At 74.0% G+C, this 48214-nt stretch carries 42 protein-coding genes and 1 pseudogene; 24 read left to right on the top strand and 19 right to left on the bottom strand.

Annotation, left to right across the window (positions count from 1 at the left end; genetic code table 11):
- The 4 genes and pseudogenes from ACFT55_RS03750 to ACFT55_RS03735 all read right to left on the bottom strand — a co-directional run.
- Positions 1–234: pseudogene (locus tag ACFT55_RS03750) on the bottom strand (hypothetical protein); the annotation flags it as partial.
- Positions 231–1337: a glycosyltransferase family 4 protein gene (locus tag ACFT55_RS03745; RefSeq protein ID WP_380241619.1), complete on the bottom strand. Its 1107-nt coding sequence runs from the start codon at positions 1335–1337 to the stop codon at positions 231–233. The pseudogene ACFT55_RS03750 and the gene ACFT55_RS03745, both read right to left, overlap by 4 nt.
- An 11-nt stretch (positions 1338–1348) precedes the next feature.
- Positions 1349–2734, bottom strand: a complete 1386-nt coding sequence (locus ACFT55_RS03740; protein WP_380241617.1) for an O-antigen ligase family protein — start codon at positions 2732–2734, stop codon at positions 1349–1351.
- Positions 2731–4800 (bottom strand): glycosyltransferase, encoded by a 2070-nt coding sequence (locus ACFT55_RS03735; protein WP_380241615.1) that lies wholly within the window; start codon positions 4798–4800, stop codon positions 2731–2733. Before ACFT55_RS03735 ends, ACFT55_RS03740 begins: the two co-directional genes overlap by 4 nt.
- A gap of 205 nt (positions 4801–5005) precedes the next feature.
- Between ACFT55_RS03735 and ACFT55_RS03730 the strand changes: the two genes are divergently transcribed.
- Both ACFT55_RS03730 and ACFT55_RS03725 read left to right on the top strand, forming a co-directional pair.
- Positions 5006–6028, top strand: coding sequence for an NAD-dependent epimerase/dehydratase family protein (locus ACFT55_RS03730; RefSeq protein WP_380241613.1), 1023 nt, complete (start codon positions 5006–5008; stop codon positions 6026–6028).
- A gap of 25 nt (positions 6029–6053) precedes the next feature.
- The gene (locus tag ACFT55_RS03725) at positions 6054–7226 is read left to right on the top strand and encodes a transferase (RefSeq protein ID WP_380241611.1); all 1173 of its coding nucleotides are present in this window, start codon (positions 6054–6056) and stop codon (positions 7224–7226) included.
- A 63-nt stretch (positions 7227–7289) separates the two neighbouring features.
- Here the strand turns inward: ACFT55_RS03725 and ACFT55_RS03720 are convergent, their stop codons facing one another.
- Positions 7290–7622: a hypothetical protein gene (locus ACFT55_RS03720; protein WP_380241609.1), complete on the bottom strand. Its 333-nt coding sequence runs from the start codon at positions 7620–7622 to the stop codon at positions 7290–7292.
- 44 nt (positions 7623–7666) lie between these two features.
- Complete coding sequence (locus tag ACFT55_RS03715) at positions 7667–8239, bottom strand: hypothetical protein (protein WP_380241607.1); 573 nt, start codon at positions 8237–8239, stop codon at positions 7667–7669.
- A 329-nt stretch (positions 8240–8568) separates the two neighbouring features.
- On the opposite strand from ACFT55_RS03715, the gene ACFT55_RS03710 reads away from it, so the two are divergent.
- Positions 8569–9207 carry a hypothetical protein gene (locus ACFT55_RS03710; RefSeq protein WP_380241605.1) on the top strand — a complete coding sequence of 213 codons (639 nt, stop codon included), beginning with the start codon at positions 8569–8571 and terminating at the stop codon, positions 9205–9207.
- 370 nt (positions 9208–9577) lie between these two features.
- Here ACFT55_RS03710 and rfbC read toward each other — a convergent pair whose 3' ends face one another.
- On the bottom strand, positions 9578–10126 hold the full coding sequence (rfbC, locus tag ACFT55_RS03705; protein ID WP_380241603.1) for a dTDP-4-dehydrorhamnose 3,5-epimerase: 549 nt from the start codon (positions 10124–10126) through the stop codon (positions 9578–9580).
- Between the two features lie 182 nt (positions 10127–10308).
- Between rfbC and ACFT55_RS03700 the strand changes: the two genes are divergently transcribed.
- The 4 genes from ACFT55_RS03700 to ACFT55_RS03685 are packed head-to-tail and all read left to right on the top strand — an operon-like array spanning position 10309 to position 14484.
- The gene (locus ACFT55_RS03700; RefSeq protein WP_380241601.1) at positions 10309–11736 is read left to right on the top strand and encodes a glutamate-1-semialdehyde 2,1-aminomutase; all 1428 of its coding nucleotides are present in this window, start codon (positions 10309–10311) and stop codon (positions 11734–11736) included.
- Positions 11733–12605, top strand: coding sequence for a sugar phosphate nucleotidyltransferase (locus ACFT55_RS03695; RefSeq protein WP_380241599.1), 873 nt, complete (start codon positions 11733–11735; stop codon positions 12603–12605). Before ACFT55_RS03700 ends, ACFT55_RS03695 begins: the two co-directional genes overlap by 4 nt.
- Before the next feature lie 2 nt (positions 12606–12607).
- Entirely contained in the window at positions 12608–13252 is a 645-nt protein-coding gene (locus ACFT55_RS03690) for a PIG-L deacetylase family protein (protein ID WP_380241597.1), read from the top strand.
- Positions 13249–14484: a polysaccharide pyruvyl transferase family protein gene (locus tag ACFT55_RS03685; RefSeq protein WP_380241594.1), complete on the top strand. Its 1236-nt coding sequence runs from the start codon at positions 13249–13251 to the stop codon at positions 14482–14484. Before ACFT55_RS03690 ends, ACFT55_RS03685 begins: the two co-directional genes overlap by 4 nt.
- Here ACFT55_RS03685 and ACFT55_RS03680 read toward each other — a convergent pair.
- Positions 14435–15388, bottom strand: coding sequence for a glycosyltransferase family 2 protein (locus tag ACFT55_RS03680; RefSeq protein WP_380241592.1), 954 nt, complete (start codon positions 15386–15388; stop codon positions 14435–14437). The two genes, ACFT55_RS03685 and ACFT55_RS03680, sit on opposite strands and share 50 nt — an antisense overlap.
- Positions 15389–15588: 200 nt before the next feature.
- On the opposite strand from ACFT55_RS03680, the gene ACFT55_RS03675 reads away from it, so the two are divergent.
- Together ACFT55_RS03675 and ACFT55_RS03670 are read left to right on the top strand one after the other, a co-directional pair.
- Positions 15589–16593 carry a glycosyltransferase family 2 protein gene (locus ACFT55_RS03675; RefSeq protein ID WP_380241590.1) on the top strand — a complete coding sequence of 335 codons (1005 nt, stop codon included), beginning with the start codon at positions 15589–15591 and terminating at the stop codon, positions 16591–16593.
- Complete coding sequence (locus tag ACFT55_RS03670; protein ID WP_380241588.1) at positions 16593–17411, top strand: hypothetical protein; 819 nt, start codon at positions 16593–16595, stop codon at positions 17409–17411. Before ACFT55_RS03675 ends, ACFT55_RS03670 begins: the two co-directional genes overlap by 1 nt.
- A gap of 14 nt (positions 17412–17425) precedes the next feature.
- Here the strand turns inward: ACFT55_RS03670 and ACFT55_RS03665 are convergent, their stop codons facing one another.
- The 6 genes from ACFT55_RS03665 to ACFT55_RS03640 all read right to left on the bottom strand — a co-directional run bounded on the left by ACFT55_RS03665 (position 17426) and on the right by ACFT55_RS03640 (position 23482).
- The gene (locus ACFT55_RS03665) at positions 17426–18211 is read right to left on the bottom strand and encodes a GNAT family N-acetyltransferase (protein ID WP_380241586.1); all 786 of its coding nucleotides are present in this window, start codon (positions 18209–18211) and stop codon (positions 17426–17428) included.
- 60 nt (positions 18212–18271) lie between these two features.
- Positions 18272–19471, bottom strand: coding sequence for a glycosyltransferase family 4 protein (locus ACFT55_RS03660; protein ID WP_380241584.1), 1200 nt, complete (start codon positions 19469–19471; stop codon positions 18272–18274).
- Complete coding sequence (locus ACFT55_RS03655; protein WP_380241582.1) at positions 19461–20321, bottom strand: ABC transporter permease; 861 nt, start codon at positions 20319–20321, stop codon at positions 19461–19463. The genes ACFT55_RS03660 and ACFT55_RS03655 overlap by 11 nt, the downstream gene beginning before the upstream one ends.
- 7 nt (positions 20322–20328) lie before the next feature.
- The gene (locus tag ACFT55_RS03650) at positions 20329–21537 is read right to left on the bottom strand and encodes an ABC transporter ATP-binding protein (protein ID WP_380241580.1); all 1209 of its coding nucleotides are present in this window, start codon (positions 21535–21537) and stop codon (positions 20329–20331) included.
- Positions 21538–21612: 75 nt separating this feature from the next.
- Positions 21613–22599, bottom strand: coding sequence for a glycosyltransferase family 2 protein (locus ACFT55_RS03645; RefSeq protein WP_380241578.1), 987 nt, complete (start codon positions 22597–22599; stop codon positions 21613–21615).
- Entirely contained in the window at positions 22592–23482 is an 891-nt protein-coding gene (locus tag ACFT55_RS03640) for a hypothetical protein (RefSeq protein WP_380241576.1), read from the bottom strand. Before ACFT55_RS03640 ends, ACFT55_RS03645 begins: the two co-directional genes overlap by 8 nt.
- Positions 23483–23680: 198 nt before the next feature.
- On the opposite strand from ACFT55_RS03640, the gene ACFT55_RS03635 reads away from it, so the two are divergent.
- The 6 genes from ACFT55_RS03635 to ACFT55_RS03610 all read left to right on the top strand — a co-directional run bounded on the left by ACFT55_RS03635 (position 23681) and on the right by ACFT55_RS03610 (position 30377).
- Complete coding sequence (locus ACFT55_RS03635) at positions 23681–24277, top strand: acyltransferase (protein ID WP_380241574.1); 597 nt, start codon at positions 23681–23683, stop codon at positions 24275–24277.
- Between the two features lie 182 nt (positions 24278–24459).
- Positions 24460–25458 carry a matrixin family metalloprotease gene (locus ACFT55_RS03630; protein WP_380241572.1) on the top strand — a complete coding sequence of 333 codons (999 nt, stop codon included), beginning with the start codon at positions 24460–24462 and terminating at the stop codon, positions 25456–25458.
- 138 nt (positions 25459–25596) lie between these two features.
- Complete coding sequence (locus ACFT55_RS03625) at positions 25597–26658, top strand: glycoside hydrolase family 99-like domain-containing protein (protein WP_380241570.1); 1062 nt, start codon at positions 25597–25599, stop codon at positions 26656–26658.
- Positions 26651–27757 (top strand): glycosyltransferase family 4 protein, encoded by a 1107-nt coding sequence (locus ACFT55_RS03620; RefSeq protein WP_380241568.1) that lies wholly within the window; start codon positions 26651–26653, stop codon positions 27755–27757. Before ACFT55_RS03625 ends, ACFT55_RS03620 begins: the two co-directional genes overlap by 8 nt.
- Positions 27754–28911 carry a GNAT family N-acetyltransferase gene (locus ACFT55_RS03615; RefSeq protein WP_380241566.1) on the top strand — a complete coding sequence of 386 codons (1158 nt, stop codon included), beginning with the start codon at positions 27754–27756 and terminating at the stop codon, positions 28909–28911. The genes ACFT55_RS03620 and ACFT55_RS03615 overlap by 4 nt, the downstream gene beginning before the upstream one ends.
- Positions 28908–30377, top strand: coding sequence for a DUF4038 domain-containing protein (locus tag ACFT55_RS03610; protein ID WP_380241564.1), 1470 nt, complete (start codon positions 28908–28910; stop codon positions 30375–30377). Before ACFT55_RS03615 ends, ACFT55_RS03610 begins: the two co-directional genes overlap by 4 nt.
- A 40-nt stretch (positions 30378–30417) precedes the next feature.
- Here the strand turns inward: ACFT55_RS03610 and lhgO are convergent, their stop codons facing one another.
- On the bottom strand, positions 30418–31692 hold the full coding sequence (gene lhgO / locus ACFT55_RS03605; protein WP_380241562.1) for an L-2-hydroxyglutarate oxidase: 1275 nt from the start codon (positions 31690–31692) through the stop codon (positions 30418–30420).
- Positions 31693–31753: 61 nt separating this feature from the next.
- Complete coding sequence (locus tag ACFT55_RS03600; RefSeq protein WP_380241560.1) at positions 31754–32425, bottom strand: phosphatase PAP2 family protein; 672 nt, start codon at positions 32423–32425, stop codon at positions 31754–31756.
- Between the two features lie 183 nt (positions 32426–32608).
- On the opposite strand from ACFT55_RS03600, the gene ACFT55_RS03595 reads away from it, so the two are divergent.
- The 8 genes from ACFT55_RS03595 to ACFT55_RS03560 all read left to right on the top strand — a co-directional run bounded on the left by ACFT55_RS03595 (position 32609) and on the right by ACFT55_RS03560 (position 43527).
- Positions 32609–33235 (top strand): DUF4190 domain-containing protein, encoded by a 627-nt coding sequence (locus tag ACFT55_RS03595; RefSeq protein ID WP_380241558.1) that lies wholly within the window; start codon positions 32609–32611, stop codon positions 33233–33235.
- A 199-nt stretch (positions 33236–33434) separates the two neighbouring features.
- Positions 33435–34400 (top strand): DUF4190 domain-containing protein, encoded by a 966-nt coding sequence (locus ACFT55_RS03590; RefSeq protein ID WP_380241556.1) that lies wholly within the window; start codon positions 33435–33437, stop codon positions 34398–34400.
- Positions 34401–34657: 257 nt separating this feature from the next.
- The gene (mfd, locus tag ACFT55_RS03585) at positions 34658–38272 is read left to right on the top strand and encodes a transcription-repair coupling factor (protein WP_380241554.1); all 3615 of its coding nucleotides are present in this window, start codon (positions 34658–34660) and stop codon (positions 38270–38272) included.
- 85 nt (positions 38273–38357) lie between these two features.
- The gene (locus ACFT55_RS03580) at positions 38358–38594 is read left to right on the top strand and encodes a hypothetical protein (protein ID WP_380241552.1); all 237 of its coding nucleotides are present in this window, start codon (positions 38358–38360) and stop codon (positions 38592–38594) included.
- 776 nt (positions 38595–39370) lie between these two features.
- Positions 39371–40144: an ABC transporter ATP-binding protein gene (locus ACFT55_RS03575; RefSeq protein ID WP_380241550.1), complete on the top strand. Its 774-nt coding sequence runs from the start codon at positions 39371–39373 to the stop codon at positions 40142–40144.
- Positions 40141–41409 carry a hypothetical protein gene (locus ACFT55_RS03570; RefSeq protein WP_380241548.1) on the top strand — a complete coding sequence of 423 codons (1269 nt, stop codon included), beginning with the start codon at positions 40141–40143 and terminating at the stop codon, positions 41407–41409. Before ACFT55_RS03575 ends, ACFT55_RS03570 begins: the two co-directional genes overlap by 4 nt.
- Positions 41406–41993, top strand: a complete 588-nt coding sequence (locus tag ACFT55_RS03565; RefSeq protein WP_380241546.1) for a hypothetical protein — start codon at positions 41406–41408, stop codon at positions 41991–41993. The genes ACFT55_RS03570 and ACFT55_RS03565 overlap by 4 nt, the downstream gene beginning before the upstream one ends.
- 115 nt (positions 41994–42108) lie before the next feature.
- A complete protein-coding gene (locus tag ACFT55_RS03560) occupies positions 42109–43527 on the top strand; it encodes a hypothetical protein (protein ID WP_380241544.1) in 1419 nt (472 codons plus the stop codon).
- A gap of 7 nt (positions 43528–43534) precedes the next feature.
- On the opposite strand, the gene ACFT55_RS03555 is transcribed toward ACFT55_RS03560, so the two are convergent.
- From ACFT55_RS03555 to ACFT55_RS03545, 3 genes are all read right to left on the bottom strand, one after another.
- A complete protein-coding gene (locus ACFT55_RS03555; protein ID WP_380241542.1) occupies positions 43535–44203 on the bottom strand; it encodes an ABC transporter ATP-binding protein in 669 nt (222 codons plus the stop codon).
- A gap of 65 nt (positions 44204–44268) precedes the next feature.
- Positions 44269–45837 (bottom strand): ABC transporter permease, encoded by a 1569-nt coding sequence (locus ACFT55_RS03550; RefSeq protein ID WP_380241540.1) that lies wholly within the window; start codon positions 45835–45837, stop codon positions 44269–44271.
- A 167-nt stretch (positions 45838–46004) separates the two neighbouring features.
- Entirely contained in the window at positions 46005–46736 is a 732-nt protein-coding gene (locus ACFT55_RS03545) for a hypothetical protein (RefSeq protein ID WP_380241538.1), read from the bottom strand.
- A 176-nt stretch (positions 46737–46912) separates the two neighbouring features.
- Between ACFT55_RS03545 and eno the strand changes: the two genes are divergently transcribed.
- The gene (eno, locus tag ACFT55_RS03540) at positions 46913–48196 is read left to right on the top strand and encodes a phosphopyruvate hydratase (protein WP_380241536.1); all 1284 of its coding nucleotides are present in this window, start codon (positions 46913–46915) and stop codon (positions 48194–48196) included.
- Positions 48197–48214: the final 18 nt, after the last annotated feature.

Here is a 48214-nt window from a genome sequence, read left to right as displayed (position 1 = left end):
GTGCACGTGCAGGACGTCGGCGCCGGTGGCCGTCGCGCGCAGCCCGCGCACGACGTCCGCCGTGGACGCCGCCTCCCGGTGGCTCACGGCGGGTCCGGCGGTCTCGCCGGTCCGGGGAGCGCCGCCGACGACCACCACGTCGTGCCCGGCGGCCGCCTGCGCCCGCGCGAGGCGGGCGACGTGTGCCTCGACCCCTGCGTACCCGTCCGAGCGGACGGCGTGCACGACCCTCATGCCGGCCCCAGGGTCGCCAGGACCTCGAGGTAGCGCGCCGCCACCGCGTCCCAGTCGAGGTCGGCCACCGAGGCGCGCGCCGCCACCCGCATCTCCGCGTGGCGCGACTCTCCCGGGGCCGGCAGGGCGTCGAGGGCGCGCCGCACCCCGGCGGCTGAGCGGTCGACCAGGTAGCCGTTGACGCCGTCCACCACCACGTCCCCCGCGTACCCGACGGGCGTGGCGACGACGGGCAGGCCGGCCGCGAGGGCCTCCAGCACGACCAGGGCGTTGGCCTCGTAGGCGCTGGCCAGCACGAGGGCGTCGCCGGCGTGCAGGTAGGGGCGCGGGTCGGCGACGGCGCCCGCCAGGTGGACGCGGTCGCCGACGCCGGCCGCCTCCGCGTGCCGACGGGCCGCAGCGACCATGTCAGGGGTGCCGCCCACGACGACGACGCGCACGTGGGGGAGCCCGGCGGTCGCGTCGATCAGGAGGTGCAGGCCCTTGCGCTCGTGCTCGTGCCCGACGAAGACGGCGACGAGGTCGTCCGCCCCGAGGCCGAGCCGGGACCGCGCCTCCGCACGCTCGGGTGCGGTGGGCGGGCGGAAGCGGTCGAGGTCGACCCCGTTGCCCACCACGTACGACGCCGGCCGCAGCCGGGGATAGGTGGCACGCAGGGCGGCCTCGTCCGTGGCGGTGAGGCTGACGACCGCACGGTGCGTGGTGGACGAGTAGCGGAAGGCGTCCCGGACGGCGGTGAGCAGGTGGACCGGGTTGCGCACCATGCGCCAGCGGTACCGGCCGCGGGCGCGCATCGCGACCCGCAGCAGGCCGTGGTTGACGTACACGTCGCCGGCGAGCGCGTCGTTGTGACACACCACGAGCGTCCCGGGCTCGCGGCGGGCCGCCCGCCGGGCGAGCACCGTGCCCACGGTCGAGAACCACGCCACGCGCGCCAGCAGCACGAGGCGGCCGCGCAACCCGGGGCCGGGCTCCGGCAGCCAGCGGCCGGCGGCGTCGTCGAGCGTGAACCGCGCCGTCGTGACCCCCGCCCGGCTCCACGCCTGCTCGAGGGCGTGCGCGACCCCCGCGACCCCGCTCCCGGGGGAGATCTCCGGTGCCACCTGAAGGATCCTCATCGTGCCCCCACGAGGGTGCGTGGCGGGGCGAGACCGCCGGTGAGCCGGGCGAGGGGCGGCGCCGAGCCGGCCTCGAGCCGGCGGGCGCGGGCGAGCGACTCGGCGCCGAGGCACACCCCGGCGACGACGAACGGGAGCGTCACCTGGACCGAGACCCAGAACAGGTCGAACTGGCCCTGGGTGAACCGGACCAGCAGGACGGCGACCGCCGTCGTCCCGTAGCGGGGGTCGAGGCGCCACAGCACGACGACGCCGCCGAGGAACAGCAGGAGGAAGCCGACGAGCCCGACGACGCCGGCGGACGACAGCACCTCCAGCTCGGCGTTGGGCGGCTGGAACGTGTACTCGGTGCGCCCGGCGACCCACCAGCGCAGGCCGACCCCGAACAACGGGTCCTGCCGCCACACGTCGATCGCCTGCTGGTACCAGGACAGCCGCTGGTAGGCGGAGTTGAACTGGTCGCCGGATGCCAGCTGCTCGCGCACCACCGTCACGACGAAGTACAGGGCGGGCACGATGCCGAGGAGCACGAGCCGGGAGCGCCGGCGGTGCGGGTCGGGCCGCAGCGACACGACGAGGATGCCGACGACCAGCCCCACGAGGGCCTGACGGGCCTGGGAGGCGACGACCCCGGCGCAGAGCAGCGTGAGGGCCGGGACCGTGAACCAGCGTGGCCACGCGACCCAGGTCGGGCGGGCGTGCACGAGGACGGCAGCCATGCCGAGGACGCAGCCGATGAAGTTCTTGTGCATCGGGATGGGCCACTCGAGGTACACGGCGCCGGTGTTGCCGCCGGCGAGCTGTCGCAGCGCCACCAGGCACGTGAGGACGGCGATGACCAGGCACGGCACGAGGAGGAGGTTGAGGCCGAGCCGCGCGCGTCCGCCGCGCCCGACGGCCCACCCGACCACGAGCGCGCCGCCCGTGGAGAGCCATGCGTGGAACCACTCGACGGTGTTCTGCACGTAGGGGTGCGCGATGACGGTGAACAGGGTGGTGACCTGGTAGACGGCGGTCAGCCACAGCAGGGTGCGCATCGGCGGGGAGAACGGGCGCGGCGCGAACACGACGGCGAAACCGAACGCCGCTGCGAGGGCGAGGTCGCTGAGCGACAGGTCGACCCCGCCCCCGCCGACGCGCTGCACGACGACGAGGGCCGGCATCGCGAGGACGGGCACGGCGACCGGGTCGTAGACCGTGAGGCCGACGGCGAGGACGAGCAGCGTGGCGGCGGCCGCGACGGGCAGGGAGACGGGGACGAGCACGCCGATCCCGAGGAGGACGGCGGCGACGAGGACGGCGCCGAGCAACCAGGCGACCGAGCGGCTGGCGACGCCGGCCCGTGACCGGCTGCCGGTGACGGCGCGCCAGACGCGGGTCACGGCGTGGCCCCCTGGCTCGTGGGCTGGCTCGTGGCGACGCGCGCCGACGTGTCGGGCGCCCGGCGCAGCACCTGCCGCTCCACGCGGGCCGGTCCGCGCAGGTAGAGGCCGAGCCGGCGCCGTGCCGCGGCCTGCGCGTCCGCGCGGTCGGTGCCGCGCAGCGCGACGGTGCGGCCGGCGGCCCCGACGACGGCGCCCGCGCGGGCGACCTGCCAGCCGAGCGCGCCGTGATGCTTGCGCAGGTAGTGCTCCTGGGACGCGTGGAAGTGGGTGTCGCGCCGGCGCGGGTCGTCGCTGGTCGCGGCACCGAGGTGGGTGGCGGTCACGTCGGGCACCACCCGGTGCTGCCAGCCGAGCCGGTTGGCGCGGTACGCCCAGTCGGTCTCCTCCGCGTAGAGGAAGAACCGCTCGTCGAGGGGGCCGACGGCGGTGAGGGCCCCGGCGGCGAGGAGCAGGACGGAGCCGATGACGAAGCTGCGCTCGGGCGTGGTGCGGCGCCAGCGGGCCAGCCCGACGGCCTCGACCCACACGGCGGCGGGAGAGGGATAGGGCCATCGCACCCGCGCGTGCCGGCCCTCGGCGTCCACCTGGGCGGGGCCGACGCTCGCAGTGCGGGGCTCGGCGTGCAGGGCACGGTGCAGGCGCTCGACGTCGGCAGGAGACACGACGGCGTCGGGGTTGAGCAGGAGGACGTCGCGTCCGGGCGCGGAACGCCGGGCGAGGGCGTGGTTCACCCCGGCGGCGAACCCGAGGTTGCGGCCGGGGTCGTGGTAGGCCGCGCCGGCCTCGCGCGCGATCCGGGCGATCTCTGCGGAGGAGGAGTTGTCGACGACGGTCAGCGGCAGGCGGCCCACCAGGGGGGCGAGCGCCCGTCGCACCAGCTCGGGCGCACCGTACGCGACGAGGACGACCTCGGGCGGCTGGTCGACCGCCGCGGCGTCGTCTGCGGGGCGCGCGACGGCGTCGTACAGGTCCTGGTACCGGCGGGCGACCGAAGCCCAGGAGCACGTGGCGGCCCTGCGCAGCCCGGCCTCCCGCAGCGCGGCCGCGGCGGGGGACCCGGGAGCGGCGTGGCGCAGCGCGTCGTGCAGCGCGCGGGCGTCGGCCGGGGGGACGAGGATGCCGGCGCCTCCGACGACGTCGGGCAGGGCCCCGGTGGCGCTCGCGACGACGGGGACGCCGCACGCCATCGCCTCCACGGCGACGCGGCCGAACTGCTCGGTCCAGCCCGGGGTGGGCACGGACGGCACGGCGAGCACGTCCAGCCCGCGGTAGAAGGCGGGCAGCGCCTCGTCGGCGAGCGGCCCGAGGAACGTCACGCGCCCGGCGTTCCCTGCGGCGCGGGCGCGCAGCGCCGCCTCCTGGGGTCCGCCGCCGGCGATCCGCAGCTCCAGCCCGTCGTCGTCGGCGACAGCGTCGAGCAGCACGTCGACGCCCTTGTGGGCGGCGAGCCGCCCGGCGTACCCGACGACGACCCGGGAGCTGTGGGGCTCCGCGGCGGTCCCGGGGGCGAACGTCGCCGGGTCGACGCCCAGCGGGATTACCTCGACGCGGCCGCGGGCACCCTTGGCGCGCACGACGTCGGCGGCGTCCGCGTTGCACACCGACACCCCGGCGGCGGTGCGCAGCACCGCCGACTCGATCCACCGGAACGGCGGCGGGTAGCGCTTGGTGAGGTTCTGCGCGGAGTAGACGACGACGGGCGCGGCAGGCCCGGTGCCGCGCCCGCGCCATCGGTCCACGAGTCGGCGCAGCGCGCGGAGCGCGAGCACCTCGGCGGTGGCGAGCGCGAACGGCTCCTCGTGCACGTCCAGCACGTCCCACCGTTCGCCGAGCGCACGCCACAGGGGGCGTGGGTCGTAGACGAACAGGGCGGGGTGCCGGCCCAGCGTGCGGACGCCGGTCACCGGCTCGCCGGGCTCGGGGCGCAGCGTCACGACGGTGCCGCCCTCGTCCCAGCGACGGGCGGAGAGCAGGTGGACGTCGACGCCGAGGCGGCGCAGCTCCCGTTCGCGGGCGCGCCACGCGCCGACCACGGCGCTGTGCGACACACGCAGGACCTTCATGCCAGCGATTCTTGCCCGGCGCGGGCCGCTCCGGACGGCCCGGGGCCCAGAATCACCCGGGTGGAGAACGGCGGTGGCTCCGGCGTTTTCCACCCGCCCTCCACCCGTTTTCCACCCGCTCCGGAGGTTCCGGGGCGGGGCGGCGCGTGCGTAGGTTCGACGCGACGACGGCCGGGACGAGCGTGCCCGGCGGGAGGGGAGCGTCATGCGCGTGCTGGTGGACGGCGACCGGGGATACCTGGGTGCGGTGATGGTGCCGGTGCTGCGTGCGGCGGGCCACGACGTGGTCGGCCTCGACGTCGGGTGGTACGACGGCTGCGACTTCGGCGCCCAGCCCGACGGGTACGAGCAGCGCACGGGCGACGTGCGTGACGCGACCCCCGAGGACCTGGACGGCTTCGACGCGGTCATCCACCTCGCGGCCATCTCGAACGACCCGATCGGGCACCTGAACCCCGACGCGACCTACGACGTCAACGCCCGCGGCGCGGTGCACATGGCGCGGGTCGCGAAGGAGGCGGGCGTGCCGCGCTTCCTGTTCTCCTCGTCCTGCTCGCTCTACGGGGCCGGCGGCGACGCGCCCGTCACGGAGGACGGCGAGTTCCACCCCGTCACCCCGTACGGCGAGAGCAAGGTGATGGCCGAGCAGGGCATCTCGCCGCTCGCCGACGAGTCCTTCTCGCCCACCTACCTGCGCAACGCGACGGCGTACGGCTCGTCACCTCGGCTGCGGGCCGACATCGTCGTCAACAACCTCACCGGGACGGCATACACGCGCGGCGAGGTGCGGCTCCAGTCCGACGGGTCGCCGTGGCGCCCGCTGGTGCACGCCCGCGACATCGCGGCCGCGTTCCTGGCGGCCCTGGAGGCACCCCGCGAGGTGGTGCACGACCAGGCGTTCAACGTCGGGCGGGACGAGGACGTGGTGCAGATCCGCACGATCGCGGAGCAGGTCAGCGAGATCACCGGCGCCCCGGTGTCCTTCGCCGACGGCGCGGGACCCGACGCCCGCAACTACCGGGTCGACTTCACGAAGATCCGCACCCTGCTGCCCGCGGCCGACCCGAGCTGGACCGTCCCGGACGGGATCCGGGAGATCTGGAAGGACGCCGCGGACCGTGCCCTGACGGCCGACGACTTCGAGGGCGCGCGCTTCGTGCGCCTCGAGCGCATCCGGCAGCTCGCGGCCGACGGCCGCCTCGACATCTCCACGCTCCGGCTGCGCTGAGCCGGCAAGGACCACGGAGGCCACCATGACCGACACCACCGCTCACGTCTCTCACCGCCGCGGGCCGGACACCGCGCCCCTCGACCACGCCTGGCGGGACCGGTGGAACGGCTCGTCCGAGGGGGTCGTCGTGCTCGACCTGGGCATGCAGCCGCCCGCCGACCTGTTCCCCGCGCCCTCCGATCCGACCCCCGACCCGGAGCACCCGCTGCGGATGGTGCTCGGCACCAGCACCGGGCTCGCCCAGCTCGAGGCCGACCCGACCACGCCCGAGGAGCCGCGCGGCGTCGAGCCTGCGGCCCTCGTCGCGCAGGCCGAGGCGGCCGTCGACCAGGCGGAGGCGGCCGGGTTCGTCCGCCGTGGCACGCGCGTCCTGGAGTACCCCAGCCCGCACGGCGGCACCTGGGTGGAGCAGCTCGCCCGTCGCGAGATGGTCGAGGTGACCGAGGGGCCCGCCGAGCTGATCGTCGACATCTTCGGGATGATGCACGACGCCGACCAGCGCGCCGCCCTCGTCGAGCGCCGCGACCGGCTCGCCGACGACGGCGTGCTCCTTATGCAGTACCACACGCTCGCCGCGATCATGCGCGGAGGGATCTGGAACGCGCTGCGGCACGGGCACTTCGCCTACTACTCGACGCCCGCCCTGGTGCGCATGGGCGCGGAGGTCGGGCTGACGGCCGTCGGCGCGTGGGAGTACCCCCTCTACGGGGGCACGATCATGCTGGCGTTCGCCAAGGACGGCTCCCGCTGGGGCGCGCAGGCGGACGACGTCACGACGATGGTCACCCGCGAGGAGGCGGAGGGCGTGCTCGACCCCGCGTCGGTCGCGATCCTGGGCACCGCGCTGCGCGAGTCCGTCGCGGAGATCGGCGCGTACCTGAGCGACACCAAGGCCAAGGGGCTCACCGTGGCCGGCTACGGTGCCGCGTCGCGCACGTCCGCCCTGCTCCGCGCGTCGGGGATCGACCGCTCGCACGTCGTGGCCGTCGCGGACGCCTCCACCGCCAAGCACGGCCGCACCATGCCGGGCAACCGCATCCCGATCGTGTCGCCGGACGACCTCGTCGGGCTCGTCCCCGACCGGGTGCTGCTGTTCGTGCCCGACCTGCTGGACGAGGTGCGCCGGGCCCTGCCTCAGATCGAGGCGAACGGCGGGCGCTGGGTCGTGCTGGACCCGATGCCGCGCGAGGTGTGACACCCGGCCGAGAGTCAAGGGCGCAGCGATCTGCTTCACAGGTCCCAGCCGTTGCGCGATCAGCTAGTCGGGGGCGGTGCAGTCGCCCACCGTCTCGCCAAATTCCCGTGCCTCGATCTTCGAGCGCACCTCGTTGGTGACACGGCTCGACGGCACCACCGAGACCTCGATGGTGGCGGCTTGGTCGATCACTTGGGCGTCTGCACAGGCAGCGAGCAACGTCCACTCGTCGGTGTTGGACTCGTCGAAACTTGCGGCCACGCCGACGACCGGAGACACGTCCTGGATGACGAAGGACGCGTCATCCGGCACATGCTCGTTCACGACATCGAGAGTCTGCCCCGGCGCGTCCTTGACGCTGAGTTCGTCGGGCCCCTCGCAGGCTGCCAACAGCACGGAGGCTCCGATGGTGAATGCAGCAACAGCGAAGGCGCGTCGCCTCACTTGAGGCCGCACGTGATGTCGTTCGGGTTCGGGTCGAATGCGTAGAGCCACTTGCTCTTCTTGCCCGAGATCGTGAATCCCGCGACACGCGTCTTGGGCTGCACCTTGTAGTGATATCGGCTGCCCTGCGCCCAAGCCTTCCAGGTCTTGCCTTTCTTCATGCTTGGTGACGTGCACGCCTGTTGCATGGTGACCGACGTCGAGGACGAGAACCCGAGGCTCGCCGCGACGGACTTGCGCGAGACGCCGAAGCTTGTCTCGATCGTCCTGGTCGCGGTCTTCCCCCTGCTGATGGTGCACCTGCCGCCACGAGTCGTGATCGTGCACCGCCCGATCTGCTTGGACCGGTCTGTGTAGTACTTCGCGATGCGCTTCTTGTTGACGACCGACTTTGTCGTGACCGGGATCGTCGGGAACCACGTGTGCACGGGAGCGCCTGCCGACACCACGGCCACCACCCGTGCCGATGGCCCCTCGTGAACCGGCGCGGCCAAGGCGGCGGAGGCGCCGGCACCAACCATGCCCAGGGCGACGACGGCTGCGGTGAGCGCTCGGGGTGCGCTTCTCATGAGATTCCTCCCGTATGTGTGACGATCTCGCGGACCTCGGGTCCGCTTCGAAAAGCGTTTCCGGCTCGACAGGCCCAGTCAACTGCCTTGCGAGATTTGCAAGGGGTGCCCGTGTGTGGGTGGCCTCGCTACCTCGCGTCCGTCCGCGAGTGATCTCGATCAGTCCGCACACAGTCCGCAACACGGCCGCACGGGACCGTTCGCAGCTACGCCTGGCCAACCTCACCTCGGCAGGATTCCAACGCTGCTGGCTCCCGCATGGCGGCCCGACCGTCGGTGGCTAGTTCTGGATCAGCGCACCCGCCAAGGTGTTCATCGCCTGACGCGGGGTGCCCGAGCCGACGACGACGCTCTTTACCACGGGACAGGTGCGCGACCTCGTGGAGCGGATGCTCAAGGCGTTCGGGCGTCGGCTCGACCTCAGCGGCCCGTTCGTGGACGCGTCGCTGCCGGGCGGCGAGCGCCTGCACGTGGTCATCCCCGACGGGGCGGCAACACGGAACGGTGTCGAGGGCCAGGCACGGTTTGCCGCTAACGTTCGCGGGGTGAAGCGTGTGCACGGCGTCGCCGCGACCACAGTGCTGTGCAGCGTCCTGGTGGTCGCGACGGGATGCGGTCCTGATGGGGTAGCCGTACCGCCGGGGGCAGATCGCTTGTCGACGTGCGATGCGCAAGTGGTAGAAGTTGTCCGGCTCGAGAGCGCTGGCGAGCCAGGGTGCAACCTCGTCGGGTCAACGTTGCTGTTTCCGGACGGTGTGACGTTCGGTGTGCCCCCGGTCGGCAACGCCGCTGGCCAGGAGGACACGCGAAAGCCGGGTGTTCAGCGAGTCGTCGTGAACTGGGGGGTGCCCGGCGTGGGGGCTGCGATCGTCAGGGATGGCCGGCTCGCCGAGATCTGGGCGAGTAGCCCGGACGCGAAGGACCTCCAACTTGAGGCGCTGCGCGCCGATGGGGTCGCGACTTCCTAGCTCTGCAGCGTCGTGCGAGCGGGCGGTGTGCTCCCTGCCGCCAGGCCGGCCGCGGTGTGCCTATACCGAGCGCAAGTTTCCCGACGTCACGCGTGAGCACATGGCTGTGAACATCCGCAAGCACCTGGTACGGGCGGACCACCTGGACCACCTGGTGCGGCTCGGCACCCTCACGCCGCACCAGGATTCGGGCGCGGCGCTCGGCCTCACGGGCGGCGAGGACGGTGCGGTGCTCGGCGCGGGCGTCGTGCGCGAACCGCTGGCGGCTGCCTTCGGGGCCGCGCAGGGCTTCCTCAGCCTCGGCCGAGACGCGGGTGCGTTCGGCCCGCAGCGTGGTCGCGGCGGTGTCCTCGTTGCTCGCTGGACCTCCTCAGCGGCCCAGGCTCGCCTTGTACTGCGCCCAGGTGAGGCCGTGCCGGTCACGGTCGGAGACGACGGTGACCGGGCCGGGCCACGGCACGGCGAGGTCCGGGTCGTCGAAGCTGACGGTGACGTCCTCGTCGGGTCCGTAGAAGTCGTCGATGCGGTAGACGAAGTCGGTCACCGAGGTCAGCGCCTGGTACCCGTGCAGGAACCCGCGCGGGATGTAGACCTGCCGGCACACCTGGTCGTCGAGCAGGAACGTCTCCATCTGCCCGAAGGTGGGGGAGTCGGGCCGGGCGTCGATCGCCACGTCGAGGACGGCGCCGTGCGCGCAGCGCACCAGCTTCGCCTCGCCGGCGTTCGACCGGCCGTGCAGGCCGCGCACCACACCCTGGTACGAGCGGGACTGGTTCTCCTGCTTGAAGCCCGCCGGGTCGATCCCTGCCCGGGCGACGACGTCGACGTCGAACGTCCGGGAGAAGTAGCCGCGCTCGTCCCGGTGGGGCGTCGGCTGGAACACGACGAGGCCGGGGATGGACGTCTCGATGATCTCCATGCGGCCCACCGTAGGGCGGGGCAACCGCGTCGTCTCCGCCTCGGGCGGATGAAATCGTGCCCTAGGGCATGCCCGACGGGGTGAACTCGTCCGACCCGCCTTCCGCACCCGCCGACGTGCTGCTCAGACTTGTCAGGACCGCCCCGGCAGCCCGCGCGGGGCCCGCCATCGAGGAGCGCGCGATGCCCCAGAGCGCCGGTACCGCCACCAGCCCGGCCGTGGACGCGCCCCGCGCCTTCACCGCGTCCACGGCGGCACAGCGGCGGCTGCACGAGCTCGTGCCGGGCGGCGCGCACACCTACGCCCGCGGCTCCGACCAGTACCCCGAGGCGATGGCACCCGTCCTGGTGCGCGGCGAGGGCGCCAGGGTCCTGGACCTGGACGGCAACTGGTTCGTCGAGTACGGCATGGGCCTGCGCGCCGTCACGCTCGGGCACGGCTACGCGCCCGTCGCGGACGCCGTGGCGCGTGCGGCGCACCAGGGCGTGAACTTCTCCCGGCCCTCGGTCTGGGAGCTGGAGGCGGCCGAACGGTTCCTCGCCCAGGTCCCCGGAGCCGAGATGGTGAAGTTCGCCAAGAACGGCTCCGACGTCACGACGGCGGCCGTCAAGCTCGCCCGCGTGGCCACGGGCCGCGACCTCGTGGCCGTCTGCTCCACCCAGCCGTTCTTCTCCACGGACGACTGGTTCATCGCGACCACGGCGATGTCGGCGGGCATCCCGCAGGCGCACCGCGACCTGACCGTCGGCTTCCGCTACAACGACCTCGACTCGGTGCGCGCCATGCTCGACGCGCACCCCGGGCAGGTCGCCGCGCTCATCCTCGAGCAGGCCACCGCGACGGCCGAGCCGGCGCCCGGCTTCCTCGAAGGGCTGCGCGAGCTGGCCGACCGCGACGGCTTCGTCCTGATCTTCGACGAGATGATCACCGGCATGCGCTGGGCGGCGGGCGGGGCCCAGTCCGTGTACGGGGTGGTGCCCGACCTGTCCACGTGGGGCAAGGCGCTCGGCAACGGCTTCTCCGTCTCGGCGCTCGCCGGCCGCGCCGACCTCATGGAGGTGGGCGGGCTGAACACCGCCGCCGCGCGCGCCTTCCTGCTGTCGACGACGCACGGCGCGGAGACGACGGGCCTGGCGGCCCTGCTCGCCGTGGCGGACACCTACGCCGAGCGCGACGTCGTCGGGCAGATGGAGACGCAGGGCGAACTGCTGCGCGCGGGGGTCGAGCAGGCCGCCGCGGAGGCGGGCCTCGCGAACCACGTCACCGTCATGGGGCGTGCGTCGTGCCTCGTCTTCGGCACCCGCGACCACGAGGGCAACCCGTCCCAGGCGTTCCGCACCCTGTTCTTGCAGGAGCTGCTGGAGCGGGGCGTGCTGGCCCAGTCGTTCGTCATCTCTGCCGCCCACACCGACGCCGACGTGGAGCTCACCGTCGAGGCGGTGCGCGGCGCGCTCGAGGTCTACGGCCGCGCGGTCGAGGCCGGCAGCACCGACGGCCTGCTGCGGGGACGGCCCGTGGCACCCGCGATGCGGGAGCGCGCCGCGCCCCGCCGCCTCCCGGACAGCGGTCCGGAGCAGGCCACCACCACGCCCGGGGAGGTCGGACGATGAAGGTCGTGCTGTTCTGCGGAGGGCTGGGCATGCGGATGCGCTCCGGCCCGGACTCGCTGCCCAAGCCGATGACGCCGATCGGCTCCCGCCCCGTCCTGTGGCACATCATGAAGTACTACGCGCACTTCGGGCACACGGAGTTCATCCTCTGCCTGGGCTACGGCGCGTCCGCGGTGAAGGACTACTTCCTCGACTACCGCGAGACGCACTCGAACGACTTCGTGCTCACCCAGGGCGGGACGAAGGGCGGCGCCGAGGTCGAGCTCCTGTCCAGCGACATCAGCGACTGGCGCATCACGTTCGTCGACACCGGCGCCGACACCGCCATCGGGGAGCGGCTGCGCCGTGTGCGCCGCTACCTGGGCGACGACGAGGTGTTCCTCGCCAACTACGGCGACGTGCTCACGGACGCGCCCATGGACCGCATCGTCGAGGACTTCGTCGCCACCGACGCCGTCGGCTCCCTGCTGGCCGTGGACCCGCAGGACTCCTTCCACGTCGTGAAGATCGACGCGGACGGGATGCTGCAGGGGATCGAGCCGGTCGCCGACATGGAGATGCGGATCAACGGCGGCTACTTCGTGCTGCGGCAGGGGATCTTCGACTACCTCGACGAGGGCGACGACCTCGTGATGGACGGGTGCGTCCGGGCGGCGCGTGACGGCCGCTTCCGCGCCGTGCGCTTCGACGGCTTCTGGGCGCCGATGGACACCCTGAAGGAGCGGAACGCGCTCGAGGAGCTCTACCGCACCGGTCGGTGCCCGTGGGCGGTGTGGCGGGACGACCGCCCCGCCCTCGCGCCCGTCCCGGCGTCGGTCCCCGCCGCACGGGTGCCAGTGGCGCCCCGGATGCGCGCCGTCGGGGCGTGACCATGATCGACCTGTCCCTGCCGCCCGGTCCGTTGCACGTGCTGTGCCTCGGCGCCCACCCCGACGACATCGAGATCGGCTGCGGCGGCCTCCTCCTGGGGCTCGCGGCGCGGGGCGCGGTGACCGCGACCTTCGCCATGCTCACCGGCACGCCCGAGCGGCAGGCGGAGGCGCGCGACGCCGCCGAGGCGTTCCTGCCCGGCGCGCGCGTGCGGTTCTGGGACCTGCCCGACGGCCGCCTCCCCGGCCGCTGGGACGACGTCAAGGCCGCGCTGGAGGAGCTCGCGGGCGACGAGGCGCCGCACCTGGTGCTGTGCCCGCGCCGCGACGACTCCCACCAGGACCACCGGCTCGTGTCCGAGCTCGTCCCGACCGCCTGGCGAGACGCCCTGGTGCTCGAGTACGAGATCCCGAAGTGGGACGGCGACCTCGGTCCGGCCACCCACTACGTCCCCCTCGACGAGGACGCCGCCCGCCGCAAGGTCGAGCTGCTGTCGAAGAGCTACCCCTCGCAGACCGGCAGGGACTGGTGGGACGAGGAGATGTTCCTCGGCCTGATGCGGATGCGCGGGGTCGAGTGCCGTCACCGGTACGCGGAGGCCTTCGTGGCGCGGAAGGCGGTGCTCTCCCTCGGTGGCCCCGCATGAGGGTCGGCCTGCTGGGCGGCTGGGGCACCGGCAACCCGGGGAACGACGCCACGGCCCGCGTGGTCGCCGACCACCTGCGCGGGCAGCACGACGTCGTGCTCGTCACCTACGCCGGCCACCCGCTGCCCGTCAGCGGCCTGGAGGACCTGCGCTGGGCCCCGCTGGGTGACGACGCGCCACCCTCCGGCCGCACCCGCGCCGGCCGCCTGCTGCACCGCGTGCGGTCCGCCGTCGACAGCCTGCACCGGGCGTGGCGCACCGGACGGGACGTCGGCGCGCTCGTCATCGCCGGTGGAGGGGTCTACGAGGCGGAGGCGACCGCCGGGGTCGGCGTGCTGGGTGCGCTGGCCCTGGTCGTGCTCGCGTTCGCCAGCAGCACCCACGGCCGACGGCTCGTCGTCCTCGCCGTGGGCGGCACGACGGTGCGCAGCCGCGCCGAGCGCGCGCTCCTGGTGCTCGCGACGCGCCGGGCGTCGTACCGGTCGTTCCGCGACCAGGCGAGCCGCGCCGCGCTCCTGGAGATGGGCGGCGCGAGTCCCGACGACCCCGTGCGGACCGACGTCGTCTTCGCCAGCGCGCCGGACACACCGTCCGCGCCCGAGCCTGGCGCCGGCGCCCCTGCGGCGCACGAGGGGCGTGGCCTGCTCGCGCTCGGCGTCCTGCGGTTCCCGTGGCTCGGGCCGGGCGGGCCGGCCGACCTCGCTCTGACGCCGTACGTCCAGGCGCTCGCGGAGACGGTCGCGCAGCACGTGACCGGGGGCGGCACGGTGGCGCTCGTCGGCGGCGACGTGTCCGACCTGCCCGTGGCCGACGCCGTGCGGTCGGAGGCCGCACGCCGGCTGGGCGACGCGGCCGTGGCGACCTCGGTGGAGGTGTGGGGCGCGCCGCCCTTCGCGGAGTTGGTGCCTCGCCTCGCCCGCTGCGACCTCGTCGTGGCGTCGCGGTTCCACACGCTCGTGGCGGCGGTCGTCGCCGGCCGGCCGGTGCTCGCGGTGGCGGACCGGGCGAAGGTCCGCTCGCTGATGCGGGACGCCGGCCTGGCGTCCTGGGTCCTGGAGGCTCGCGGTCTGGAGGCGGCCCGGCTCGACAAGCTGCTCGGCGAGCTGCGGGACCAGGAGACCGCCGTGCGCGACCTCGTCGTCGCGGCGCGGGACCGCCTGGCCGGGACCGCCCGGGAGCAGCTCAGTGAGCTGGACGCGGTGCTCGCGCGGCCGGCCGCGGCCGGCCGCTGACCCGCCGCCGCACCCACGACACGGGAGCGCCCGGTGCGAAGCGGGCCGCCCACAGCAGCTCGCCCGCCGCGGCACCCATCCGGCCCTCGGCGACCGCGCGCCGTGCGGCGCGGGCCGCGCTCCAGGCGGCGAACCGCCCGTTCGCGGCGAGGCTCGCGTCGTGGTCGGCGACGAGGTCGTCGCGGCCCTTCTCCAGCGCGTTCCAGCGGTGCAGCCGCACCACGTGGTCGATGCTGCGGCACAGCTCGCGGTGCCGGCGGGTGTTGTTGCCCTCGTGGTGCCGGTAGTCGACCAGCGTGCCCGGCACGAAGGTGAACGGGCCCTCCAGCGCGACCTTGAGCACGAGGTCGAGGTCCTGGGCGCGCCGGAACGCGGGGTGGAAGCCACCCACCCGCAGGAAGGTCGAGCGGCGCACCATGACGTTCGGCAGGATGATCCCGGTCTCGCGCCGGAGCACCTCGTGGACGTCGCGCACCTGACGCTGGTCGGCGGGCACCAGCTCGCGCCCCTGCGCGTCGATCGTGCGCATCCCGCAGTAGGCGAGGACGGCGTCCGGCCGGGCGTCCAGCGCGGCGACCTGGCGGGCCAGGCGCTCGGGGTGCCAGCGGTCGTCGTCGTCGAGGAAGACGAGCAGGTCGCCGTCGGTGCGTCGGACCCCCGCGTTGCGGGCCACGGAGACGCCCGCGTTCTCCTGCCGGTGGACGGCGACCTCGGGGAACTCGTCGGTGATCCGGCGCAGGGCTGCCGGGTCGGCGGACCCGTCGTCGACGAGCACGGTCTGCACGCGCGGGTAGGTCTGGTCCCGCACGGAGGCGAGGGCCTCGGCCAGGTGTGGCCCGCCACGGTCGGTGGCGACGACCACGGACACGAGCGGCGCGGAGGTCGCGTCGGGTCGGTCGTTCACGGCAGCTCCTTCGGCCCGCGGGCGGCCGGTCCTCGGGCGAGCGTCGGCCGCACGCCGATTCTGCCCACGGCCACGCGCGCACGGGGAGGGCGCGGCGGCGATCTCACCCGGCCCGGCGCCGATCTCACCCGCCCCCGGCCTCGGCCCCGGGGAGGGCCGGCCCTACGCTCGAACGGGAGCCCGCGGCGACGGAGGACAGCATGGACAGCACCCAGCCCGACGGCCCGGCCGCGACGACGCGGCGCGGCCCGGCGCTCACCGTGGGCGTGCCCGTCTTCGAGGGCGAGCGGTTCCTCGAGCGCACCCTCACGGCCCTGCGCGACCAGGACCTGGCCGACGTCGAGGTGATCGTCGCCGACAACGGGTCCACCGACCGGTCCGCCGCGATCGCGGACGCGTTCGCCGCCGCCGACCCACGCTTCCGCGTGCTGCGCAGCGACCGCAACCGGGGCGTGCCGTGGAACTGGAACCGCGTGCTCGCCGAGGCGAGCGCGCCCTACTTCATGTGGAACGGCGCGGACGACGTCGTGCGTCCGGCGCACCTCGCGCGCTGCCGGGCCGCGCTGGAGGAGCGGCCCGACGCCACCATCGCCTTCTCCCGGGTCGCCCTGGTCGACGTCGACGACCGGCTCGTGGGCGAGATGGACGACGACGGCCTCGACCTCGACACGGGCCGGCCGTCGCAGCGCGCGCGAACGTTCCTCGCGCGGCACGCGTACCAGGTGATCGGCTTCGGCGGGGTGCACCGCACCGACGTCCTGCGCCGCATGGGCGGGCTGCCCGCCTACTACGGGGGCGACGTGGCGCTCGGGGTCGCGATGGCGCTCCGCGCCCCCTGGGTGCTGGTGCCCGAGCAGCTGTTCGTCTCGCGCCGGCACGACCAGCAGACCAACAAGGTGCAGGGCGGCGACGTGCTCGACCAGGTGCGCACCTACGACCCGGGGTTCTCCCGTCCCGTGGCGTTCCCGCAGTGGGAGCTGCTGCGGCAGCTGTTCGCCGCGTGCCTCACCGCGCCCGTGCCCGCCGCCGAGCGCGCCCGCGCCGTCGACGCCGTCGTGCGCGAGTGGGCGGTGCCGAACTGGCGGTTCTACCCCTACGACGTCAAGCGCAACCTGGTGCGGCTGGTGCGCGGGCGGTACGCGGGGGCCTACCACTCCGGGTCCGGCTCCTCGGGCCGGCCCGACCCGGCCGAGGGGATCGCCTGATGTCGACCTGGCAGACAACGCGCCACCGGGCGGCCGACGCCGCCCGCACCGCCGGCGGGACGGCCGGCCGGGTCGTCGTGGGCGGGCTGGCACGGGTGCTCGGCCCGGCGCGGATGGCGGCCTGGTCCGTGGCGGTCGCCGACGACCGCGAGGCCGCGCTCGGGCGGGTGACCGAAGAGCTCACGCCCCTGGACGACGTCACGCCCGCCGATCTCGCGGGCGCCTACCTGCGGGGGTACGTGCTCATGGGCCGCGGCGGGGAGGCCCGCCCGCAGCTCATCCTGCGGTACGTGCGCCCCCGCGCGGTCATCGACGCCGCCAGCGCTCGGGTGCCGTCCCGGGTGCGCACCTACCTGCGCCGCGGCGACCTCGAGATCGGCGACTCCATGCCGTTGGAGCCCGTGATCCGCGCGTGCGCCGAGCGCGAGCGGACCTGGATCGTCGAGCCGGTCGTCCAGGCGTGGCTCGCCGCCGACGCGGCCGGGCTCGTCACCACATGGACCGCCTCCCGGGACGGCGTGCCCGTCGCGGGCATGTGGGGGATCGACCTCGGCCGCACGTACGGCATCGCGAGCATGTTCCACACCGAGGACGGCGCCGGCGCGGTCGCGATGGCCGCCCTGCTCGGGCAGCTCGGCACGCGCTGGGACCTCGTGGACTGCGGCAGCCTCAAGCCGCACTTCGCACGGTTCGGGGCCTACGAGGTCACGCCCCAGGAGTTCAGGGCCCGTGTCCTCGCCGGAGTGGTGGGCCCGTCACGGACGGCGCCGGAGACCGCCCAGGACGACGTCGTCCCCGCCCAGGCCGTCGCCCGCTGACGCCGGCGCCGCGCTCAGCGCGAGGCGTCGGTCGGGGCCGGGTCCGGGGCCGGGGCGGGGGACATGGACGGGCGCCGGGCGGCGAGGCGCTCGGCCTCGCCGGCCTCGAAGTCGTCGCGCAGGATGCTGTGCAGGCACCCCGCGTCGCGGCGCTCCTCGCCGGGCCCCGTACGCACCGAGTAGGCGTCCGGGATGATCGTCTCCACGGCCATCCCGAGCCGGCGGGTGGCATAGCACGCCACCCGGTTCTCCACGCTGTGGGTGATCTCGATCCGGCCGATCTCGCCGGTGCCGAAGATCCAGCGCATCGCCAGCCGCCCGGCGACCAGGCCGTGCCCGTGCGCCCGGGCGTCCGGGGCGAGGGCGATGGCGTACTCCGCCGTCCGGTAGTGCTCCCGCACCCGCCAGATCGACAGGTCGCCGACCGAGGCGCCCGTCGCGACGTCCTCCAGGAGCAGCAGGTACGGCCCCCGCTGGCGCTCGATGCGCCGCCGCGTCCAGCGGAGCAGCTCCTCGTACTCGGCCCGGGTGGTCCGTGGGCGGTCCCCGTTCTCCCACAGCTCCATGCCGGGGGCGTTCTCGAAGGCGAGGCGCCATTCGGCGTCGGACTCCTCGTAGGGGCGCGCCCGCAGGCCGAGGTACGTGAATCCCGAGAGCGGGAACGGGGGCAGCTGGAGGTCGTCGTACATGCCGAGCCGCCATCGCAGGGCCTCGCCGGCCGAGGCGCGCAGGCGGCGCGCGGCGGAAGGAGCCGCGGTGACCTGGTGCGCCACGCGCGTGACGGTCTGGGTGAGCGTCATGATGTCTCCTCGGCGGGCTAGGACTGCTGGGACTGCTGCTGGGACTGGGCTAGGACTGGGCTACGACATCACCTGGGCGAGTGCGGAGCCGAGCTCGGCGTGCACGACGCGCCAGTCGCGGGCGACGGCGCGCTCGCGGCCGGCGGACTGGAGGCGGCGCAGCAGGGCGGCGTCGTCGGCGAGGCCGGCGAGGGCGTCGGCCAGCGCGTCGGCGTCGTCGGGCGGCACGAGCACCCCGGCGTCGCGGACGAGCTCGGGGATGCCGCCCACCGCGGAGCCGACGAGGGCGGCGCCGGACGCCATGCCCTCCAGCACCGTCAGGGGGCACGGGTCGGGCCAGCGGGACGGGACGGCGGCGACGTCGGCCCCGGCGAGGGCGGCCGCCACCTGGTCACGGGGCACGAAGCGGCGGAAGGAGATCCGGGCGCCCGCGGGCGCGGCCAGCCGGCGCAGGGAGCGTTCGTAGGCGGTGAGGGGCGCGTCGGGCGCGAACCCGGCGCCGCCGACGACCTCGAGCCGCACATCGGGCCGGGCGAGCCGGCGGACGGCCTCGACCAGCACGTGCACGCCCTTGTCGGGGATGGTCCGCCCGACGTACACGACCCTCAGGACGCCGTCGTCGGGTCGTGGGGGCGCCGCGAAGGCGGCGGGGTCGACGCCGTTGCGCACGACGACGAGCCGGGGCCGGACCGACGGCGGGAGCAGGTCGGCGAGCGCGCCCGCAAGGTGGTCGCTGACCGCCACCACCGCGGCCGCCGGGCCGAGCACCCGGTCCGCCTCCCGGCGGGTGTACGTCCGCAGCAGCTGGTTGTGCGCGTACAGCACGCCCGCGTGCCGGGCGGCGTCCACCAGGGGGACGGCCTGCGGCAGGTTGTGCGCCAGCACGACCGACGACTCCCACGCGTGCTGCCCGGAGAGGGCCGTGCGCAGCGGGCGGCGGGCGCCGGGGCGCACGGCGAGGGCGCGGCCGAGGGCCAGGTCCGCATAGCGGTCCCACCGGCGTGGTGCGGCGAGGGCGTACTCGATCGCGTCGGCGCTCGGGTAGCGGTCGGCGTACGTGCCGGCGGCCACGAGGACGCTGGGGCGTGGTGCGTCCGCCGGGGTGGCCGCGGACAGGCCGTGCACCACGGTGGGGACGGCGCTGCCGGTGCTGGGGGAGTAGTGGTCGCCGGGCGTGAGCAGGTGCAGCAGGCGCCGCGTGCCGGCGGCGGGGCGACCCGTCGCGGCGACCGGCGCCGGTGCGACCTGCTCAGATGACATCCGCGAACCCTCGCTCCAGCTTCTGGAACACCAGCGAGCCGGCGAGGAACACGCCCACGGCCACGACGGCCAGCCCCACCACCTGCCACCAGGGCGGGGCGGCGAGGCCGAGCAGCGACCAGCGGAAGCCCTCCATCAGCCAGGTGAGCGGGTTGATCACGAACAGCCAGCTCAGCGACGACGGCACGTTCTGCTGCACGGACTCCAGCGAGTAGGCCACCGGGGTCGCGTACAGGGCGAGCTGGAGCACCCACGGCAGCGCGTAGGCGACGTCGCGGTACTGCACCGTGACGGCCGCGCCCGCCATGCCCAGGCCGCACGCGAGCACGACAGCCGCGAGGACCCACAGGGGCGTCGCGAGGACGGCCCACCCCGGGTTGATGCCGTAGACGAACAGCATCACCACGAGCAGCACGAACCCGACGAGGAAGTCCAGCAGCACCGCCAGCACGGACGACAGGGGCACGAGCATGCGCGGGAAGAAGACCTTGGACACCAGGGCCTGGTTGGCCACCAGCGAGGGCGCGGCCCGGGCCACGATCCCGTTGAACAGGTTCCACGCGAGCATGCCGGCGAGGCTGAACGCGAAGTACGGCACCCCGCCGCTGTCCAGGCCGGCGACCTGCCCGAAGACGACGGCGAAGATGCCCGCGGACGCCAGCGGCTGCAGCACCACCCATGCCACGCCGATGACGGTCTGCCGGTAGCGCAGCACGATGTCGCGCACGCCGAACCGGTAGAGCACCTCGCGGGCCTCCCACAGCTCGCGCCAGCGCGGCATGTTGAGCCGTCCGGGCGGTGTGATGACCGTGCGCGGCAGCGCCGCGCGGGTCGGGGTCTGGGTCGTCATCGGGCCCTCACCACGTCTCGTACTCGAAGTCGGCCAGCACCGCGCCGTGGGTCAGCGCCTCGTCCGAGGTCACCTCGGGGTACGGGGGCACGGGGAGCACCTCGAAGGACGCCGCCCCTTCCCACGCGTCGAGGATCCCCGTCTTGCACAGGTAGAGGTCCACCGTGTAGCGCCCGGGCTTGAGCCAGAGGTCCTTGATCGTCAGGGCGCCCTTCTGCTCGGCACCGGGGGAGAACCAGGCGCCGACCAGGCGCGAGTCGCACTGGACCACGATGTTGCCGTCGGCGTCGTTGATGTGGCAGGAGACGAAGTACTGGCCCAGCAACCCGGGGTTGGCGCTGACCGAGAACTCCACGGTCTTGTCGTCCACGGGCTCGGGCGTGACGGAGCCGAGAGCGACGTGCGTGAACCGCAGCTCCCCGGTGCCGGGCCGCCGCTCGGCGTCCTGCTGGGACACCTGGAAGTCGTCGAAGCTGTCGCGGTAGGCCGCCATCGCCTCGTCGACGGTGCCGTGGTGCACCAGCGTGCCGCGGTCGAGGTACATCGCCGAGGTGCACAGGGCGGACACCGTCTGCGCCTGGTGGCTCACGTACAGCACGGTGCGGCCGTCCTTGGCGACGTCGCGCATCTTGGCCAGTGACTTCGCCTGGAACTCGGCGTCCCCCACGGCCAGCACCTCGTCGATGGCGAGGATCTCCGTCTCGAGGTGGGCGGCCACGGAGAAGGCGAGCCGCACGTACATGCCCGACGAGTACCGCTTGACCGGCGTCTCGAGGAACGTCTCCACCCCGGAGAACGCCACGATCTCGTCGAAGCGGCGCTGGATCTCCTTGCGTCGCATCCCGAGCAGGGCGCCGTTGAGGTAGATGTTCTCGCGGCCCGTGAGCTCCGGGTGGAACCCCGTGCCGACCTCCAGCAGGCTGCCCACGCGCCCGCCCAGGTCGATCGACCCGGTGGTCGGGGCCGTGATCCGGGTGAGGATCTTCAGCAGCGTGCTCTTGCCGGCGCCGTTGCGCCCGACGATCCCGACGGCCTCGCCCCAGGGGATGTCGAAGTCCACCCCGTCGAGCGCGCGGAACTCCTCATAGTGGGCGCGCTGCAGCGGGTGACGCAGGCGGTACAGGACCGCCTCCGTCGCGCGGTTGGTCCGTAGACCTCCGCGCGCGATCCGGTAGCTCTTCGACAGTCCTCGAACGCTGATGGCGGTATCGGGCATGGTCGTCCTCGCACTCCCTCGGCTGCGGCAGCCTAACGCCGGAAAACGGTCGTCCAGCCGCGGAATCCTGCGGTTTCACCCGGTCGGCGGCGTTTTCACCCAGCGGTCGGCAAGGCGTTCGAGACGGGCCGGCGCCCGCCCGTAGCGGCGTGCTGCGTTGGCTCCCAGGGCCGCTGCCAGGACGACGCCGTGGCGTAGTCCCGTGCGGGGGCCGCGGTCCCGGGCGACTCGCACCGGCACGGGCAGGAGTCGGTGGCGCAGCAGGCGGGCCACCTGCACGGCGTGTCGCGGCCTGTGCGGGTGGCGCCCGCTGGTGCGGGCGAACAGCAGGGCGTTACGGGCGTAGTAGTACAGCCCCAGGTAGGAGTAGGCGCCGACGAACGACGCAGACACCGCGTGGCGGACGACGGCACCCGGGTCGACCTCGAGCGCGACGCCGGCCCGGCGTGCGCGCACGCTCCAGTCGGAGTCCTCGAAGTCGAGGAAGTACCGCTCGTCGAACACTCCGACCGCGGACCACACGTCCCGCCCCGCCGTCACGCAGCAGCCGGCGAGGAGGTCCACGACGTACGGCACGTCGGAGCGGTCGCGCAGCGCGGTGGCCTCACCGGCGTCCAGGTGGCGGGGGAGCCCGTCGTGCGGGTCGAGACGGGCACCGGCGAACCACACCTGGTCCGGCTCGCGCAGGTAGCGGATCTCGGGGCTGAGGGCGACGCGCTCCGACGCGGCGCGCTCCGCCAGCCGGTCCAGCGCCCCCGGGTCGACGACCGTGTCGTTGTTCAGCACCGTGACCACGGCGGCGCCGTCGTCCAGGGCCCGGTGCAGGCCGGCGTTCATGCCGCCCGCGAAGCCCAGGTTGGTCCCCGTCTGGAGGGTGGTGACCTGCGGCCAGCGCGCGACGGCCTCGGCCAGCACGCCGTCGCCGGACCCGTTGTCCACGACGAGGACGTGGGCCTGCGACCCGGCCAGCACCGACGCCACGCACCGCAGCGTGTCCTCGCGCCCCCGGTAGGACAGGACGACGACGGTGTGGCCCCCGCGGAGGTCCCGGCCCTCAGTCACCGAGCAGCCCCGTGCTCGGCAGCCGCCGCAGGCGCGGCCACAGGCCGTGCGCGAACGGGTGCAGGTCGCGCAGCCAGCGCCAGGTCACCGGGGCAGGCCACCAGCGCAGCCAGAAGTACGTGCTGAACCGCGCGTCGCGCGCGTGCCCCCACGACGCCGTCTTCCGGCGGATCTCCGCCGGCGTGCGGGCCCACGAGTCGTGCACGATCGCCTGCTCCGGCCGGGCCATCACCTCGCGGTGCTCCCCGTCCTCGGCGGGTCGGCGCAGCTGCAGGGACGTGTCGTCCCCGGCGACGACGACGCGCAGGAACGCCCCGTCCGTGCGCCGCGCGTCGACCAGTCGTGCCCCGGCGCGCACGGCGACCGGCCCCGGGTACTCGTGGTGCGGCGAGCCGTCCGCAGCGCACACCTCCAGCACGTGCCGGTCGGTGCGGCGGTACAGCACGCGCATCGGCCACTCGACGGCGCCGAGGCCGCGCACGTCCGCCTCGTCGAGCGCGGCGAGCAGCGCGGCGGGCTCGGGCAGGAGCTCGTCGTTGTCCACCTGGAGCACCCAGTCCACCCGGTCGCCGAGGGCGTCGAGCGCGGCCTGCCGCTGGGCGGTGTCGGCGCGCTGCGGGTGCGCGGCGTCCGTCCACCGGCCCGGCACCTCTTCCACGATGCCGCGGTGGTCCAGCTCGTGCACCAGCCGGACGACGTCCGCCACGGGGACGGGCGCGCCCGTCCACCCGCGGCCGTCGGTGGGCACGGGGACGACGAGGACGTCGAGCAGGTCGTAGTAGCGCGGCAGCGTGCGCGCGAGCCAGGTCGGGTCGCCCGGCAGCACGTAGGCGCCGATGCGTCGACCGTTCCGGGGCGTGCGCCCGGCGCCGGGGTCCGTCATCGCGTCCTCCTGGGATTCGGACCGAGGCGGCGGGCCTCGGTGCGGTGACCTCCCGAGTATGTCGCCGCGCGGCCCCCGGGTGGCCGGGTCGGGCGGGTGGAACTGCGGGTGGAATCTGCGCAGGCCCGGTGACCGCCCGTCGTTCCGGCGATACGTTCGAGCCGGCGGGCAGGGGGCCCGGCGGTCGGGAGGACGACGATGGGCGGCACGCTCCGGGACTCGGTCAAGCGCGCGGCGCCGCCTGCGGTGGTGCAGGCCGTGCGGTGGCGCCGCGAGGTGTGGGGCGACCTGCGGCTGCGGCTCCTCACCGAGGTAGGGCGGTTCCCCTCGCACACGGTGCGCAACGCCGTGTACCGGCGTGCCGGGCTGCGACTCCACCCGACGTCGAGCATCCACTGGCGCGCGGAGTTCTACGCGCCCGAGTCGATCGTCGTCGGGCCGCACTGCACGATCGGCGACTCCTGCTTCCTGGACGGCCGCTCCGGCCTGCTCATCGGGGCGAGCGTCAACCTCGGTAGCCACGTGACGATCTACACGCGCCAGCACGCCGTGGACTCGCCGGACTTCGCGGAGGTCGGCGGGCCGGTCGTGATCGGCGACCACGCCTGGGTGGCGAGCCACGCCATCGTGCTGCCCGGCGTGACGATCGGCGAGGGCGCCGTCGTCGCCGCCGGTGCCGTGGTGACGAAGGACGTGCCGCCGTTCGCGATGGTCGGGGGCAACCCTGCGCGCTTCATCAGGGAGCGGTCGCACGACCTCACCTACCGCCTCGGCTACGCCAAGCGCTTCGTCTGACCGTGACGCACCACCTCGTCGCCGCGCCTGAGTAGGTACCCGGCGTCAAGACGAGGAGCGGGTGAACTTTATGCTGCGATCACCGCAAAGTGTTCCGCGCAGTACTCAAGGCGGCGAGGTCTACTACTCACCTCGGGGAGGTAGGAGGGCGGCCGCCGCACCACTCGTGCCACTAATGGCGGGTGCGCTCGAACCTGACGACAACTGCCCTGATCGCCGCCCTGATCTGGGGGCTGGGAACACTTCCGGCTCCCGCGGCGACGCCTCCCTCCGACAGCCCGGACCCGGGCGCCGCACCGACCTGTGCCGCATCACGGCAAGGTCCGGTCGACAAGAGCGACGTCCCCGCGGGCGTCGACGTCGTGGACTGCCGGCTCGTCGGTCGTGTCATCAGCGACGAGGACTCCGGGCTCAGTGCGCCGGTCCCGAGCCCTGGCGAGACCGTGTCGGTCGAAGGCCTGTCGGTCGACGGGCGCTCGGAGCTCACCGTGGCCGTCGACGAGTCCGGCACGATCACCTATCCCGCGGACCACCACGCGGACACGGGTGCGTCGCAGAGCGTCGCCGTGCTCGCCGGGCTGAAGACTGCCAGCGTGGGACCCTCCGAGTGCCGGCAGACCGCGTACCGCACCACGGGGTGGAAGGTGTACGGCAACTTCCCGTGGTGGGTGGGGGACGGCGCCCGCCCCGCAGGCCTGAGCACCAAGCAGTTCCGTTCCGTGATCAGCCGGTCCGCAAGCACCATCACGTCCTCGCGCAACGACTGCGGGCTCGGCGACGTCGTCGGTGCCACCCACTCCTCCAGGGGATCGACGACCAAGGAGTACGGCCACCGTGACCACGTCAACGTCATCGACTTCGGTCCGCTGCCGCGCAAGATGGCCGGGCTGACCACGACCTGGAGCGTCAAGCACGCCGGGAGGAACAAGGTCGTCGAGTCCGACATCCGTCTCAACCGCAACGGCTTCGCGTGGACGACGAGTCCTGGCTCGTCCGCCTGCCGGAACCGCATCGACGTCCAGTCCGTCCTCACCCACGAGCTCGGCCACACCTTCGGTCTCGGGCACGTCAGCAACAGGAGCTATCCCCGCATGACGATGAGCGACGTCGTCGAACCGTGCTCCAGCTCCGCGCGACTGCTCGGCAAGGGCGACGTCCGCGGCCTCGCCGCCCTCTACTGACCCGGGCCGGGTGAACCTCGGCCCCCGCAGGGGTGAAAGCCGGGCACGCCCCGTTCTGGACGGCTCCGGCGCGGCTAGCGTCGCCACAGGCGACCGCACCGTTCGCCGTCGTCGACCTGGGGGAGGAGGCGCCGCGCCATGACGCTCGCCGCCCGCGCCGTGACCTTCTATCTGCCGCAGTTCCACCCCATCCCGGAGAACGACGCGTGGTGGGGCACCGGCTTCACCGAGTGGACCAACACGGCCCGCGCACGTCCCCTGTTCCCGGGACACCGCCAGCCGGACCTGCCTGCCGACCTCGGCTTCTACGACCTGCGCCTGCCCGAGGCGCGGGCCGCCCAGGCGGACCTCGCCAGCCAGTACGGCATCGAGGCGTTCTGCTACTGGCACTACTGGTTCGGCGACGGCCGCCGCATCCTGGAGCGGCCGTTCACGGAGGTGCTGGCCTCCGGCGAGCCCGGCCTGTCGTTCTGCCTCGCCTGGGCCAACCAGACGTGGAGCGGCATCTGGCACGGCGACCCGGACCGCGTGCTCGTCCAGCAGCGCTACGGCGGCGAGGAGGACGACCGCGCCCACTTCGCGGCGGTGCTGCCCGCGTTCCGCGACGAGCGGTACCTGCGGGTCGACGACCGCCCTGTCTTCTACGTCTTCCGGCCCGAGGAGCTGCCGGACGCCGCCGCGTTCGTCGACCGGTGGCAGGGCCTCGCCCGCGCGGCCGGCCTGCCCGGGCTCTACCTCGTGGCCGAGGTGAGCGACCTGCTGGGCACCGGGCCCCGGTACGACCGGGTCAAGGAGGACGGGTTCGACGCCGGCGTCTACATGCGGATGCCCGCCCGGCGCACACCCTGGACGCTCGCCCGCATGCGGGCGGCGCGCAAGCTCGGCGCGCCCGAGGTGTATCCGTTCGCGGACGAGTGGCGCCCGGGCCCGGACGAGCCGTGGGTGCAGCCGTGCGTCTACCCCAACTGGGACAACACGCCGCGCTCGGGTCGCCGAGGGCTGGTGCTCAGCGGCTCCTCGCCCGACAAGTTCGAGAAGCATGTGCGCGCCGCCGTCGCGACCCTCGCCGGCCGGCCCGCCGACGAGCGTCTGCTGTGGGTGAAGTCGTGGAACGAGTGGGCGGAGGGCAACCACCTCGAGCCGGACCTGCGGTTCGGGCACGGCTGGCTGCGCGCCCTGCAGGAGGGGCTGCATGAGTGACGACGCCACTGACGACACCACGAGGCCCCTGCGGATCGCGATGGTCTCCTACTACCTGCCGTCCACCAGCAAGATGGGCATCGGGTACCAGGTGCACGAGCTCGCCACCGAGCTCACCCGGCGCGGCCACCACGTCGACGTGCTCAGCGAGTGCCCGCCCGTGCCCGGCGCGACGTACGGGCACCGGCACGTCGAGCTGCGCGGCGCCCTGCGCACGTTCCGCTTCGCCCTCGCCCTGCGCCGCCTCGACCTCAGCGGCTACGACGCCCTGCACGCCCACGGGGACGACTACTGGCTGTGGCGACGGCGCACCGCCCGTCATGTGCGCACCCTGCACGGCTCCTGCTTCGAGGAGGCGCGCACCATCCGCGGCCTCAAGGAACGCCTGCGGATGGTGCTGCTCGGCTGCACCGAGGTGCTCGCGAGCCTCGTCGCCGACACCACGGTCGTCGTGTCCCCGGCCACCCGCCGCTGGTACCCGTGGGTGCACCGCGTCGTGCCCAACGGCGTGGACACCGCACGCTTCCACCCCGACGACGCTGCCCGCGCCGACCACCCCGTCGTGCTCTTCGTCGGCGGGTGGCGCGGCCGCAAGCGCGGGGCCGAGCTCGCCGCGGCGTTCGCCCGCGACGTCCTGCCCGCCCACCCGGACGCCGAGCTGTGGATGGTCACGCGCGACGCCCCGGCCGACCCCGGTCCCGGCGTCCGCGTCCTCGGCGCGCTGAGCGACGCCGACCTCGCCGCCGCCTACCGCCGCGCCTGGGTGTTCTGCCTGCCCTCGGACTACGAGGGCTTCGGCATCCCCTACGTGGAGGCGATGGCGAGCGGCCTGCCCGTCGTGGCGACGCCGAACGTCGGCGCCCGCTACGTCTCGGACGACGGCCGCGCCGCGCTCCTGGCCCCCCTGGGTCAGGTCGGGACGGCGGTGCGCGGCCTGCTCGACGACGGCGCCCGGCGCTCACGCCTCGCCGCCGCCGGGCTGGAGCGGGCCAGGGAGTTCTCCCTCGCGCGCGTCGTCGACACCTACCTGGAGCTCTACCGCAAGGACGCGGTACCGGCCGCCCCCGCCAGCGTCCCGGCGCCCGCGGCGGGGCCGTGACCCGGGCCCGCGCCGAGCGGCTGTCCCGGGTCGACCCCGCGACGGCGGACGCGTGGCGAGCGCTGTCGCGGCGTGCGCTGGAGCCCAACCCGTACTTCGACGTCGACTTCCTGCGCGACGCCCACCGGCACCTGGCGCCCGAGGTCGACCCGCTGGTCGTGACGGCCTGGGACGGCGACGACCTGGTGGGCGTGCTGCCCTGCGTGGAGTCGCCGCGCTGGCACGGGCTGCCCGTGCGGGTCCGGAGCACCGCCCCGCCGCTCGGGTCGACCATGGTGGACCTGCACACCCCGCTGCTCGCGCCGGACGCCGCCGTCGCTGCCAGCACCGCGCTGCTGTCGTGGGCGACGGCCGGTCGCGGACCGGTGGTCCTGGAACTGCCCGTGCTGGGCGCCGACGGCGAGGCGTGGCCTGCCCTGCGGCAGGCGGCACGGCGCCTCGGAGCGAGCCTTCGCGTCTGGGGGACGGGGGTGCGCGGTGCGGTCGTGCCGACCAGCCCCGCACGTGTCAGCCCTGCCCCCACCGGGCCCGTAGGCCCAGGCCCCGTGCCCGTGCCGGTGGACGCGCTGGTCGCCCACCTGTCCGCGTCGCGCCGCAAGAGCGTGCGACGCACCGCGGCGGCCCTGGCTGCCGCGCACGGCCCGCTCACCTGGTGCGACCGCAGCGCCGACCCGGCCGCCGTCGAGGAGGTCGTCCGGATGGAGGCCGCCGGGTGGAAGGGGCGGCCCGAGCGCGGCGGCCAGGGGATCGAGGTGCTCGACGGCGGCACGACCTGGTGGCGCGGGCTCACGGCGCGGCTGCGCGCGGCGGACCGGCTGCTCGTGGGCGAGCTCGCGGCCGGCGGCAAGCCTGTCTTCCTCACGGTCACGTACCGCGAGGGCGACCGGTGGTTCGGGGGCCGGGACGTGTACGCGGAGGACCTGCGGGAGTACGGGCCGGGCGTGCTGGGCCGCCTCGCCGAGGCCTGGTGGGCGCGGGAGCAGGGCGCCGTGTTCGACTCGTGCGTCAACCCTGCGGTCTACCCCGACATCGCCCGCCTCTATCCCGACCGGCGCGCGGTGGTGTCGGTCGTCGTGAGCCGCGGCCTGCTCGGCCGCGGGGTCCTCGCCGCGGCCGTCGCCGCGCACGAACGCCGCCGCGCGCGCGAGACATGACCGGTCCGCAGCCTCCCGCGTCGCCGCCGGCGGGCGGTGCTGCTCGCGTGCGACGGCGGGCGGTGCTGCTCGCGTGCGCCGTCGCCGTCGTCCTCGTGGTCCTCGGCGCCGTGCTGCTGACGCGCGGTCCGACCGGCCCCGGGGCCGGCGCCGCGCCGACGACGGACACCACCGTGCCGAGCGGCGCGCCGAGGTCCGTGACCGCCGGCGGGCCGCCCGTCGTCGTCGGAGTGAGCGACGACCGCCGCACCCTGGTCGACCAGCACGGGGACCCGGTGCTGCTGCACGCCGAGACCGCCTGGGCCATGATGCAGAGCCTCACGCCCGACCAGATCGACGCGCACCTGGAGCACCGGGCCGAGCAGGGGTTCAACGGCGTGCTGATCACGCCGCTCCCGTGGATCGGCAAGGAGGGCGAGGACCGGCGCACGCCGGACGGCCTCGAACCGTTCGACGGCGACGCCTCCCGCCTGGACCCCGACTACTGGCGGCGGCTCGACCAGGTCCTCGAGACTGCCCGGCGCGTCGGCATCACCGTCTTCCTGGCACCCGGCGCGGCGGAGCCGGGATTCGAGGCCGCCGGCCTGGACTACGACGCCGACAAGGCGCACGAGCTGGGTGAGGCGATGGGCGCACGGTACGCCCGCACCCCCGGGATCGTGTGGCTCATGGGCGTCGACTACCGGCCGGAGGAATGGGACGCCTACGACCCGCAGCTCCTCGGCTTCGTCGACGGCCTGCGCGACGGCGGCGCGACCCAGCCGGTCACCGTCCAGTACTACAACGGCGACTCGACGTCGTGGGACAACCCGCGGTGGCGGGGCGTCTACGACCTCGAGGCCGCGTACACCTACCGCCCTGCCTACGGCCCGGTGCGCACCGCCTACGACCGGCACACCGCCCCGGTGATGCTCATCGAGTCCAACTTCGAGGAGGAGAACAACGAGGGCGGGCCCGAGACCACCGACGAGTCCCTGCGGCGTCAGGTGCTGTGGACCTACACCTCGGGCGGCATCGGCGCGGCCTACGGGCACCGGGCGATCTGGCCGTTCCTGCCCGACTGGCAGGAGCACGTCGACACACGAGCCGTCGCCCAGCTCGGCCGCCTCCACGAACTCGTCGCCTCCCTGGCCTGGTGGCGCCTGGTGCCCGACGACGCGCTGATCGTGCAGGGGGCCGGGGAGGAGGTCACGACGGGCACGCAGAACGGCGGGTTCGCCGACGTGCTGGAGTCCGACCACGCGACGGCGGCGATCAGCCCGGACGGGGACCTCGCGCTGGTCTACGTGCCCACGGCCCGCACGGTCGTGCTGGACACGACCCGGTTCGCGCGCGGCGCGCAGGCCCGCTGGGTGGACCCCGCCTCCGGGAGGTCGACGCGCGTGCCGCTGACCACCCGGATGACCACGCCGGGTCCGAACGCCGAGGGGGACGGCGACTGGTTGCTCGTCGTCGAGGCGGGCTGAGCGGCTCTCGGAGCGAGCGAGGGTCAGGAGCGACGCAGGGTCAGGCGGCCGCCATCGTGCGGTCCAGCTCCGCCTCGACGTGCCGCGCGATCTCCAGGGAGGCGGTGGCGGCGGGCGACGGCGCGTTGATGACGTGCACCTGCCGCGGCGCGGTCCGCAGCAGGAAGTCGTCGACGAGCGACCCGTCCCGGTGCAGGGCCTGCGCGCGCACGCCGGCGGGCGCGGGGTGCAGGTCGTCGGCGGTGGTGCCGGGCAGCAGCCGCGCCACGGACGCGGCGAACAGCGTGCGCGACACGGACCGGACGACCTCGGCCGCGCCGGGGGCGAGGTTGCGTCCCGCCAGCCGCCACAGCCCGGGCCAGGACGCGGCGTCGACGACGTCCCGCCACGCGACGTCGCGGCGCCGGTAGCCCTCGCGGGCGAGCGCCAGGACCGCATTGGGCCCGGCGTGCACGCCGCCGTGTACGCCGCGCGTGAGGTGCACGCCGAGGAAGGGGAACCGCGGGTCGGGCACCGGGTAGACGAGCCCCCGCACGCGGTCGGCCGCGCGGGGCGCGAGGTCGAAGTACTCGCCGCGGAACGGCACGATCCGGGCACCGGGGTCGACGCCGCACGCCAGCGCCAGCCGGTCGGCGTGCAGGCCGCCGCACACGACGATCGCGTCGGCGACGAGCTCGTGGCGCTCGCGGGTGTCGACCACGTCGACCTCGGCGTGCACCTGGGTGCCGATCACGCAGGCGGTGCGCAGGGCGCGGCCGAGGAGCACGGTGCCGCCGGCGGCCCGCACCTGGCGGGCGAGGACGGCGCACACGCCGCGGTAGTCCACCACGCCCGTGGTCTCGACGCGGAGGGCTCCGACGCAGGTGATGTCGGGCTCGTACTCGCGCGCCTCGACGGGGTCGAGCTCCCGCACGGGGACCCCGTTGGTGGCGCCGCGCTCGGCGAGCGTGCGCAGCCGGTCGCGCTCGTCGGCGCTGGTCGCCACGACGAGCTTGCCGGTGGTGGCGACGGCGATGCCGTGCTCGGTGGCGAACTGCGTCATCGACGCGGCGCCCGCGGTGCCCAGGCGGGCCTTGAGGCTCCCGGGCGCGTAGTAGAGGCCGGAGTGGATGACCCCGGAGTTCCGGCCGGTCTGGTGGAGCGCGAGCTCGGGCTCCTTCTCCAGCACGGTGACGTCGTCGCCGCGGCGCGCGAGGCGTGCCGCCGTCGCCAGCCCGATGATCCCGCCTCCGACGACGATGATGCGCACGATTCCTCCCCGGTCCGGTGGACGGTGGCGGGCCGGGTCCCTGTCCTGGCCCGCCGCGTCCAGCATGGCAGCCGGGGTGCCCCGGGGGGAGCGGCAGACAGGGTGAACGGTCGGGTGAACCCGCCGGTCAGGCGCGCCGCGGCGCGACGACGCGCGGCTCGGCCACGGCGAGGGGCGGCCGGACGAGCCAGCACGACAGCGTCGTCGCGAGGACCCCGACGAGGACGCCCGCGACGACGTCGCTCGGCCGGTGCGCGTACGTGACGACGGACGCCCCTGCGGCGGCGGCGACCACCCCGGCCCCGCCCACGACCGCCCACCGGGGCGGGGCGGGCCGCACGCCGGGCCACAGCAGCAGCACCGCGAGGGCGAGGGCCGTGACCGCGGCGACGTGCCCGCTGGGCAGGGTGTTCTGGGCGTACCCGTGGCCGCCGAGCATCGGGCGGTCGAGCACGACGTCGCGCAGCACGGTGGCCGCGGCGAGGGCGGCCCCGGTGGCCAGGGCCCCCGCCGTCGCGCTCCGCCACCGCCCGTGCGCGAGGGCCAGCACCCCGAGGACGAGCGCGGCCGCGGCGAGCAGCACGGGCGCGGCGTCGCGCAGCCAGCCCGCGGGGGTCCCGAACAGGTCGTGCAGGAGGCTCACGTCGCCGAAGGCGGCCACGTCCAGGCGCTGCCCCGCCGCCGTCCGCACCGCGAACCCGTAGTCGGCGAGCAGCGCGACGACGAGCAGCACGGACGTCACGGCGAGCGTCCCGGCGTCGTACCGGCGCACGGCGCTCCACCACCGGTCCACCGTCATGGTCCGATCGTCGCCCGGGCCCGGTCGGCGGTCGAGACGCGGGCCCGCCCCAGGGCGGGTGAAATGCCGTGGCCCGCCGACCCCCCGCCTCCGGCGCAGGGCGCGCGCCCTCCGGCATAGTGGGGGGAGCAGGACGCGGCCGGGACGCGCCCCGTCGCGCGGCGTCGACGAGAAGGAACGGTCATGAGCCAGGACGGCAACCAGCCAGACCCGTACGCACCGCGGCCCGAGCAGCCGGAGCGGCGGGAGCAGTCCGAGCAGCCCGGTGAGCCGGGCCAGCCGTACCCCCCGCAGCCCGAGGCCCCGCAGCACGACCCGTACCAGTCCCAGCCGGACCCGTACCAGTCCCAGCCGGACCCGTACCAGCAGGCGCCGGCGTATCCGCAGCAGGGGGCGCCGGGGGAGCAGCCGGGCCCGGTGCCGGGGTACGGCGACGCGGGGCAGCAGCATGCGCAGCAGCCTTACGGTCAGCCGCCCGCGTACAAGCAGCAGCCCTACGCGCAGCCATACGGGCAGCAGCCGTACGCGCCGTCGGCCGGCACCGACGGCTGGGCGATCGCGGCGCTCGTGACCGGCATCCTCGGCCTGGCGATCGTGCCGATCGTGCTGGGGATCATCAGCTTGTCGCGGATCTCGCGCACGGGTCAGCAGGGCAAGGGCATGGCGATCGCCGGCATCGTGCTGGGGGCGGTGGGTGTCGTCGCGTGGATCCTGGTCGTCGTCTTCGCCGTCGCGCTGTTCTCCCAGATCGACCCGAGCGACTTCCAGACCACGTTCGACACGTCGGCGGCGCTGCTGCGCGCTCGGTAGCCGCCGCGGGTCGCGCCCGTGAGGCGCCCGTCGAGGGCTCGCGCTGCCGGGCCGTCCGGCCGGAGTGCGAAGGTCCTGCGTGGAGACCCGTCGGACCTGCCGCCGGGTGCCGTCGGGTGGGTAGCATCGCGGGTCGGACGGCGCCTGACCCGGCGTCTGCCCCGACGTCTGCCCCGACGTCGAAGCGACCAGGAGGACCATGAGCCACCCGCGCGGGTACGACGCCCACGACGCCCCGCCCACCCAGGCGTTCCCGCCGCGGGAGGACGGGACGCAGGTGCTTCCGGCGACGCCGTCCGCCGCGTCCGCGGAGACGAGCGTCCTGCCGCCCCAGAGCGCCGACCGGACGCAGGTGTTCGCGCCGCAGGGTGGGGACCGGACGCAGGTGTTCGCGCCGCAGTCCGGGGGCACGACCCCGCCGCCCGGGCCCCCGCTGCGGACGGCGTCGTCCCGGCCTGTCGGCTCTCGGCCGGCACCCGTGGCCGCTGCGCCGTCGCCCGCCGCGGCCCCGCGGCAGGCGGCCGCGCCGGCCCCGGCCTCGCCGTGGGGGGCGGCGCCGGCCCCGGCAGCTGCCCCGGCTCCGGTCGCCGCCCGTGCCGCCGCGCCGGCTCCCGCACCGGCAGGCGTCCCCGGCCACGGCGCACCCCAGCGTCGTGGCGGAACCGAGCCGACGGCGGTGGCGGCGCTGATCACCGGGATCTTCGGGTTCGTCGTGCCCCTGCTGGGCGTCCTGGCGATCGTCCTCGGCGGCATCGGCATGGACCGCACGCGCCGCCGCGGCACGGGCGGCCGCGGCATGGCGGTCACGGGCGTGACGTTCGGGTCGATCCAGGTCGTGGTGACGGCTGTCCTGGTGGTGGTGGGCCTGATGCTGTGGAACACGTACGGCGACGACATCGAGCAGGCCCTGGCGCAGGCCGAGGACGTCACCCAGACCGACCTGTCCATCCCGGACCTGCTGCTCGGCGGGCTGTCGAGCGGCATGTCCCTCGACGACCTCCGGGAGCTCGCGGGCACCCTCGGCGACACCGACCGGCTGCAGGAGCTGGGCGGCCAGTGCCAGGCGGGCGACCCGACGTCGTGCGAGGACCTCCTGGACAGCCTCCCCGACGGCATCCGCGACCAGCTCCCCGAGGAGCTCCGCAGCCAGCTCCCGGGCAGCTGACCCACCCCGCCGAACAGGTGGTTGTTCATGTTCTGAGCGTTCAGAACGTGAACAACCACCTGTTCGGCGTCACGGCAGGGCGACGTCGGAGGCGCGGCGTAGTCTGGTTCGGCACGCCCGGCACCCCGCCGGTCGCACGGTTCACCGGCCATGGCCCGTGAACCCCGTGCGTCCCGGGGAGAGCTGGGCCTGTCGTCGTGCCCGCACGAGCTCCGACCCAGAGCGCCCCGACCGCGTCGCAGACCCGAAGGACCCGCATGAACCTCACCGGCATCGTCCCCGCCCTCCTCGCCGACCCCGGTGCTGCCGCCGCGCTGGAGCACGTGCCGGCCGGGGGCTTCGCCGACGTCGTGGGACCGGTGGGCGTGCGTGCGCCGCTGCTCGCGGCGGCGGCCGAGGTGCGCCCGCTGGTGGTCGTGACGGCCACGGGGCGCGAGGCCGACGAGCTCGCCGCCTCCGTGCGCGCCTACCTGCCTGACGAGCGCGCGGACGACGTCGCGGTCCTGCCCGCCTGGGAGACGCTCCCGCACGAGCGCCTCTCGCCCCGGGCGGACACGGTCGCCAAGCGGCTGGCAGTGTTCCGCCGCCTGGCGCACCCGGCGCCCGAGCGGGGCCAGACGGGGCCGATCCGCCTGCTCGTCATGCCCGCCCGCGCCCTCCTCCAGCCCGTGGTCGAGGGGCTGGGCGAGCTGGAGCCCGTCGAGCTGCACATCGGCGACACCGCCGACCTCACGGACGTGTCCGACCGTCTCGTCGGCGCTGCGTACAGCCGCGTCGACATGGTGGAGCGGCGCGGCGAGTTCGCCGTGCGCGGCGGCATCCTCGACGTGTTCCCGCCCACCGAGGACCACCCGCTGCGCCTCGAGTTCTGGGGCGACGAGGTGACGGAGATCCGGTGGTTCGCCGTGGCCGACCAGCGGTCGCTGGAGATCGCCGAGCAGGGCCTGTGGGCGCCCCCGTGCCGCGAGATCCTGCTCACCGACGCCGTGCGGCAGCGCGCCGCGGCGCTGGTCGAGCGCCTGCCGGGCGCGATCGAGATGCTCGACCGGCTCGCGGCGGGCGTCGCGGTCGAGGGCATGGAGTCCCTCGCGCCGGTGCTCGTGGAGCGCATGGTGCCGGTGCTGGACCTCGTGCCCGACGACGCGCTGCTGGTCATCGACGAGCCCGAGAGGGTCCGCCGTCGTGCGCACGACCTCGTCGCCACGACCGAGGAGTTCCTCGCCGCCGCGTGGACGGGCGCCGTCGCGGGCGGTGCCGCCCCGATCGACCTGTCCGCAGCGTCGTTCGAGACCTTCACCGAGGTGCGCGACGTCGCCGCCCGCCGCGGCCTGGGCTGGTGGACGCTGTCGTCGTTCGCGCTCGACGCCCCCACGGAGGGCGACGACGAGGCGGCGGTCGCGCCGACGTCGGAGGTGGACGGCGTCACGACGTTCACCGTGGGCGCGCGCGACGTCGAGTCGTACCGCGGCGACCTGCAGCGCGCGCTGGACGACGTGCAGACGCTGCAGCGCGCGGGCTGGCGCCTGCTGCTGACCACGGAGGGGCACGGCCCGGCCAAGCGCATGGTCGAGCAGCTCTCCGCGGTGGACACGGCGGCCCGGCTCGTCTCCGCCCTGGGGGAGGAGCCGGAGGGTGGCGTCGTGCTCGTCGCGCCCGCGCTGGTCGGCAAGGGGTTCGTCGCGCCCGAGCTGCGGCTCGCGGTCTTCAGCGAGTCGGACCTCACGGGCCGTCAGGGGTCGACGACGCGCGACATGCGCAAGATGCCGAGCCGGCGCCGCAACGTCGTCGACCCGCTGCAGCTGCGCGGCGGCGACTTCGTGGTCCACGAGCAGCACGGCGTGGGCCGGTTCGTGGAGATGGTGCAGCGCTCGCTCGGGGCGGGGGCGAACGCGGCGACCCGCGAGTACCTCGTCATCGAGTACGCGTCGTCCAAGCGCGGCCAGCCGGGCGACCGGCTCTTCGTCCCGACGGACCAGCTCGACCAGGTCACGAAGTACACGGGCGGGGAGGCGCCGTCGCTGTCGAAGATGGGCGGCGCGGACTGGAAGAACACGAAGGCGCGCGCCCGCAAGCACGTCAAGGAGATCGCCGGCGAGCTCATCCGGCTGTACTCGGCGCGCATGGCCACGCAGGGGCACGCGTTCGGCCCGGACACGCCGTGGCAGCGCGAGCTCGAGGACGCGTTCGCGTACGTCGAGACCCCCGACCAGCTCGTCACGATCGACGAGGTCAAGGCCGACATGGAGAAGTCCGTGCCGATGGACCGGCTGATCTGCGGCGACGTCGGCTACGGCAAGACGGAGATCGCGATCCGTGCCGCGTTCAAGGCCGTGCAGGACGGCAAGCAGGTCGCCGTCCTCGTGCCCACGACGCTGCTGGTGCAGCAGCACTTCGACACGTTCTCCGAGCGGTACGCGGGCTTCCCGGTGACCGTGCGCGCGCTGTCGCGGTTCCAGTCCGACAAGGAGTCGGCGGAGACGGTCGAGGAGCTCGCGAAGGGCACCGTGGACATCGTCATCGGCACCCACCGCCTGCTCACCGGGTCGGTGCGGTTCAAGGACCTCGGCCTGGTCATCGTGGACGAGGAGCAGCGGTTCGGCGTCGAGCACAAGGAGACCCTCAAGCAGCTGCGCACCAACGTGGACGTGCTGGCGATGTCCGCGACGCCGATCCCGCGCACGCTGGAGATGGCCGTCACCGGCATCCGTGAGATGTCGACGCTCGCCACGCCGCCCGAGGAGCGCCACCCCGTCCTCACCTACGTGGGCGCGTACGAGGAGAAGCAGATCGCCGCCGCCCTGCGTCGCGAGCTGCTGCGCGAGGGCCAGGTCTTCTACGTGCACAACAAGGTGGAGACGATCCAGCGGACGGCGTCGCGCCTGGCGGAGCTCGTGCCCGAGGCCCGGATCGGCGTGGCCCACGGCAAGATGAGCGAGCACCAGCTGGACCAGGTGATCCGCGCCTTCTGGGAGAAGGAGCTGGACGTGCTGGTCTGCACCACGATCATCGAGACCGGCCTGGACATCTCCAACGCCAACACCCTGATCCTGGAGCGCGCGGACATGCTGGGCCTGTCCCAGCTGCACCAGCTGCGCGGCCGGGTGGGCCGCGGTCGCGAGCGCGCGTACGCGTACTTCCTGTACCCGCCGGAGCGGCCGCTCACCGACACGGCGCACGACCGCCTGTCCACGATGGCGGCGCACACCGACCTCGGCGCCGGCATGCAGATCGCGATGAAGGACCTCGAGATCCGCGGCGCGGGCAACCTGCTGGGCGGTGAGCAGTCGGGGCACATCGCGGGCGTCGGCTTCGACCTGTACGTGCGCATGGTGGGCGAGGCCGTGGCCGCGTTCCGCGGTGAGCGCGAGGAGGAGCAGCCCGAGGTCACCATCGAGCTGCCCGTGGACGCGCACCTGCCCGAGTCGTACATCGCCACCGAGCGGCTGCGCCTCGAGGCGTACAAGAAGATCGCCGCCGCGCAGGACGCCCCCGCGCTGGCGGAGGTGCGTGCCGAGCTCGTGGACCGCTACGGCACGCTGCCCGACGTCGCCTCCGCCCTGTTCGACGTCGCGGACTTCCGCAACCACGTCCGCCGCGCCGGCATCGCCGACGTCACCGCGCAGGGCAAGTTCGTCCGGTTCGCGCCGGTGGACCTGCCCGAGTCGGCACAGCTGCGCCTCAAGCGGCTGTACCCGGGCACGATCCTCAAGCCGGCCATCCGGGCGGTCCTCGTGCCCTTCCCGACGACGGCGCGCATCGGCGGTCGCCCTCTGCGCGGCGCCGAGGTGCTCGCGTGGGCGCGTCAGCTCATCGACGCGGTCGTCCTCGGGGACGTGTCCGCCGCGGCGGGTGTCGGGACCTCGTCGCGCTGATCCCTTCCGTGCGAGTTCTGCACGGTCGCGGCGAGGCCGTTCTCGGTAGGTCACGCTCTCTTCACACCGATCGTAGGAGAGCCCCGTGAAGACAACTCCCAGCGCCAGGATTCCCCTGGCCGGTCTCGCTGACCGTCAGGCACGGCTGCTCAGGCTCGCACTCGGTCTCGAGCTCGTCGTGCTCGCCACGTTCGTGATCCTCGCCGCCTCGAAGGAGGGGGTCGCGAAGACGGTGCTCTCCGTGGCCGCCGGCCTGTGCGTCTTCGCGGGCGCTCTCACGTCAAAGAAGCTCGCTTCATCGAAGCCATCCCGCCACGGCTGAATCAGCATCGGCCAGAATCCGGCGAAGGCCGTCAAGCACGTCCGCTCTGAGACCAGCGGCTCCCACGTCGAAGCCCTCTGAGTCGCTCTGCCGACCCCGGAGGGCTCGGCTCCCGCAAACCCTTCGTGCGAATCCTGCACGGATGCGCGGAGAGGCTTCCCGGCATGTCAGGCTCGATGGTGGTGGTCAGTTCGCGACCGGGCAGGGATGAACGGGACGATCTCCGAGGGAGGAATCTTGCGCAGTCTGAGGGGTAGTGGCTCACGATCGGAGTCGAACCCATTGCGGAGCTTGGTGCTGGTGATGCTACTGGCGTTGGGAGTTGGCGTCGGCCTCGCTCCGAGCGCCAGTGCACTAGGTCACTGGAGCTCGTGGGGAACGCTGCGCGCGTCAGGTAATAGCGGAAGCGGAATCGGCTATGGCACGTGGGCCGTGGAGCGCACGCTCGACGGCACGAAGTACACGGCGCGATACAAGGTCCGGCAGAGTGTCCGGGCCAAGCGATCCCGCGGTGCCTATATTCGCCATGCGCCGCAGTCGAACGCCGGGCATTGCTTGTCAAGCTCGACATCGCTTTCGTACAGCTATGCCTCGGCGTCGGCGACCTACTCGTGCTCTCGGAAGTTCTATAACGAGGGTTCGAGCTCGGGCGTGCGAAGGAGGTCCTCGTCATACAACACCAGTTACTATCACAACAGGCTGAACCCCAACTGGAATGCCAGCACAGCCCGGGGGCGCGTCAAAGTCTGCCTGGATCTTAAGTACAAAGCCGACCCGTGCAGCGGGTACAACGCGTCGAAGCCGGACAACTACTAGTGGCGGGCGTAGCTGCACCCGAGACGAGGGCGGTCCGGCTCGACGGCGCGGAGGTGCGTTACCGGCGAGCGGCGATCGGGCCGATCACCCTGACGTTCCGGCCCGGCATCACCTGCCTCGTCGGTGCGAACGGCGCCGGGAAGTCGACCCTCTTTCGTGTTCTCGCCGGGGTTCAGGCGCCGACCTTCGGCTCGGTCCAGGGCGTGGGGCGGACGGGTGGGATCTCCACTGTCGGCTACCTTCCGCAGGAGCTAGGGCTGCCGCGGACGGCGACCTGTCGTCAGTACCTCGACTATGTCGCATGGGTCTACGGCGTGCCCAGAGGCCGCCGTCGGGCCGCCGTCGACACCGCACTGCAGCGTGCCGACCTGACCACGCGCGCGGACGTCCCGATCCGATCCTTGTCCGGCGGGATGCGTCGCCGTCTGGCATTCGCCCACGCCGTCGTCCACGACCCCCAGGTGCTCCTCCTGGACGAGCCCACCGTCGGCCTGGACCCCGTGCAACGCCAGGCGATGCGTGACGTGATCCAGGGCGCCAGCGGCGGGCGCGTCACCGTCATCTCCACGCACCTCGTCGACGACGTCCGCGCCCTCGCCGACCGCGTGATCGTCCTGGATGCAGGGCACGTCGTCTACGACGGCGACGTCACCGACCTTGAGGAGACGTCCGGAGACGACCTGGAAGCCGCCATCACCGCGCTGATGGTGCACGGCGACGAGCGGCTGCCATGATCGGCGCCGTCCTGCGCACCCACGTCGGTCCGTGGGTGTCGGTGATTGCCGTCCCCTGCTACGTGGTGTTTTCGGTGCTCGGCGCCGGGAAGGCCTGGCAGCACGACCTGACCTGGACCACGACCCAGGTGGGGACCGCCGTGTTCCCGTACGGCGTGCTCCTCGCCGGCGCCGTCGCGCTGGACATCTCCCGGGTGTCGCAGGTCGACCGCCGCCACCTCGTCACAGGTGCTGCGCGCGGTCGTTCGCCGCTGCGACTCGCCGTGCTGGCGGCGCTGGGCCCGATCGTCCTGCTGCACCTCGTGGTGTGGGTCGCGATGATGGCCTGGAGCAGCCAGGGCGCACATGACTTTCCGTGGTCTGCCGCTCATCTGCTCCCGCTGGCCACGCAGGTCGGCGTCCTGTGCAGTGTGGTTGCCCTGGGGTATGCGGTGGGCATCGCCTTCGCCCCTCTCGTCGCGGGCATCGTCGCGGCACTCGTCGCGCTGGGTCTCCTCGCCGGATACCTGGCGTTGCCCGGGACGAGCCTTGAGGTGTTCGGAGTCGTGGGCGAGGGCGGCACCATGCTGGGGTTGGCCCCGGCGGTGCCGTACTACGGGGCGCAGCTTCTGCTCCTCGCGCTGATCACGGTGGCTCTGTTCGCCGTGCGCCAAGGCGGCCCTGGCGAGGCGTCCGGCCGACGATGGCGGCCTGGTCTCCTCGCCGTGGCGGCGGTCCTCGTCCTCGTCGTCCCGACGGTGCTCCACAATGCGTCGTACCGGGCGGTCGACGGACGGGCGACGGACTGCCGAGGGGCGCAGCCCGTGGTCTGCGACTTCGCCGAGGTCGCCGGAGGGCGGGCACGCTACGAGGGGGCGGTACGCCGCCTCGTGGAGGCAGCCCACGACGCGGGCTACTCGGCGCTCGCGCCCGCGGAGGTGCGTGCCGTGGCCGAGAACGGGGTCGCCGATCGTGAGGCGGGTCTGTTCACGTTCACGCCAGACTCCTTCTTCGACCCGTACGCGCCGCACGCGCCCGCGGACGTCGCATCCGTGGCGGGCGAGCTGCTGATCCCGCGCCACTGTGACGTGTACGTCGACGAACCGCCGCCCGCGTACTGGGAGGTGAGCGACGCTCTGCTCGGCACGTGGCTCCTCCTCGTCGGCATCGATCCCGGCGATGCCGGCCTGCCGCCGAGGGGAAAGCCACTCAGCCCGCAACGCACAGCCGAGCTCGTGGACCAGCTGGAGCGCTGCGACCCGGCGGTGGTGGGAGCCCTCCCGTGATCGTGCCGTGGCTTGCCGTGCACGGCGCGCGCACCGCGGGTGTGGTGATGCTGGCCAGCGGGGCAGGCGCGTCCGCTGTCGCGTCGCTGCAGCTCACCGGGATCGCCGCCAGCGTGTTCCCCCGGCCCGTGCCGACGGTGCTGCTCGTCACGGTCCCGCTCGCGTTCGCCGTCGCCGCCGGGATCTCCAACGAGACGGACCGCACGCTCGAAGGTCGGCGGCACCCACGGCTCATGGTCGCCCGCTTCGTGTGGTTCGTCGCGCTGGTCGCGGTGGCGGCCGGTGTGACCGCGCTCGTCGCGGCCGCGGGGCACAGCCCCGTGCCCGCCGCGCTCGCCAACCTCGCCTGGTTCACGACGCTGACGTCGGCCGCCGCCGTCGTCGGTCTCGTCCGGCTGGCATGGCTGGTACCCCTGCTGCACGCCGTCGGCGCGATGCTCTTCGCCAGCACGGACGGGCTGGAATACGCCTGGTGGGCGTGGATCCTGCGCACGGACTGCGGCGCGGGACGGCTGCTCTGCTGTGCGGCCGGGTGCCTGGCCGCCGGAGTCTGGTACGCCCGGCGAGGGGCGCACAACGACTGATCCCCTGCGCCCGCCCCAGGGCCCGTTTCGGCAGGTAGGAATGGTCGCGCGTCCCTAGCATGAGCCACAGCGGGCCCGGCGGGGGCCCCGTGGGCAGGCGACGACGGAGGACGCGATGAGCGGCACGACCGACGGCGGGGGCGGCACCGCGCTGCCCGAGGACGCAGCGGCCCGGCTGGCGCGGCTGGAGCAGGAGAACGCCGAGCTGCGCGCGCGGCTGGCGTCCGCAGGTCAGCCGGTCCTCGTCGCTGCGGCGCCGCCCGCCCCGCCCCGGGAGCGCCACCGCGGCCGGGCCGCGACGGCCGTCGTGCTCGTCGTGCTCGGCGCGCTGCTCGCGCCCGTCGCGGTCATCGCCGCGTGGGGGGAGCGCACCCTCACGGACACCGACCGCTACGTTGCGACCGTGGGGCCGCTCGCCTCCGACCCCACGATCCAGTCCGCCGTCGCAGGCCGACTCACCGACGTGGTGATGGAGCAGATCGACGTGGACGCCATCCTCGGCACCGTCGTCGACGGCCTCGAGCAGCAGGGCGTCGGCCCGCGCGCGACGGACGCCCTCGGCCAGCTCGGCGGACCGCTGACCAGCGGTGTCGAGTCCTTCGTGCGGCGAGCCGCTGACAACGTGGTGAGCAGCAGCGCGTTCGAGGACGCGTGGGTGCAGGCCAACCGGGTCGCGCACGAGCAGCTCGTCGCGACGATGCAGGGCCAGGGCGGCGAGCTCCTGCAGATCGGGCAGGACGGCCAGCTCACCATCCAGCTCTCCGGCATGATCGACCTGCTCAAGCAGCGCCTCGTGGACCGAGGGCTCGGCATCGCCGCGAGGATCCCGGAGGTGAACGCCACCTTCACCGTGATGCAGACCTCGCAGCTGGTGCAGGTGCAGAACCGGTACGCGCAGCTCGTCGCGCTCGGCACGTGGCTGCCCTGGATCTCGCTCGGCCTGCTCGCCGCAGGCGTGCTCGTCGCCCGGCACAAGGCCCGCACCCTGGTGGTGGCCGGGCTGGCGCTCGCGGCGGGGATGGTGCTGCTCGCCGTCGGGCTCGCCATCGCGCGGGGGATCTACCTCGACGCGTTGCAGGACGTGGTGCTGCGCCTCGACGCGGCGGAGGTGCTGTTCGACCAGGTGGTGTCGTTCCTGCGGGTCACGCTCCGCACGGTCGGCGTGCTCGGCCTCGTGGTCGCGCTCGTCGCGTACCTGGGCGGCGGCAGCGCGTCCGCGCGCTCGCTGCGCGCGGGCGCGGGACGGGGGTTCTCGCGGCTGCGGGACTACGGCGAGGGCCGCGGCGTGACGACCGGTCCCGTCGGCGACTGGCTGGGCCGCTACCGCACGCTCGTGCGCGTGGCGATCATCGCCGTCGCCGCGCTGGTGCTGCTGCTCGCCGGCAGCCCCACGCCGAGGCTCGTCATCGGCACCGCGCTGGTGGCCGGGGTGCTCATCGCGGTGCTGGAGGTCGTGGCGCGGCCCCCGCGTCCGGACGACGACGCCGCGCTCGCGGCGCCGCGCAGCCCGGACGCGGTGCAGCCCAGCCACTGAGCGGCGCTCAGGCCGCCTCGGTGACCCTGCCGCCGGCGATGCGCAGGCGACGCTGCGCGCGCCGGGCGACGACGGAGTCGTGGGTGACCATGACGACGGTGAGCCCCTGCTCCTTCCACAGCCCTTCGAGCAGCTCGACGATCTCGTCGCGCGTGGCCTCGTCGAGATTGCCCGTGGGCTCGTCCGCGAGCAGCACGGTCGGGTCCTTGACCAGCGCCCGGGCGATGGCGACGCGCTGCTGCTGGCCGCCGGACAGCTCGCCGGGCAGGTGGTCGGCGCGCTCCGCGAGCCCGACCTGGTCGAGGGCGGCGAGCGCCCGCCGGGACCGCTCCACCTTGCCGACCTTGGCCGGAACGAGCGCGGTCTCGACGTTCTCCGCGGCGGTGAGCGTCGGGATGAGGTTGAAGTGCTGGAACACGAAGCCGAGCCGCTGGGCGCGGGCACGGGTGAGCCCGCGGTCGTCGAGCGACGCGAGGTCCTCGCCGGCGAGCCGCACGCTGCCCGACGTCGGCCGGTCGAGGCCGCCGAGCATCTGCAGCAGCGTGGACTTGCCGCCGCCGGTGGGGCCCTGGATCGCGACGAGCTCGCCGTCGCCGATCTCGAGGGTGACGTCGGTCAGCGCGTGCACGGTGCGCTTGCCGGTGTACGTCTTGGTGAGCTTCTCGAGCTGGTACATGACGGTCCTTCCTGGACGGTCCTGGTCTGTGCTGGTCTGTGCTGGTCAGGTGGTGGGCGTGCGGGTCAGGCGAGGGAGCGCAGGGCCTCGGCGGGGCGCAGCCGGGCGGCGCGCGAGCCGCCGACGACACCCGCGAGCAGGCCACCCAGCACGGCGAGCCCGACGGCCGCGACCACCACCCACACGGACACGGGCGCGTGCAGGACGACGTCGACGGCGCTGCTCGCGGCGTCCGCCATCCCGCCGAACGGCCCACCGCCACCGCCGCCGCCGGTGGCACCGCCGCCGGGCTGGCCGCCGGGCACCGCGCCGCCCCCGCCGGGGCCGCCGAAGCTGAACCCGCCACCGCCCGAGGAACCGGACAGGGTGATCCCGGCGAGGTTGATCGCGACCACCGCGACGCCGCCGAGCACGATGCCCGCGACGCCACCGGCGAGGCCCTGCACCACGGACTCGCCCGCCACCTGGCCCACGACGCGGCCGCGCGACCAGCCGATCGCCTTGAGGGTGCCGAGCTCGCGGGTGCGGCGGTTGACGCCCGAGACGGTGAAGAGGATGGCGAGGCCGAAAGCGGCGACCAGCACGATGGCGCTCAGCCACGTGCCGAGCGTCGACACCAGGGACGACGCGGTGGAGAGCGATCCGGTGACGTCGCCCGCGAGGTCGGACTGGGTGCTCACGGACGCGTCGGGCAGCGCCACGGAGATGGCGTCCGCGACCGCGTCGACGTGGTCGGCGGAGTCCACCGACACGTACAGGTCCGTGACCTGGCCGTCGAGGTCCGCGAGCTGCTGCGCGAGCGCCAGTGGCACGTACACGTCCGACGCCGTGGCGACCCCCTCGCCCGTCGTGGACGTCACGGTGCCGACGACCTCGAGCTTCGTACCGCCCACCGTCACGGTGTCGCCGACGGCGAGCTCCTGCTGGTCGGCGTACGTGGCGTCGAGGACGGCGACCTTCGCGGGGTCCGCCTTCCCGGTGCCCGCGTCGTCGGCTTCCAGCCCGCGGCCGTCGGCGACCTCGACCGTGGTGAGCGGGCCGACGGCGTCGGCGGTCGGGTCGACGCCGGTCACGGTGGTGCTGTCCACCTGGAACGCGCTGCCGCCGGCGCCGTCGGGGCCGCCGCTGGGCTGGTCGTTGCCGGTGCCACCCTGCTGACCCTCGCCCTGGCCCTGGCCCTGGCCCTGGTTCTGCTGTTGGCGCATGGCGTCGAAGTCCGGCATCTCGCCGGAGAACGACGTGTTCTGCAGCGTCAGGGTGGCGGCCGCGCCCGTGACGTGCTCGACGCCGGTGACGGTGGTCAGGGCGTCGTCGTCGAACGCCGCCGTGCCCGGACCGACGCTCAGCCGGTCCTGGTCGAGGGTGCGCGTGCCGTCGTCGTCCGCGGTGCCGTCGCCGGAGCCGAACTCGAAGCGGCCCGGGCCGCCGGAGCCGCGCTCGCCGGCCTGGGTGACCGTGACGTCGGTGCCGACGCCGTACACCGACTCGAGCACGGAGGCTTGGGCGTCGCGGACGCCCGCGGAGACGGACGACACGACCATGACGAGCGCGATCGCGACGGCGAGGCCGATCGCGACCACCACGGTCTGCTTGCGCCGGTGCCGCAGCTCGCGGCGCAGGTAGGTGAGAAACATCAGGGCTCCTCGAAGGAGTGCGGTGACCGCAGGGGAGAGGTGGCTGCGCTGCCACGGGACGCCCCGGAAACTAGGGCGCGCGCCTGGGGTGGCCCTGCCGCCGGCCTGTGGTGGTCCTGTGAAGGCGGGACGGAGGCGGCGAGGCGCGCCCGAAGGTGCGTGGTGCGTCAGGCGCCGGCGGGTGCCTCGCCGCTGTGACTGTCCCCGCGGTCCCCGCCGGCTCCGCCGGCGCCGCGGCCGAGCTGTCCCGCGATGCGCTGCTCGAGCGCGTCGGTGGCCGCGTCCGGCAGCGCGATGATGCCTTCGAGCTCCTTGGTGGCCCGGCGGTACGCCGACTGCCGCTCGGCCTGCGTGGCCCCTTCGTCGTCGGCCAGGGCCAGCAGCTTCTTCGCCCGGTCGAGCGCCTGGCGCTCCGCGGGGGAGAAGTCCGACGCGCGACGACGGCGCGCCTCGCGCTCGGCGACGTCGAACCGCACCTGCATCTCGCGCACGGCGTCGCGGTACCGGTCGAGGCGGCGCGGGTCGCGCAACAGGTCGAGGTCGTCGGGGCGCAGGTCCTCCGCCTCGCGCCGGGCGCGGTGGAAGTCGACGGTCACCTGCTCGCGCATGTCCGACATCAGCGGGTACTCGAGCGTCTTGACGGCGTCGAGCTCGTACTCGAGCCAGCGCCGCTGCGTGTCGTCGTGGGCGGCCAGGGTGCGCTCGATCTCGCTGGTCAGGGCCTGCTCCTCGGCCTGCGCCTCCTGGGCGTGCGCGTGCTTGAGCCGGTACATCTCGAGCTTGTCGCGGCGGCGGCGCTCGTCCCACACCTGGGCGCCCCGCACCCAGCCGCCGACGACGCCGCTCAGCGGGAAGACCAACCACCAGTAGGAACCGAGGAAGTCCCAGAAGCCGTCCACGGTGCCCACGCTAGCGTCGCGGCGTGCCCGGTCCGTGGTCGTGGGCGCCACCCGCGGGGTGCCGGTCTAGGCTGGGGGCGTCAACCCAGCACCGTCGCGGGCGTCAGCGGCCCCGGGCACCTCCGCCTGGGCCTTGCCGCGCGGTCGCCCGCGAGCCCCGTCTGAAGGAGCAGCCCGTGGCAAGCATCGAAGCCGTTGGAGCACGCGAGATCCTCGACTCGCGCGGCAACCCCACCGTCGAGGTGGAGATCGCGCTGGACGACGGCACGTTCGCCCGCGCGGCGGTCCCGTCGGGCGCCTCGACCGGTGCCTTCGAGGCCGTCGAGCGCCGTGACGGCGACAAGGGCCGCTACCTGGGCAAGGGCGTCGAGGGCGCGGTCAACGCCGTCATCGACGACATCGCCCCCGAGCTCATCGGCTACGACGCCGAGGAGCAGCGCATCATCGACCAGACCCTCATCGAGCTGGACGGCACACCGAACAAGGGCAAGCTGGGCGCCAACGCGATCCTCGGCGTCTCGCTCGCCGTCGCGAAGGCCGCCGCCAAGTCGGCCGGCCTGGACCTGTTCCGCTACATCGGCGGCCCCAACGCGCACGTGCTGCCCGTGCCGATGATGAACATCCTCAACGGTGGGTCCCACGCGGACTCGACCGTCGACTTCCAGGAGTTCATGATCGCCCCGATCGGGGCGAGCACGTTCAAGGAGGCCCTCCGCTCGGGCACCGAGGTCTACCACGCGCTCAAGGGCGTGCTGAAGTCCAAGGGCTTCTCCACGGGCCTCGGCGACGAGGGGGGCTTCGCCCCCGACCTGCCCTCGAACGGTGCGGCCCTGGACCTCATCCTCGAGGCGATCGAGAAGGCCGGCTTCACGGCGGGCACCGACATCGCCATCGCGATGGACGTCGCCGCCACCGAGTTCTTCAAGGACGGCGCGTACCACTTCAAGAACGGCGAGACGCACTCGACCGAGGACATGATCAAGCTCTACGAGAGCATGGTCGCCAACTACCCGATCGTCTCGATCGAGGACCCGCTGTCCGAGGACGAGTGGGGCGCCTGGACGCAGTTCGTCTCCGAGGTCGGCGACAAGGTGCAGGTCGTCGGCGACGACCTGTTCGTCACCAACCCCGAGCGTCTCGCCCGCGGCATCGCGGAGAAGTCCGCCAACTCGCTGCTGGTCAAGCTCAACCAGATCGGCACGCTCACCGAGACGCTCGACGCCGTGACGCTCGCGCAGCGCAACGGCTTCACCACGATGACCTCGCACCGCTCCGGCGAGACCGAGGACACCACGATCGCGGACCTGTCCGTGGCCACCAACGCCGGCCAGATCAAGACCGGCGCCCCGGCCCGCGGCGAGCGCATCAACAAGTACAACCAGCTCCTGCGTATCGAGGAGGCCCTGGACGACGCCGGCCGCTATGCCGGCCGTTCCGCCTTCCCGCGCTTCCAGGGCTGACACCCGGAAGTACTTCGA

The sequence above is a fragment of the Isoptericola sp. NPDC057191 genome, from assembly GCF_042670225.1.
Taxonomy (GTDB): Bacteria; Actinomycetota; Actinomycetes; order Actinomycetales; family Cellulomonadaceae; genus Isoptericola.
This window is presented reverse-complemented; position numbering and strand designations above follow the sequence as displayed.

Bases quoted from the DNA above. Each gene is read 5' to 3' on its own strand.
- ACFT55_RS03735 (WP_380241615.1), bottom strand. From the start codon at position 4,800: ATGAAGGTCCTGCGTGTGTCGCACAGCGCCGTGGTCGGCGCGTGGCGC.
- ACFT55_RS03730 (WP_380241613.1), top strand. From the start codon at position 5,006: ATGCGCGTGCTGGTGGACGGCGACCGGGGATACCTGGGTGCGGTGATG.
- ACFT55_RS03725 (WP_380241611.1), top strand. From the start codon at position 6,054: ATGACCGACACCACCGCTCACGTCTCTCACCGCCGCGGGCCGGACACC.
- ACFT55_RS03715 (WP_380241607.1), bottom strand. From the start codon at position 8,239: ATGAGAAGCGCACCCCGAGCGCTCACCGCAGCCGTCGTCGCCCTGGGC.
- rfbC (WP_380241603.1), bottom strand. From the start codon at position 10,126: ATGGAGATCATCGAGACGTCCATCCCCGGCCTCGTCGTGTTCCAGCCG.
- ACFT55_RS03700 (WP_380241601.1), top strand. From the start codon at position 10,309: ATGCCCCAGAGCGCCGGTACCGCCACCAGCCCGGCCGTGGACGCGCCC.
- ACFT55_RS03695 (WP_380241599.1), top strand. From the start codon at position 11,733: ATGAAGGTCGTGCTGTTCTGCGGAGGGCTGGGCATGCGGATGCGCTCC.
- ACFT55_RS03690 (WP_380241597.1), top strand. From the start codon at position 12,608: ATGATCGACCTGTCCCTGCCGCCCGGTCCGTTGCACGTGCTGTGCCTC.
- ACFT55_RS03685 (WP_380241594.1), top strand. From the start codon at position 13,249: ATGAGGGTCGGCCTGCTGGGCGGCTGGGGCACCGGCAACCCGGGGAAC.
- ACFT55_RS03675 (WP_380241590.1), top strand. From the start codon at position 15,589: ATGGACAGCACCCAGCCCGACGGCCCGGCCGCGACGACGCGGCGCGGC.
- ACFT55_RS03670 (WP_380241588.1), top strand. From the start codon at position 16,593: ATGTCGACCTGGCAGACAACGCGCCACCGGGCGGCCGACGCCGCCCGC.
- ACFT55_RS03665 (WP_380241586.1), bottom strand. From the start codon at position 18,211: ATGACGCTCACCCAGACCGTCACGCGCGTGGCGCACCAGGTCACCGCG.
- ACFT55_RS03660 (WP_380241584.1), bottom strand. From the start codon at position 19,471: ATGTCATCTGAGCAGGTCGCACCGGCGCCGGTCGCCGCGACGGGTCGC.
- ACFT55_RS03655 (WP_380241582.1), bottom strand. From the start codon at position 20,321: ATGACGACCCAGACCCCGACCCGCGCGGCGCTGCCGCGCACGGTCATC.
- ACFT55_RS03650 (WP_380241580.1), bottom strand. From the start codon at position 21,537: ATGCCCGATACCGCCATCAGCGTTCGAGGACTGTCGAAGAGCTACCGG.
- ACFT55_RS03640 (WP_380241576.1), bottom strand. From the start codon at position 23,482: ATGACGGACCCCGGCGCCGGGCGCACGCCCCGGAACGGTCGACGCATC.
- ACFT55_RS03635 (WP_380241574.1), top strand. From the start codon at position 23,681: ATGGGCGGCACGCTCCGGGACTCGGTCAAGCGCGCGGCGCCGCCTGCG.
- ACFT55_RS03625 (WP_380241570.1), top strand. From the start codon at position 25,597: ATGACGCTCGCCGCCCGCGCCGTGACCTTCTATCTGCCGCAGTTCCAC.
- ACFT55_RS03620 (WP_380241568.1), top strand. From the start codon at position 26,651: ATGAGTGACGACGCCACTGACGACACCACGAGGCCCCTGCGGATCGCG.
- ACFT55_RS03610 (WP_380241564.1), top strand. From the start codon at position 28,908: ATGACCGGTCCGCAGCCTCCCGCGTCGCCGCCGGCGGGCGGTGCTGCT.
- lhgO (WP_380241562.1), bottom strand. From the start codon at position 31,692: ATGCTGGACGCGGCGGGCCAGGACAGGGACCCGGCCCGCCACCGTCCA.
- ACFT55_RS03600 (WP_380241560.1), bottom strand. From the start codon at position 32,425: ATGACGGTGGACCGGTGGTGGAGCGCCGTGCGCCGGTACGACGCCGGG.
- ACFT55_RS03595 (WP_380241558.1), top strand. From the start codon at position 32,609: ATGAGCCAGGACGGCAACCAGCCAGACCCGTACGCACCGCGGCCCGAG.
- ACFT55_RS03590 (WP_380241556.1), top strand. From the start codon at position 33,435: ATGAGCCACCCGCGCGGGTACGACGCCCACGACGCCCCGCCCACCCAG.
- mfd (WP_380241554.1), top strand. From the start codon at position 34,658: ATGAACCTCACCGGCATCGTCCCCGCCCTCCTCGCCGACCCCGGTGCT.
- ACFT55_RS03570 (WP_380241548.1), top strand. From the start codon at position 40,141: ATGATCGGCGCCGTCCTGCGCACCCACGTCGGTCCGTGGGTGTCGGTG.
- ACFT55_RS03560 (WP_380241544.1), top strand. From the start codon at position 42,109: ATGAGCGGCACGACCGACGGCGGGGGCGGCACCGCGCTGCCCGAGGAC.
- ACFT55_RS03555 (WP_380241542.1), bottom strand. From the start codon at position 44,203: ATGTACCAGCTCGAGAAGCTCACCAAGACGTACACCGGCAAGCGCACC.
- ACFT55_RS03550 (WP_380241540.1), bottom strand. From the start codon at position 45,837: ATGTTTCTCACCTACCTGCGCCGCGAGCTGCGGCACCGGCGCAAGCAG.